Raw genomic sequence first — 56,981 nt, forward strand, 5'->3', positions numbered from 1 at the left:
GCGGTGGCTGCGGGGTCAATATCATAGAGTTTCACGCGGCGAATTCCGCAGAGCTTCTTCATGGCAAGACACTGGAACTCGCTCTGCGCGCCGTTCCCGATAACTGCCATTGTATGGCTTCCCTTTGGCATCAGGTTCTTGGCCACAAGCGCGGAGGTTGCCGCTGTGCGCAAGGCTGTCAGCATCGTCATTTCAGAAAGCAAAACCGGATACCCTGTATCCACCTGCGCCAGAAGGCCAAACGCGGTCACGGTTTGAAGGCCTTCACGGGTGTTTTTCGGGTGACCGTTGACGTATTTGAAGCCGTAAACCTCGCCATTGCTGGTTGGCATAAGCTCAATCACACCTTCGGCAGAGTGGCTTGCCACCCGAGGGGTCTTGTCGAAGGCTTCCCAATTGCGGAAATCCTCTTCGAGATAGGCGGCAATCCCTTCGATAAAGCTTTCGACTCCGATGGATTGGACCAATCGCATCATGTTTTGAACAGACACGAATGGGACGAATGCCAGATCGGATGGCGCCGGTGCGTCTGTTGTCATGATTGATCCTTTACCCATGTTTTCAATTGTTTGCGCTACTTTATTCATCTTCTGTCCTCAAATCCGAACTGTGTCACGGTCGAACACGCGCCGACCAAAGAGCGAGGCCGTAAGGTCCACCATGACTTCTGCAGTGCGGCCACGGTCATCCAGAAACGGGTTCAACTCGACCAAATCGAGTGACGTCATGAGGCCGCTGTCGCAGATCATTTCCATGGCAAGATGCGCTTCGCGGATTGTCGCTCCACCAGGAACAGTTGTGCCAACGGCGGGGGCAATCGAAGGGTCAAGGAAGTCCACATCAAGCGAGACATGTAGAAGCCCGTTCATCGCCGCCACTTTGCGCAGGAAATCCCCGAGCGGCTTTGCGATACCGTGCTCATCAATATAACGCATATCGATGGCTTTCGGGCCATGCTCGGCCACGGCTTTGCGCTCCTCAGGGTCAACCGAGCGCAGGCCGATATAGCAGATATGCGCGCCGGGAACTTTCGGCATAGGCGCAAACCCTTCGAATCCATCCAGCCCCATCGCATAAGCCACAGGTGTTCCGTGGAGGTTCCCAGTTGTGGTGGTGTTGAGCGTGTGAATATCGGTGTGCGCATCGAGCCAGAGTAGAAAGAGCGGGCGGCCAACTTCTTGTGCATAATCCGCTATGCCTGCAACGCTTCCGAGCGAAATGGCGTGATCGCCGCCAAGGAACACTGGGGTACCTTTCTTAACCGCGGCATGCCCAGCCTCGCGGATGGCCGCGCTCCAGCCAATCGTTTCGGTAAGCCCATGCACGGCGGGGTTGCTGCTTAAAACTTCCGGTCCAGTTTGCGGGGTAAGGTTACCCCAATCCTCAACCTCGTGGCCGAGGTCCTTCAGCGCAAGATCAAGCCCAGCCACACGAAACGCGTCTGGCCCCATTACGCAACCACGTCGGGCCTTGCCGCAATCCACAGGCGCACCGATCAGATGGCAAGTTTGCTTTTCCATTGAGTATTCCCAAGACAATTAGTGTTTTGTCGAAAGTACCACCAAAACGAGTCGCGTTTACCATGAGATTCGGATAATTTGAGAGGTAGTTTTGCATTATGGAACCACATTATGGACGAAACGGACAAAAAACTCATTGGCGCACTTCGTCAAAACGCACGACGTGGTCTATCCGATTTGGCGCATGACTTGGGGGTCTCGCGAACCACCGTTCGATCGCGGCTTGAGCGGTTGGTAGAGAGCGGAGAGATCGTCGGTTTCACCGTACGCCTACGTCAGGACGTGGAAACTGATGCCGTGCGTGGCCTAATGATGCTGGCGATTGAGGGGCGGGGAACTGATCGGATTTTGCATCGGTTGCTCGGGCTCACGGCAGTTCGCGAGGTTCACTCCACCAATGGGAAATGGGATTTGATCGTAGAGATCGGCACCGATAGCCTTGCTTCGCTCGATACGATCCTAGCCGATATTCGCCGGATTGATGGCGTTCAGAACAGCGAAACGAACCTGCTGCTTAAATCGCGCCGCACGCGCAGCTTGAAGTAACTATCCGCGCAACCAAGCAGCAAACCAGACACCAGCCAATACCAACGAGGCGATGCCGTTCCAGCTCGCCATTGAAAGGCCAAGGAACTCCCACGCGACCTCGTCACACCGCACCAGAGGGGCGTTCATGATCTGGTCCATGAGTTGTTCAGGCGAGAGCTCTGCTATTGCGCCGGAGGTGCATGTAGACGGGCCTTCCCACCACGCACGCTCAACACCTGTGTGAAATAGCGCAATGCCCGCTGTGGTTAGGGCCGACAGACCACCAAGCAGCGCAAGAATGCGTGGACCACCCGAAAGGGCCAGAACACCAAGCACAATTGCGATTACATGCGGATACCGCTGCCAGAGGCACATGGGGCAGGGCGCAAGCCCGCCGATGTACTGGAAACCGAGCGCCCCAATCATCAGAGCCGCAGAGCCAAGCGTGGCAATCAAAAGCAAGAGGCGTGTCATTTACATAACCTTTACCGCATAGAATCCGCCAAAGAGGAGCACGCAAAAGACGATAAATACAAGCCCCAATCGCCGCTCTATAAAGTCGCGGATTGGCTCGCCGAATGCACGCAAAAGAGCCGCCACAATAAAGAAACGCAGGCCCCGCGCGATAATCGAGGCAACGATAAACACAGGGAATGACAGCCCCGTTGTTCCTGACAATATCGTGATAACCTTGAACGGGAATGGAGTTACCCCGGCGATCAGCACCGCCCATGCGCCATATTCGTTATAGCGCGTGGCGAATTCACCGAAATAGGCGTCTTTGCCATAAAATTCCAAAACAGGCCGTCCGACTGAGTCAAACAATGCCGCGCCGATGTAATACCCAAGCAACGCGCCAAGCACAGAACCGACGAGCGCGACACTGGCAATGATCCACGCCCGCTTTGGCGCGGCGATAATCATCGGGATCATCAAGACGTCTGGCGGGATCGGAAATACAGAGCTTTCAAAAAACGCGACAATACCAAGCGCAAGCAGGGCGTAACGGCTTTGAGCCAGTCCCATTGTCCAGTCGTAAAGGGATCGTAACATGCGCGCCTCTTGGTTTTGTTTTTTGCCTGTTTAGCCGGATGTATCCGATCCAACCCGTTTGTGGAAGCCTGAGAATGCCCAACAAACAGTCGCATTTGAAATACAAGAGTTGCGCGAGTGGGGCATTAACAGGTAAAGCCGCAAAAACTCACGTTGACTGCTCCCAGATTGCGCCATGACTCCAACGCCTGAAGATTGTCCAAAACTGCTGCGCCGTGCTGTAAAAAGCTGGGCTGTTGTTGTGGGCTGTGGCTTGGTATTGGCGGCTCTTATCACGGTTCTTTCTGTTGCAGGACGTGCGCTCGCGCCGCTTGGGCTTCATGCGATTTCCGGTGATTTCGAATTGATTGAGCTTGCAACGGGCATTGCGGTGTTTGGTTTCCTTGGGTTTGCCCATATGGAAGGAAAGCACGTAAGTGTTGGTGTTCTGGTTGACCGATTTCCACCACGAACGCGCGCCTTACTCGGTGGTGTATCCGAAATCCTCATGGCAATTGTTGCGGGCATTTTACTCTGGCGGCTGTACCTTGGTTTCGCCGAAAAGTTCCCCTACGGGCCGGAGGGGCTTCGCTCTGTTCTTGCGATGGGAAGCAAACCGTTTTTCGCCGAAACGACCTATGAACTTCAGATCGAAATCTGGATACCTTACGCGCTTTGTCTGGTCGGTGCGGCGCTGTTTTTCGCTGTAGCGATGGTGCGGGCCATTCAATCCCTAAAAAGAGGTGACGCATGACCGGCGTTGAAATTGCGCTCATCGGCTTTGCGCTCATGCTGATTGCGATTTTTTTGCGGGTGCCGATTGCCGTGGCTATGGGGATCACGGGATTTGTAGGCATCTGGGTCATGCGCGGAAGTGCAGCTGCGCCGCTTAGCCAATTGAAAACACTGGGGTTTGATACATTCTCCAGCTACTCGCTTTCTATCGTTCCCATGTTCCTTTTGATGGGGCAATTCGCAACCAAATCCGGCATGAGCCGCGCCTTGTTTCAGGCCGCAGCGGATTGGCTTGGGCATCGGCGCGGCGGTATTGCTATGGCAACCGTCGGGGCCTGTGCAGGGTTCGGTGCAATATGCGGAAGTTCACTCGCAACCGCCAGTACCATGGGGCAGGTGGCCTTGCCCGAGATGCGGCGCGCCGGATACTCTGATCGCCTTGCAACCGGTGTATTGGCGGCGGGCGGCACACTTGGCATTCTAATCCCGCCCTCGGTGATCCTTGTGATCTATGCGATCCTGGCCGAACAAAACATCGCCAAGATGTTTAGCGCCGCAATCGTTCCCGGTATTCTGGCGGCACTCGGCTATATGATAACGGTGCGCGTCATGGCGGGGTTTGATCCGGCCCATGTTGAATACGAGCGCGCGCCAATATCCGCACGCTTGCGCTCGCTCGTTGGGATTTGGCCTGTCATCGCCATTTTTGCCCTAGTGATGGGCGGCATTGCGGCGGATTGGAACTGGAGCAAGGAGGGGGTGCAGGCACTATTTACGCCAACCGAAGGCGCGGCCGTGGGGATGATCTTGACGGGTCTCTATGGAGCACTTCGCGGCGATCTGACCCGCGCTGGATTTGTCGATAGCTTGCTCGAAGCGGCCTCTGCTACTGCGATGATCTTCCTGATTTTGCTGGGCGCACAACTTTTCAACTCTTTCCTCGCCTTTACCCAAGCGCCACAAATGCTGGCACAATGGATTGCAGCAAACAGCGTCGCGCCTCTTGCGGTTCTTTTGGCGATGTTATTGTTCTACCTCATATTTGGCTGCGTCATGGACTCGCTGTCTATGATCCTGCTGACGATCCCGATATTCTTCCCGATCATCGAAACACTCGATTTCGGCCTCGGCGCAGAGGGAACCGCGATCTGGTTCGGTATCCTTGCGCTTATCACTGTCGAGGTCGGACTAATTACGCCGCCAGTTGGGTTGAACCTGTTTATTATCAACGGACTGTCGAAGGATACTGCCATCGGCGAAACCTACCGCGGCGTGCTTCCCTTTATCGCAACAGATATCCTGCGTGTGGCACTGATCTTGCTCGTTCCCAGCCTTGCACTGTGGTTGGTTTAAGGCCCATCGGGCACCCAAGAAAAGAAAATTCCATCATTTTGCGTTTTTGACCTTTTCCCCGCCAAAATCTCGCGCTACATCCCTTTCCGTGGCCCGAGTGGCGGAATGGTAGACGCAGGGGATTCAAAATCCCCCGCCTTCACGGGCGTGAGAGTTCGAGTCTCTCCTCGGGCACCACAATCAGATATCAAACTTGACGGTTGAGTAGGTTGGGTCGGCTTTACGCCAACCCAGGCAATACCGCTTTCAGGCCGTCCACGATCATCTCCACCGCAATTGCCAAGAGGATCATACCCATAAGCCGTGTCATGATAACACGCATGGTGCTGGTCAGTGCTTTGCCAAAGAACGATGCGAAGTAGAGAACTATAAACAGCATCAAAAGGATAACGCCAACGACTCCGGCCAACGTCAGCAATTCAATGCGGTCTGTGGTGTTGCCGGCATAGATGATCAGCGTCGCAATGGTGCCGGGGCCGACGATGATAGGGAATGTGGTGGGATAGAACGCAAGTCCTGACAAGTCTGTCTGCTGTTGCTTTTCCTCTCCGGTCCCGTGATGAGAGGCAATATTCCCGCCGTTCAGCATCGTCCATGCGATATGAGCAAGGACAGCACCACCAGCAATTCGAAACTGATCTACGTTAATGCCGAAAAATCCGATGATTTGTTGGCCCATAACCAAGATCACACCGCACATAATGGCGGAAAAAAGCGTAATCTTCACCGCCAGTGTACGTTGCTGCGCCACCGAGAGGTCAGACGTAAGCGCCATGAATATTGGCAAGTTCACAAATGGGTTCATGATCGCGAAGAACGCGCCGAAAGCTTTGATGAGTTCGCTATGATCCACATTCGCCCCTTTTCACTGCCAACTATTACTTACTGGTAACGGTAAACCAAAGGATTTCAATAAGAAACGGTTTGTTGGACTCGCTGCTGCTGTAAGCACATGCGGTCTCACAGCTCCGTGCAGAGAATGTCGTTCTATCTGCTAAACGCTTGCATTACGGTTAGGGTCAGGGGCAAAAAGGTACGGTAAAAAATCGCCGCAAACGCAAGGGGTTGGAACGGGTGAGAATTTTGACGCGAGCGATCACCTATTGGGTGCGGCTGTCGGTTTGGGCGGTCGGATTTACGCTTGTTGGCCATGCGGCGATGGCACGCGAAGTCACCTTGGCTGTTGCAAGTAATTTTGTGCCCGCACTCGCTGTTCTCGCGCCCACAATCGAAGCAGAGACGGGGGTTAAACTGCGCGTGGTAAATGGCGCAACGGGGAAGCTCTATGCGCAAATTACTCAGGGCGCACCCTTTGATCTGTTCCTCGCTGCGGATGCGCTGCATGTGGAGAAATACTTAACAAACAAACCCGACACATTGCACGCGACATATGCAATTGGCCAACTTGCACGGCTGTCTCGACCAGATGCTCCCGAATTGGCGCAGGCCCGCATTGCTATCGCAGACCCCGCGGTTGCGCCTTATGGTGTCCTCGCCATGGAAGCACTTTCAGAAGCAGGTGTTGAAGCGGGTGAACTTGATCTTGTCTTTGGGCCGAATGTCTCTGCTGTTGCGGGGTTTCTGGCCACAGGGAATGTGGATATTGCCTTTGTTGCCGCGTCGCAGATCAGCGGAATTCAGGGATTTGACGCCGAAATACTTCCAGAGAAAACAATCGCGCAGGATATGCTTCTGATCAACGACACCCCAGATGCCCGCGCCGTGTTTGACGCACTGCAAAGTGCACGTGTGAGAAATGCATTGCCGCAACTCGGCTATCTCGTGCCTTCTCTTGATAAGGGCGTGGCCGAATGACTGGTGCCAGTGATATCGCACAGATCTCTGCGCTTTGGCCGTCGCTTTGGCCTTCGGTTTGGTTATCTTTGCAATTGGCGGCGATCACCACCGTGATCCTTTTGGCGCTCGGTATACCGCTGGCGTGGTGGCTGACGGTGACGAAGTCACGCCTGCGTCCCGTTGTCGAAACAATAACCGCCTTACCGCTTGTGGTTCCGCCAACCGTTCTTGGGTTTTACTTCCTCATCCTTTTGTCGCCCAATACGGCAATTGGCGGCTTTTTCCTGCGCCTTACTGGCGAGACACTGACCTTTTCATTTACCGGTTTGGTCCTAGCTTCGGTGATATACTCGCTTCCGTTTGCCGTACAACCGCTACACACGGCGTTTCAATCGGTTGGCACTGGATTGGTTGAGGCGGCGCAAACCATGGGCGCTGGTCGCGTCTCTTTGTTCTGGCGGCTCATTCTGCCGCTCTCACGTCGTGGTGTACTGACAGCTGCGGTTCTGACATTCGCGCACACCATCGGCGAGTTCGGTGTTGTCTTAATGGTTGGCGGTAATATTCCAGGCAAAACACGTGTCATCTCGATCGAGATCTTCAATCGTGTGGAGGTCTTGGATTATTCCGCCGCACATGTGCTCGCGGCTGGACTTCTGGTGTTTTCCTTTGCGGCTTTGCTGGCGATTTATGTCCTAAATGGGCGGGCGATGGCGAGGGTGCATGATTGATTTAGACCTCATCCTGCGGCATCCGAACTTTCAACTCTCGGCACAAGTGTCGCTGCCGGACCGTGGCATTACGGGCCTTGTGGGGCCGAGCGGGTCTGGCAAGACGAGCCTGTTGCGCAGTATCGCGGGCTTGAACACACCGGAACAAGGCACGATCAGATTTAACGGACAAACGTGGTTTGACGACACGGGCGTTAACCTTTCGCCACAGAGCCGACCCGTCGCGGTTGTCTTTCAGGATATGCGGTTGTTTCCGCATCTGACGATCGAAGGCAACCTAACGCAAGCCGCAATATGGGGTAAGGCTCCGCCGCTCACAACAGAGATCATTGATGCCTTGGAGCTTGCGCCGCTGTTGCATCGGTATCCGCAAGCGCTGTCCGGCGGTGAGGCGCGCCGCGTTGCCCTTGCTCGTGCATTGGCGCAATCTCCCAAATTATTACTTCTTGATGAACCTCTGGCCGGCCTTGATACAGGGCAAAAGGATCGCATCCTGCCTTATATCGCGCGTGCACTTCATGCGGCCAATCTACCCGCAATTTTCGTGAGCCACGACGCTGAAGAGGTCGCGCGACTTTGTCCAAAAACAGTCACTCTCGCGCCAGAAACGAGTGATACGCGGTCGTTCACGATCAGCCAACCAGCAGCAAGTGGGCTTCAAATACCCGCACGTGTGCAAGACACAGATGCGCATTCGGTGACGCTGGCCGTGGGCGATCAAAGGATTACGTCGACTCCGGTTTTACCCTTTGAGCAGGGCGCAGGCGTTACTATTCAGACGCTGCCGCAAACTCTGATGTTTGGCGGAGAGAGTTTTGCATCGCCTTTGGATTACGCCAGCCTAAAGGTTTCGGTTCGGGAGGCAGGGGTATTTGCCGATGAAACCATGATATTTGAAGCAGGATCGCAAGAGCACGAACAAATCGCTGAATTGGCCAAGCAGGCCGGAGCGAGGGATGGCGTCGGTTGGCTGTATTTTCGCGTGATTGCTGTATTCGCAGATGATTCTGGTTAACGCAGAGCTATTCCCGCGCCTTTTCTGAAACTTTTAGACAAAATTGTGACGTTCATTTCCGAACTAGAAACAGTCGCCACTCAAAACAATGCGTGAGCTTCTTTAAGACCAGATTTTCTCTGGGTCGGTGCGTGTTGCGCAATGTGAAACAATCACCCGCTTAAATAAGCGTAAGTGCCGAAACTTGCGGTCAAACAACCAGTTTCCGAAACAATGACACCGTTTTTTACGTTTCCCGCTATGAATACCGCTTGGTGGAAGCTCAGGTGCTCACGCCAACGTGCATTTGGCGACAAGGCGTTTGCTGCGAAATTGGAAACAGGCTGCTATAACGTCTCAACGGCAAGTCGTCGTTTGTAATACGTAAAATTGTCCAGTGTCGGGCACGATGAGTAACGAGTGTTAGGAGAGAGATGCGACCTGTTGGTTTCCGTCAATCTGAAGGCGTATGCGTTCCGTATCAATCACGGGACACTTCCGATGTTGGAACACAGATCGTGCGGCATCTAACGCTAATTCCGATGTGTTTTACCCCTGGTACCTTGATTGCCACACCGCGCGGCGAAAAGCGGATCGAGACACTGAGCGTTGGCGATAGGATCATCACACGCGACAACGGCCTTCAACAAATTCGTTGGATTGGCACAAACACCATTCCTTGGCAGCGGCTTGAAGCCGAACAACACCTTCGACCCATTCTGATCCGCGCAGGGGCACTTGGCGATGGGCTACCCGAACAGGATATGCTTGTGAGTCCGAACCACCGTGTTTTGGCGTTGGCGGCGCAGGCCGTTATCGAGTTTTCCGAGCCCGAGGTTTTTGTTGCTGCGAAGCATCTTGTGAATCACCGCGGCATCAAGCCTGTCGATACCCTTGGCACCACCTATATCAACATGATGTTTGACCGCCACGAAGCGGTTCTTAGCAACGGCGTGTGGAGCGAAAGTTTCCAGCTTACAGATATGAGTCTGTCAACTGTGGGAAATTCGCAGCGGATTGAACTTGTTGAAATTTTTCCTGAGTTGATACCCTTGGGAAAGGTTGACCCCATGCCAACAGCCCGTAAAACTATCGACAAACGCGCAGCGCGACTGCTCGCGCGCTGAAGCGTGCCCCGGATCTGCCAATCTGGGGCCTTTTAGCTCTCATGAATTGTTGGATGTAACTGCGTGTTGGCGCGGTTTTGCAGATCGCTATGCGTCTGGATTGGCCTTACGCCATGCGGCCCAATTTTCGGGCGTATCCAAGTCACGGATCGCACGCTCATCGCAAAGGGGCAGAAGTGCAACGCGGTTTGCCTGTGCCTTGAGAATAGATTTCGCGCCAGTGTCGCCTTCGAGTTTAGACAATACCTTAAAGCACCAATTCGGGAGCAAAACCGGATGACCGGGCCTGCCGTCTTCTGTTGCGGCGCGCAGGATGGGTTGGTCGGGGAATGCGGTGAAAGCATTCAGCATCAGCGCCATATCTTCGCCGGTGATGTCAGGCATGTCAGGCAAGGCGATGAGCAGAGATTGAATTGACTTTGGCAATTCAGCCTGCGCTACACGAAAGGACGCTGCCATTCCCGTTGCGGCGTCTGGGACGGGCAAGGTGACCACGTCTACCCCCTTGAGTGCAGCCATGCGCGGATGATCAAGTGCGGGGACCGTCACAATCACCAAAGCTCCCGTTGCCTGCGCGCGTTTGACCACGCGGCGCAAGATCGGTTCGCCGAACACAGGCTCGAGGAGCTTGTCGCGATCGCCCATGCGGCGCGAAGCACCGGCGGCGGGAATGAGAATGGCGCAGCTTGTCATGCCGCTAAAGTGGCGGCTAACGATCATCTAATCAACAAAAAAGGCCGGACGCGCGTGGCATCCGGCCTTTAAGTAAGTTTGTAAACTGCGGGTTAGTTCTCTGGAACAAGGCCGCGCGGGCTAAACCTCAGCACCAGCAAAAGCACCAGCCCCATGGTAAAGAGACGCATATGTGCCGCACTTCCGAGCAGGTGGCTCTTGAGCGCGCCATCTTCCATGCCCGACGTGATGAGTTGCATCAACCAATTGCCAAGTGGCTCGACCTGCACCCAGAGGAACCAAATCAGGAAACCGCCAATAACGGCGCCATAGTTGTTACCGGAACCGCCTACAATCACCATCACCCAGATCAGAAAGGTAAAGCGCAGCGGCTGATAGCTTCCTGGCGTAAGCTGGCCATCTAGCGTGGTCATCATCGCGCCTGCAATGCCACAAATCGCAGAGCCAAGAACAAAGATTTGTAGGTGACGTGCGGTGACATTTTTGCCCATTGCTTCGGCAGCAACTTCATTGTCGCGGATCGCGCGCATCATACGACCCCATGGCGATTTCAACGCCAATTGCGCCAGCACCAGAAGGATCACGAGCACAATGGTGAAGAGGAACGCATAGGAGAATTTGACGTAAAGCGTAGAGGCCGTTGTGACGTCGATCCCCAGATTTGCTGCGGTTTCGGCAAAGCCCGGATCGCGTTGCAGATCAACCTCGTAGGCCACAGGGCGCGGGAGGCCGATGACGTTTTTCACGCCACGTGCGAGCCAGTCTTCATTCTTGAGCATCGCGATGATGATCTCAGAAATCCCGAGTGTAGCAATCGCAAGGTAATCAGAGCGCAGCCCAAGAGCCGTTTTCCCAATCACCCACGCCGCAGCGGCGGCGAAGAGGCCGCCAACGGGCCAAGCGAGAATAATCGGTAGGTTAAGCCCGCCGATGTTGCCGAATTGCGCGGGGTTAATTGCTTCGATCTTGCCAACCGCCGGATCAAACAGGGCACGGTACAGAACGAAGCCAACCACAAGGATTGCAACAACCGTGATGTTGCGCGTGCGGGCTTTGGCTATTTTCTGAGCGGCAACGATAGCAACGACGATTGTTGCAACGCCCATCAACAGCCCTGAAATCAACTGAATACCGGCAACTTGCCAAGCCTCTTCAACGGGCGGCATGGAGACGAGCACGGTGGCCAAACCACCAAGAGCAACAAACCCCATGATCCCGACATTAAACAGGCCGGCAAAGCCCCACTGGAGGTTCACGCCAAGCGCCATAATCGCAGAGATGAGGCCCATGTTAACAATCACAAGCGCGAGGTTCCAACTCTGGAACATACCTGTGCCAATGATAAGCAGGGCAACAACAGCGGTTGAAAGCCAAAGGCGCAAAGTGTTTGAACTTGCAGGTGCGTGTGCAGTTGTCTGGCTCATACCGATTTCCCCTTAAACAGGCCCGTTGGTTTCACGAGGAGGACAATAATCAGGATCACAAAGCTCACGGCGAATTTGTAGTCCGTCGAGAGAAGCTGGACGAGGCTGTCCGGCTCAAGGCTTTCAGGCAAGAGATAGCCCAGAACCTTTTTGAACGCATAGGTCACCGAGACTTCGGAAAAGGCAATCACAAATCCGCCCGCAATCGCGCCAAGCGGATTGCCCAGACCGCCGACAATCGCCGAGGCAAAGATCGGAAGCAGCAGTTGGAAATACGTGAAAGGCTTAAAGGTTTTGTCGAGGCCATAGAGAACACCCGCGATTGTCGCGAGGCCCGCCACGATGATCCAAGTCACCATCACAACGCGTTCGGGATTGATACCCGACAAAAGCGCAAGATCTTCGTTGTCACTAAAGGCGCGCATGGATTTCCCCGTCCGCGTACGGTTGAGGAAATAGAACAGTGCGGCAACAACAATGATTGCGGTCACAACGGTAATGCCTTGGGTAAAGCGGATGGCGAGCCCTTCTTGAAGGCCCGTCATGGCTTTGAATTCACGGGTCGAGATAATGAACCGCTCACCATCGGCAAAGCGTTGGTCGCCTGTTCCGATAATGAAACGCACGATACCGTTCATCATGAACATCACACCAAGAGAGACGATCACAAAGATCACAGGTTCGGATTTCTTCTCGCGATAGAACTTATAGACCACACGGTCTGTTCCAAGCAGGAAGAGCGAGGTTATGGCGATCCCGAAGGGCAGGGCGAGCAGGGCGGTCGGCAGAATGCCGAAGTTGATCCCCATGCTCTGGAACCACCATGTAATCAGGATTGTAACCATGGTCCCGAAGGCCATTGTGTCGCCATGGGCGAAGTTGCTGAACCGCAGAATGCCGTAAATCAGCGTCACGCCAAGCGCACCGAGCGCAAGCTGGCTGCCGTAGACGGTTGCGGGGATGATAACGAAGTTTGCCAGAGCAACGATTGCGTTGAGAAAATCCATGCCTCAGCCCCCCAAGAAAGATTTGCGGACTTCAGGATCGGCCAAGAGCGCCTGTCCTGTATCGGTGAAACGGTTGCGGCCTTGCACGAGGACATAGCCTTTGTCGGCGATCTCAAGCGCCTGACGGGCGTTTTGCTCGACCATGAGGATCGAGATGCCGGTGCGGGCCACTTCGATGATGCGATCAAACAACTCGTCCATCACAATTGGCGAAACACCCGCAGTAGGTTCATCAAGCATTAGAAGCTTGGGTTGTGTCATCAAAGCACGCCCCACGGCGACTTGCTGACGCTGACCACCGGAAAGCTCGCCAGCGAACTGGTTTCGCTTCTCGCGCAGGATCGGGAACAACTCATAAACCTGTTCCATGGTTTGGCTGTAATCATCCTCGCGAATGAAGGCACCCATTTCGAGGTTCTCTTCGACGGTCATCGAGGTAAAGATGTTGTTCACCTGTGGCACGAAGCCCATTCCGATGCCTACACGTGCCTGCGGCGAAAGGTTTGTGATATCTTCGCCATCAAGAGTTACCTTGCCGGTGTGGATGTTGAGCATCCCGAACACGGCCTTCATCGCAGTGGATTTGCCAGCACCATTGGGGCCGACGATCACGGCGATTTCGCCCTTGTCCACAGTGAGGGTCAGATCGTGCAGAATATCCGCACCTGTACCATAGCCGCCCGTCAATCCGGCAGCGTTCAGATAGGGGTCGCTCATGCGGATGCTCCTACTGTTTTATTCTTCAAACCCGTGCCGAGATAAGCTTCGATCACGTGTTCATTGGCCTTGATCTCGGCGAGGGTACCTTCGGCAAGCACTTTGCCCTCGGCCATACAAATAACCGGATCACAGAGGCGGTCGATAAAGTCCATGTCGTGCTCGATCACGACGAAAGTATAGCCGCGCTCTTTGTTCAGGCGGATGATCGCGTCACCAATTGTGTTGAGCAATGTGCGGTTCACACCGGCGCCAACTTCGTCAAGGAACACGATCTTCGCGTCCACCATCATCGTGCGGCCAAGCTCAAGCAGCTTTTTCTGTCCGCCAGAGAGGTTGCCTGCTTTCTCGTCTTTGAGATGGTCGATCGTGAGGAACTCAAGCACCTCATCAGCACGTTTTAGAAGCGTGGCTTCTTCTTCGCGGATGCGGGCGCGATGGAACCAAGTGTTCCAGAGCGTTTCGCCCGTTTGACCGCCGGGAACCATCATCAGGTTCTCGCGTACAGTCATTGACGAAAACTCATGCGCAATCTGGAACGTGCGCAGAAGACCTTTATCGAAAAGCTCGTGCGGGGGGAGGCCTGTGATGTCCTCGCCCTTCATAGTCACGCGTCCAGATGTGGGCGGCAAGACACCAGCGATAACATTGAACAGGGTGGTTTTCCCCGCGCCGTTCGGACCAATCAATCCTGTGATTGACCCCTCAGCGATTGAAAGACTCGCTCCATCGACCGCATGAAAGCCACCAAAGTGCTTATGCAGATCTTCGACCACGATCATATGACATTCCCCTCAAGTCTTCGCCGAATGCTCTCCCAACTCCTCCCCCGAGTGTTCATCGGGTATTGGTGACGTCCTGCGGCGATCTTACTCGTTCTTTGATTTCTGCGCCTCTAATCATCGTTTCCCTTATTGGCAAGCTCTGAATGGCTCTTTGTGCGGGTTTCAGCTGAAACCTGACCCAACGGAAAGGAAGCGGACGAAAGATTGTGCCAATCGGCACGCGGCGTCTGTATACAGAAAAGCAGCCCGACGGTGATCGGGCTGCTCTCAGTCACGTTAGGCGGATTAGCGGTATTTCACCGTTTCAAATACGCCACCTTTGATTTCGATTTCGCGGTAGTTACCAGCGCTCTCACCGGGCTCGATGAGCTCAACTGCGGAACCGCCCACATAATCGATCTCGCCACCTTCTGCGAGGATCTCAAGCGCTTTTTCCAGCTCACCCGGGAAGATTTGCTCGCCCGGTGCGTTGGCCACTTTCATCACGTGGTCTTTGTAGACGCTGGAATCTGTGGAGCCAGCCGACTGCATCGCCAGAAGCATCAGAGCCGCAGCATCGTAGCTTTCTGGTGCGTATGGTGCGTCACCCGTGTAACCGGCTGCTGCGCCAAGCTCAGCAAGCATGCCTGTACCTGGGCTGTCTGTGCCTGGAACCTGACCGAACGATCCTTCGATTTCGTCGCCGAATTTGTCAGAGATCGAGTCACCAACCATCGCATCCGGCAGAACGAACAGATCAAACGCACCTGTATCTAGGGCAGCACGGATGATGCCTGGGCCACCTTGGTCAAGGTATCCAACAACAACGAGCGCTTCACCACCAGCAGAGGCCATCGCGCCAACTTCGGCGGAGTAGTCTGCTTTGCCGTCTTCGTGAGCAACCGAAACAGTGACTGTTCCGCCAGCTTCGGTGAAGGCAGATGCAAATGCATCGGCAAGACCTTTACCATAGTCGTTGTTTGTATAGGTCACGGCGACTTCTTTGAGGCCGCGTTCCATGATCACTTCTGTCATGATCTGACCCTGACGGGCGTCAGACGGGGAAGCACGGAAAAACAGGCCGTCGTCTTCCATTGTTGTGAGGCCCGGAGAAGTCGCGGAAGGCGAGATCATCACGATGCCGTTTGGAAGGGCTACACTTTGGAACACAGCGCCAGTTGCACCGGAGCAGAGCGCGCCGATGATGCCAACAACTTTGTCGGATGTAACTTGACGTTCGCCAGCTGCAACAGCAGCGGCAGCGTCAACGCAAGTGGAGTCGCCAACAACGGTGGAAACTGTTGTGCCATCAAGGAATTTACCGCTGTCGCTAACTTCGGACACGGCGAGCTTGATGCCTTCGCTCATGTCAGGTGCAAGCGATTCCGCAGGTCCGGTGAAGCCGAGCAGTACGCCGAGTTTGATTTCCTCCGCAGACGCAGCGCTGGCAAAAAGTGCGGTTGCCGCGGTTGCCATCAGTAATTTTTTCATCTTGTTCTCCCAAGTTGTATCAGAGCTTTTCCCTCTGATTGATGCGGTGAGGTTATTCTTGGATTTTCCGATTGGAAAGGGGGGATTTCCCAATTTTCGACCCAAAACAGAAGATTATTACCCTTGCTTCGTTGATTTCTTGCGGTTAATGCGCCGAAGCCCTCAAGTTACGCAGGGGCAATTAAAGCCATGCTCCATTCCCCTCATAATCTTCTAAATTCATGAATGCTGACTCGGCTCCTTCTCGGCACGCGGCGTGGCCTTGGTTCCGCGTTCGCGATAGGGCGTCGTGTCATATTGCGCTCGGTAGCATTTCGAGAAGTGACTGGGGGAGGTGAACCCGCTCGCAAGAGCAACGTTGATCACGCTCATGTCCGTCTGGATCAGCAAGTTGCGCGCCTTCTGGAGGCGGATCTCCATATAATAGCGTTTCGGCGAACGATTTAGATACCGGCGGAACAAGCGTTCAAGCTGCCGCGTACTCATCCCAACCTGCTCGGCCAGAACAGACGGGCTGATCGGGTCTTCAAGGTTGTTCTCCATAGTCTGGATTACAGTCGCAAGCTTCGGATGACGCACCCCAATGCGCGTCGGCGTTGATAGGCGTTGGCGGTCCTGATCTGTGCGGATCGATGTATAGATCAGTTGGTCCGCAACTGAATTGGCGAGGTCTTCGCCTTGATCTTCGGCAATGAGCTTGAGCATCAGATCAATTGAACTGGTTCCACCCGCTGTTGTTGCGAACTTTCCATCAATCACAAAAACCGACCGCGCCATATGCACGTCGGGGAAATCCTCAAGGAAACCGTCCTGATTTTCCCAATGGATGGTGGCGCGACGCCCGTTAAGCAACCCTGCCTTGGCCAAAACATGCGCCGACGTGCACAGGCCAACAATAGACAGCCCACGACGACTTTCGCGGCGTATCCAAGAGAGCAGTTTCGGCGTGGTGGCCTCGGCGATGTTTAAACCGCCGCACAAAATAACGGTATCGTCCCGCTGCAGTTCGGCCAATGGCCCATCTACATTATACTCGACCCCCGCCGAACACGTCACCGGCGCGCCATCTTCACTCAGCAGTGTCCAGCTATAAATATCGTGTTGGGCGTTTCTGTTGGCGATCCTTAGAGCTTCGACCGCGCTGGCAAAACCGAGCATGGTGAAATTACTCAACAGAACAAAGACAAACCGCTTGCGCACATTGAGGTGGGGAACAGGCGCTTCTTGGGGGCGACTCGGATCCATTTTGTCTCCCAAATTCAGATCATTTGCAACGGAACCAATTTTGGCGGGGCCTTGCAAGACAAATTGATGCGAGAAAAACAGAATTTGGCAGAATCCAGAGGAAAATGCGCATTTCATCTGTTGGCAATTCTGATTCCTGTCGCCATAAATGCACCTCATTCTAATTTTGGAGCAAAGACGATGACGAATTGGCAAAAATCTGGTTGGCGTGCAAAACCGCGGATCCAGATGCCCGAGTATACGGATCAGGCCGCGCTGGAGGCCGTGGAGGCTCAGCTGGCGAAATATCCGCCGCTCGTCTTTGCGGGCGAAGTGCGCAATCTCAAAACCAAGCTCGCAGCAGCGAGCCGTGGCGAGGCGTTTCTTCTTCAAGGTGGGGATTGCGCCGAGAGCTTCGAGCAATTCTCTGCTGACGGTATCCGCGACACATTCAAAGTGATGTTGCAGATGGCAATGGTTCTCACATACGGCGCCAAGGTGCCTGTGGTGAAGGTTGGCCGTATGGCTGGCCAATTCGCCAAACCACGTTCGGCTCCAACCGAGACAGTGGATGGTGTAGAACTGCCAAGCTTCCGCGGTGACATCATCAACGAGCTTGCCTTCACACCCGAAGCGCGTATCCCTGATCCGAAGAAGATGCTTCAGGCATACACGCAGGCCGCCGCGACCCTCAACCTTGTGCGGGCCTTCTCGCAGGGTGGTTATGCGGATGTTCATCAGGTTCACGCTTGGACACTCGGTTTCACAGAGGCCGACAATGCTGCGAAATACCGTGACATGGCCAAGCGCATCACCGATACGCTCGATTTCATGAAGGCCGCAGGCGTCACGCAGGACACTGCGCACACGCTGCAATCGGTAGACTTCTACACCTCGCACGAAGGTCTTCTGCTGGAATACGAAGAGGCACTGTGCCGCATCGATTCCACTTCCGGTCTGCCTGTTGCAGGTTCCGGCCACATGATCTGGATTGGTGACCGTACCCGCCAGCCAGACGGCGCACATGTTGAATTCTGTCGTGGTGTTCAGAACCCAATCGGTCTGAAATGTGGTCCTACAACCACCGCCGAAGACCTTAAGATTCTGATGAACAAGTTGAACCCGGAAAACGAAGAGGGTCGCCTGACTCTGATCGCGCGTTTCGGGGCCGGCTCGGTCGGTGATCACCTGCCGCGTCTCATCAAGACAGTTCAGGAAGAGGGCGCAAACGTTCTTTGGTCCTGTGACCCGATGCATGGCAATACGATCAAATCTTCGACTGGTTACAAAACTCGTCCGTTTGATAGCGTGCTGCGTGAGGTTCACGAGTTCTTTGATATCCACAACGCAGAGGGCACAGTTCCTGGCGGCGTGCATTTCGAGATGACCGGCCAAGACGTAACCGAATGCACCGGTGGTGTGCGTGCCGTGACCGAAGAAGACCTCTCGGATCGCTACCACACAGCCTGCGACCCGCGCCTCAATGCAAGCCAATCGCTTGAGTTGGCGTTCCTCGTGGCCGAAGAGCTTCAAAAGCGCGGCGCCAAAGTTGCCGAAGCCGCCAACGGCTAAGCCCAACGATCTTCACAAATAAATGGCCCCCGTAAAACGATGTTTGCGGGGGTTTTTTCTTGCGCTGTTGAGCGATGCTAATCGTTGAACGTGAGCAGCCGCAAAAATGGTTTGCGCCGACGTTTATTAGACGTGCCGGAGACAGATGATGTGTGGCTGCGCTCAAACGGAACTGACGGTTCGGAAAAGGCAACTGGGCGCTCTGGTTCTGGTTTGGGTTCAAAAACATCTCGCCCCGCACGATAACCCGCATCCGATTGCGCCGTTGATAGAGAGCCATCAATGACATGTGTCTCAACCGCGTCTATTTCAAACCGTCGCGGTGTGCGGCCAATTTTGCCGCGGGTCACCAACACCCCCATCGCGCGGCTCACATCACCAAGATCAGACTTCAACGGCAAGAGAACAATCCGCGCAGTGAGTGGTGGCCGACCAATGCCACGCTCCGCCGAAGCCGTTAGCTCGACGATGCGCGGCCCTTCAAACACATCTTCCAACGCGCAGGCCATTTCGGCGCGGGCAGACGGCGTGAAAAAAGACGTGAAGGGCATGCCACGGACTTCCATGCCCAAAAGATCAGTCAGATGTGAACCCGCAACTCGTATCCGCGCAACTCGCGGCGCGATCCGTTCAAGAATAAATGCGTATTCCAATGCATTCTGAATGCCGCGCGGATCCACATCACTTCGACGCGGAACGGTTTGCCCCTGTCTCAGCCCCTCCCAATAGGCGCGCACTTCGGTGATCACGGGGTCTGTCATGCGCCTGCGCAGATCGGTAAAGCGAACAACATTTTCCGCAGGATTGCGATGATCGCGGCCATCCGAATTTTCATTTGAACCAAAAGACATAAGATCGTCCTTTTACTTAACACTCGTACCAAAACTCCCCAGTATTTGCACCGCGACTGTCCTGACATTCACGACGGAACAGAAATTGGCCTCTGGGGATTGTTGTTCCGCACCATGGGCTCTGTTAACCTTCCGGCAGAACAACAAAACAAACCAAAATACTGGCATGAGTATAGGCCGGTCAGGATCGTTTGGGGGAGATTTCAGGCAATATGGTTAATTCGATGACAGGCTTTGCAACCCTTACGGGTGAGCATGGGCAGCACGAGTGGGTTTGGGACATGCGCGGCGTCAATGCGAGGGGGCTGGATGTGCGCCTCCGTGTGCCGGATTGGATTACTGGGTTAGAGCAAGAAATTAAGACCAAAACCAACAAATCCTTTGCCCGCGGAAGCCTCCAGATCAGCTTGAAAATCGGACGTCGCGAAGAGGAAGGACAACTCGCCCTTGACGGTGCTGCACTTGATGGCGTTCTTGCCGCGTTAAACGAGATAGAGAGCCGCGCGGCAGCACATTCGTTAACCTTAACACCGACATCAGCGGCCGAGATTCTTGGCATCCGAGGTGTTCAGAAAACCTCGCAAGAACCGGATGATATCACGGCCCTTAAAGCCGCTTTGTTAACCAATTTTGACGGTGTCCTAGAGCAGTTTGCACAGATGCGCGCAAAAGAGGGCGCATCACTTGAGGCGGTTCTTTCCGCTCAGATTGACGAGATCGAAACCCTTACGGATGCCGCCGCAAAAGCCGCCGAGGCCCGCAAACCGCATGTCGCCGAGACGCTCAAAACAAATCTAGCGCGCGTGATGGACAATACCGATGGCGCCTCTGCGGATCGCGTGGCGCAGGAACTCGCCTTGCTGGCGGTGAAAGCCGATGTCACCGAAGAGATTGACCGACTGCACGCGCATATTTCAGCCGCCCGCGACCTTCTGGCCCAGTCCAAGCCGATTGGCCGCAAGATGGATTTCCTGACACAGGAATTTAACCGCGAGGCCAATACACTGTGCTCCAAGTCGCAGTTTTCAGAATTGACGCGGATCGGGCTTGACCTGAAGGCTGTGATCGATCAGATGCGCGAGCAAGTGCAAAACGTGGAGTAGTCATGGCCGAACTGTCCAAACAATCCCGCCGTGGGATCCTGATCATCTTGTCCTCACCCTCAGGCGCAGGAAAATCAACCTTGGCAAAGCGGTTGATGGCATGGGACCCAAGCATCCAGTTTTCAGTCTCCGCAACAACCCGCAAACCGCGAGAAGGTGAAGAGCACGGTCGCGAATACTATTTCCATACACGTGAAGAATTTCAGGAAATGGTCGAGAACGACGAGATGCTCGAACACGCCGAAGTTTTTGGGAATTTCTATGGCTCGCCCAAGAAAAAGGTCGTCGAAGCGCTCGATGCTGGCCATGATGTGCTGTTCGATATTGATTGGCAGGGCGGGCAACAAATCCGCAATTCCATGCAAGGTGATGATGTAGTTTCGGTCTTCGTATTGCCACCATCAATTGCAGAGCTGGAGCGCAGGCTTCGTGGCCGCAATCAAGACAGTGACGAAATTATCGAAGGGCGCATGTCTCGGAGCCGTGACGAGATCAGCCATTGGGCCGAATATGATTTTGTGCTCGTAAACGAAGATGTTGATCAGGCCGAGGCAGAGGTAAAAGCCATTGTGATGGCAGAACGCCTTCGCCGTAGCCGCCAAACCGGATTGAACGATTTAGTTCGTGGACTCAACGCAGAATTCGAGGCAATGAAATGACTCTCTATGCTTTAGGAACTCGCCGTCCGGTTGTGTACAAAAATGGATGGGTAGCACCCGATGCCAACGTGATCGGCGACATAGTAATTGCAGAGGATGCCTCCGTCTGGTTCGGTTCAACTCTGCGCGGTGACAACGAGCAAATTGCCATTGGTGCCGGAAGCAACGTTCAGGAAAACTGCGTGCTGCACACAGATATGGGGTTTCCACTTACCGTTGGAGCCGGATGCACCATCGGGCACAAAGTTATGCTGCATGGCTGCGAAATCGGGGAAAACACACTCGTCGGCATGGGCGCAATAGTTTTAAACGGCGCAAAGATCGGCAAAAATTGTCTGATCGGGGCAGGGGCGTTAATCACCGAAGGCAAGGTCATTCCAGACGGATCGCTGGTCATGGGCATGCCAGGGAAAGTGGTTCGTGATCTGGATGAGGCCGCGATAGAGGCCAACCGAAAAAGTGCACTTGGTTATCAAGCCAATATGCGTCGCTTTCGCGAAGGCTTGAATAAGATAGACGAATAAATATTTGAATTATATATATTAATTCATACGCCTATCTGCGCTATCATCAACGATAAACAGATCAAAATCGATCTTAGGACACAAAGATTTAACCTCTTTGAGTATCAATTTCGGGTTCGGAAGGTCTGGGCTTAGCGCACGAAATCTTCCTTTATAGCCGAAGATATCAAGCTGGATTGCAAGGTCCATCGCATCGAAACCTTGGCCGAGGAGCGGTGCCAAAACGATGTCAGGATTAATATCATCTAGAAGATCTTTGCTTAGGTCTTCATAGCTCGTGTAGTGGAGCCCTTTGTCGTCCGGAAGGCTCCGACCCGCTGATAACCATGCTGCGGCATCTCCAACAATCAGAGTTAAAGGTTCGCGGCTCGGGTTCACACCGATTTTTTCTTGTTTACTCACAACCAGAACTGTCCATGGTCTTCGCTTTATTATCCAAAACACGCGCAATTCTAAGCGACTGAAACTGCGGTATTTATCACTTACAATTAAACTATAGGGCGAAGAGCGTCGGTGGTAAATCGCTTTGTAACAACGGCGTGATTTACAATCTGTTTCGAATTCAGCATGTTTCGAGCGATTTTAGGCACAGGATTCTCTACATGACCGACCGCCACTTTGATAATCTTATTTCCGCATTTCCACTCGCATCAATGCTGATCGATCCATCGGAAACCATCATTTCCATGAATGACGCTGCATGCGAAATTTTCGGCAAAGCGGGCGAGGGGCGGCATTATATTACCGTTTTACGTCAACCAGTTCTGCTGGATTCAGTCGCCAAATGCATGACGGACGGAGTCACGCGAAAGCCGGTCTTCGAGAAAATGCGCTCAACTCATACCACCCGCTATGAAGCCACCTGTACACAAGTTGACGTAAGGGAAGGTAAAGGCATTCTGATAAGTTTCCAAGACATCAGTGTGTTTGAGGAAGCAGGGCAGATGCGTCGCGACTTTGTTGCAAATGTGTCGCATGAGTTGCGTACGCCGCTTACTGCAGTACTCGGTTTTATTGAAACACTGCGCGGTCCAGCCAAGGACGATTCGGAAGCGCGGGACCGTTTTCTAAGTATAATGGAGCATGAAGCCACCCGTATGAACCGGTTGGTCGAGGATTTGTTGTCGCTCTCTCGCGTTGAAAGCGAAGAGCGGATGCGCCCGAACGACAAACAAAATATCGTCGGGTTACTCAACACATGCCTGCGGACACTGCGTCCAACAATTGAAACAAGCAAAGTCAGTGTTCATTTCACACCGCCAGTTGACGATCTGCGTGTGCCTGGCGATTGGGATCAATTGCAGCAAGTGTTTTTGAACCTGATCGAAAACGCCATCAAATACGGCAGCAGTGGTGGCGATATCTGGATTGACATGACACAGATCGAGAAAGACATGCCATTGCGTGGCCCTGCGGTCCGCATTGATGTGCGAGACGCGGGCGAGGGGATAGATCCGCTGCATATTCCGCGTCTGACAGAAAGATTTTACAGAATTGACGGTCATCGTTCCCGCGAATTGGGCGGTACTGGACTGGGCCTCGCAATTGTAAAACACATCATAAATCGCCATCGCGGACGCCTAAAAATCACCTCTGAACTGGGTAAAGGCTCTTGTTTCTCGGTTTATTTGCCGGTTTGACGCCTTTTTTCCAACAAAATCCAGCATTGTCATAAACCTGTTACATGACTGTCACAAAAGCATAGCCGACGAAGCCTAGACCTCGCGTCGAGGGTCCGCTCTTGGATCCATTAATGACATTAGGAGTTCATATGTCTTTTGCTAAACTGAGTGTTTCCGCACTTGCCATGACAGTTGCTGCAACTGCTGCTTCTGCCCGCGATCAAGTACAGGTTGCAGGTTCTTCCACCGTTCTTCCGTACGCTGCTATCGTAGCTGAAGCTTTTGGCGAGAACTTTGACTTCCCGACACCGGTTGTTGAATCCGGCGGTTCTTCTGCTGGTCTTAAGAAATTCTGCGAAGGTCTTGGCGAAGGCACAATCGACGTTGCCAACGCATCCCGCAAAATCAAAGACAGCGAAATCAAAGCCTGTGCTGAAAATGGTGTAACAGACATCATCGAAGTTCAGATCGGTTATGACGGCATCGTATTTGCCTCTGACATCAACGGCGAGAGCTTCGAATTCACTCCAGAAGACTGGTTCCTCGCGCTATCGGACAAAGTTGCTGTTGACGGTGCGCTCGTTGACAACCCGAACAAGACTTGGGCCGACGTTAACGCCAACTTCCCAGCACAGCCACTCGCAGCATTCGTTCCTGGCACAAAGCACGGAACCCGTGAAGTATTCGAAGACAAAGTGATCCTCGCTGGTTGTGAAGCCACTGGCGCTTTTGATCTCTTCAAGGCTGCAAATGGCGACGACAAAAAAGCCGCTGAGAAAGCCTGTATCGCACTGCGCACAGACGGCGTTTCGGTAGACATCGATGGCGACTACACAGAGACACTCGCTCGCATCGAAAGCAACAAAGACGGTATCGGCGTGTTTGGTCTGGCGTTCTACGAGAACAACACAGACAAGCTGCAAGTCGCGACAATGTCTGGCGTAACACCATCCACAGAGAGCATTGCCTCCGGCGAATACCCTGTATCGCGCCCATTGTTCTTCTACGTGAAAAAAGCGCACATCGGCGTAATCCCTGGTCTTCAGGAATATGCTGAGTTCTTCGTATCCGAAGAGATCGCTGGCCCTGATGGCCCACTTGCCGAGTACGGCCTTGTGGCTGACCCAGAGCTTGAAGCAACTCAAGAGCTTGTTGCCTCGCAAAACACATTGGGCATGTAATCCCACTTCAAACACTGATGTCGCGCCTCGGATGGGCGCGGCATCATCTCTTTATCTCAAAGGTTCCCAATGTCCGTTCTCTGGATTTTCATCGCGGTTCTCGGCTTGTCACTGGTCGGTTTTTTTGCTGGTCGCACGCGGGCCATCGCTTCAGGAGGCGGAGACATAAGGGTTCTGCATTCCTTGCCGAAACACTATGGCGCGTTTGTTTCAACAGCGGCTTTGCTGCCGGCGGTGATCGTTCTGGCTCTATGGTCTGTTCTAAGCCCCGCGATGATCAATTCCTCGGTTGCGAGCCTCTTGCCGACTTCCGAGACAAGCGCCGACCTCGCGCTCAACGACGTTAAGCGCATCGCCAATGGGCTTGATCAGGCGGTGGCTCAAGGTCGGATATCCAAAGACGCATCCTATAATTTCGAAGGCACCCCAGAGGAAATTGCCAAGCAACTCGGCGCAGTTGGCATCGCGCTCGGCTCCGCACCAGACACCGCCACAATGGACGCTGCCGAGAGCTATCGTGCCAAGGCTGAAAAAAGCCGCTTCTGGCGTGGTGTCGCTGTTCTTGCTGCAAGCGTCTTTGCGTTGCTTCTCGCGCTCCGCGTAACAGACAAGGAATTTCGCGCCCGCAATACGGTTGAACGCGTCGTTAAAGGGCTGCTGATCCTATCGGCTTCGATTGCTGTGTTTACAACGATCGGCATTGTCGCCTCCATGCTTTTCGAAAGCCGCAATTTCTTTGCCCAATACCCAGCACTTCAATTCTTCTTTGGCACCAATTGGGCGCCAAACTTCCGCGGAGGCAGCGACCTTGGCATTCTGCCGCTTCTGTGGGGTACGCTTTACATCAGCTTCATCGCGTTGATTTTCGCTGTGCCGATTGGTCTCTTTGCCGCGATCTATATGTCTGAGTATGCCGGTCCAAAGCTGCGCGCTGTGGCCAAGCCGATGATCGAAGTGCTCGCTGGTATCCCGACCATCGTTTATGGCCTGTTCGCACTGGTAACAGTCGGCCCACTCCTACGTGACTATTTTGCGCAGCCGCTCGGGTTTGGCGAAAGCGCCAGCTCGGTTATGACAGCGGGGATTGTGATGGGCATCATGCTCATTCCTTTCGTAAGTTCGCTCTCGGATGACATTCTCAACGCCGTTCCCCAAACCATGCGCGACGCGTCGCTTGGCCTTGGGGCCACTCAATCCGAAACCATCAAACAGGTTGTTTTGCCTGCTGCTCTGCCTGGTATCGTTGGCGCCGTGCTCCTTGCGGCAAGCCGTGCCATCGGCGAAACCATGATCGTGGTCATGGGGGCAGGGGCCGCCGCCAAACTCTCGCTCAATCCGTTTGAAGCCATGACAACCGTCACCGTGAAAATTGTGAGCCAACTTACCGGCGACACTGATTTCGCCAGCCCCGAAACGCTCGTCGCTTTTGCGCTCGGCCTCACGCTCTTTGCCTTTACCCTATGCCTCAATGTGCTCGCGCTTTACATCGTGCGCAAATACCGGGAGCAATACGAATGACCGCCCCATCGACTGCCGCGTCAACCTCAATCATGGTTGCCGACGCGCGCACACTCAAACGCAACGCCGCAGAGAAACGTTTCCGCGCCTATGGGCTCGCCGCGATTTTTGCGGGGCTTCTGGCTCTGGTCCTGCTGGTTGGCTCGATCTTAAATAACGGTGCCTCTGCTTTCAAACAAACGTTCATCCAGATCGACGTCACGTTGCCCGAAAGCAAGCTAGATAAATCTGGCGTTCGCGATCCGGAGGTCATGAAAAAGGCCACCACAGTAACTTACGCGCCGCTCTTGCGTGACGGGTTGATGGCAAAGCTCGACGAACTCGGTGTGACCGATATCGAGAAAAAGGAGGTCGGCAATATGATCTCCAAAGAAGCCGCCGCACAGTTGCGCAATCATGTTTTGGCCAACCCGAACCTTATCGGCCAGACAATCCCCTTCGAGGTATTGGCGAACGGTCGGATTGACGGCTTCTTCAAAGGCCGCGTAGATTTTGCGAGTGCCGAACTTGATAAAAACGTCTCTCCTGCTCAGCTGAATGCCGCTCTGGCGCTCGAAGACGCTGGCTCGTTGGAAACACGCTTTAACCTCGGATTCCTAACCGCGCCTGACGCCTCCGACCAACGCCCAGAGGCCGCAGGCCTTGGTGTGGCGATCCTCGGAAGCCTTTACATGATGGGTGTTGTTCTTTTGCTGGCACTGCCGATTGGCGTTACAGCGAGTATTTATCTTGAGGAATTCGCACCAACCAACCGCTGGACCGACCTGATCGAGGTTAATATCAGCAACCTTGCCGCGGTACCTTCGATTGTGTTCGGTATTCTTGGTCTTGCGATCTTCATCAATTTCGCGGGCTTACCGCAATCCGCGCCCATCGTTGGGGGGCTTGTGCTGACGCTCATGACTCTGCCGACGATTATCATCGCCACGCGCGCCAGTCTCAAATCCGTACCGCCCAGCATCCGCGATGCGGCCCTCGGCGTTGGCGCAAGCAAAATGCAGGCCGTGTTCCACCATGTCCTGCCACTCGCCGCGCCGGGCATTCTGACCGGAACCATCATTGGCCTTGCTCAAGCCCTTGGCGAAACCGCGCCGCTTTTGCTGATCGGGATGGTTGCATTTGTACGCGAGTATCCTGCTGGGCCGCCCGAGGGGCTGTTTGATCCGGCAACCGCACTTCCTGTTCAGATTTATAACTGGACCCAACGGGCCGATCCGGCCTTCGTCGAACGGGCTTCGGGAGCGATTATCATTCTCCTGCTGTTCCTCATTGTAATGAATGCGATCGCCGTCATGCTGCGTCGCCGCTTTGAACGCCGCTGGTAAGAGGTTAGACATGAAAGATATTCAATTGGAGAACCGCGCCGTGACGGACGAAAAAACCAAAATCGCCGCAAACAATGTCAACGTTTACTACGGAGACACGCGCGCGATCAAAGACGTAAACATAGACATCAAATCGCGCACAGTTACCGCGTTCATCGGCCCATCGGGTTGTGGGAAATCAACATTCCTTCGGTGCCTGAACCGCATGAATGACACGATCGATAGCTGTCGCGTTGAGGGGCGTATCCTGCTTGATAACGAGGATATTTACGACACGAAAGTAGACCCTGTTCAACTTCGGGCCAAGGTCGGGATGGTGTTTCAAAAACCAAACCCGTTCCCGAAATCGATTTATGACAATGTGGCCTATGGCCCGCGCATCCATGGCCTTGCGTCCAAGAAAGCTGATCTTGACGGGATTGTCGAAGACAGCCTTCGCAAAGCCGCACTTTGGGACGAAGTGAAAGACCGTCTACAAGCCCCCGGCACTGGCCTTTCGGGCGGTCAGCAGCAGCGCCTTTGTATTGCCCGCGCAATCGCGACTAGCCCCGAGGTTTTGTTGATGGACGAGCCATGCTCCGCACTTGACCCAATCGCCACCGCGCAAGTCGAGGAGTTGATCGACGGGCTGCGGACCAATTTCTCGGTTGTGATCGTGACGCACTCCATGCAACAGGCCGCGCGCGTCAGCCAGCAAACCGCATTTTTCCACCTCGGTAATCTTGTCGAGCTCGGAGATACAGACCACGTATTCACCAATCCGACCGACCCCCGCACCGAGAGCTATATCACTGGCCGGATCGGCTAGGAGGACCCAATGAACGACCCACATATTCTATCCGCATTCGACCGTGATCTTGAAGGAATTCAAGCACTAATCATGAAGATGGGCGGCCTTGTCGAGGTTGCGATTTCTGATGCAACCAAGGCACTCGAAACCCGCGACGTGGAGCTTGCCGAGCAAGTCCGCAAGAATGACGCCGCAATTGACGCGCTCGAAGAGCAAGTCAATATCGAAGCCGCCCGCGTTATTGCAATCCGCGCGCCCGCAGCGAGCGATTTGCGTACCATCCTGACCGTGATGAAACTCGCCGGAAACCTTGAGCGGGTAGGGGATTATGCCAAGAACCTTGGCAAACGGACCTCGGCACTTGTGCAGATGCCCGTAATCGAAGGCGCCCCAGGCGCATTGCGCAGAATGGGACGGCAAGTCGAAAACATGCTGCACGACGCGCTTGATGCCTTTGTTCAAGGGGACGTGGAACTTGCAATCGATGTCAGAGATCGCGACGAAGAAGTCGACCAGATGTACAATGCGTTGTTCCGCGAATTCCTGACCTTCATGATGGAAGACCCGCGCAACATTTCTGCATGTATGCACCTACACTTCATCGCGAAAAACATCGAACGTATGGGAGACCATGCAACTTCGATTGCAGAGCAGGTGATTTATAATGTCACTGGCGAAATCCCTGACGAAGAGCGCCCGAAGGGTGACAACACCAGCTATACATTTGAAACAATGGAATAAAAACCATGGCAAATCCTAAGCCCACAGTTTTACTTGTAGAAGATGAGCCTGCGCAGCGCGAAGTTCTGGCTTATAACCTCGAAGCCGAAGGGTATCATGTGTTGCGCGCGGCCGACGGCGAAGAAGCGCTTTTGATGGTTCGCGAAGAGCTGCCAGATCTGGTCCTGCTCGACTGGATGCTGCCCAATGTCTCCGGCATCGAGATTTGCCGCCGCTTGAAGTCTCGTGGTGAAACACGTGGGATTCCGGTGATTATGCTTTCTGCACGCAGCGAAGAGGTTGATCGGGTCCGTGGCTTGGAAACTGGCGCAGACGATTATGTGGTGAAACCATATTCCGTTGCGGAATTGATGGCGCGCGTTCGGACACAGCTAAAGCGTTCACGACCGTCCACCGTTGGCCAAACACTGGAGTTTGACGACATCACACTTGATAGCGAAAGCCATAAAGTGTTCCGAGGAGAAGAGCCCGTCAAGCTCGGCCCAACGGAGTTTCGTCTTTTGGCAACATTTATGGAAAAACCCGGTCGTGTGTACAGCCGCGATCAGCTTTTGGATCGGGTGTGGGGGCGTGATATTTACGTCGATACACGAACGGTCGATGTCCATGTTGGCCGCCTGCGAAAAGCTCTTTCAAAATCAGGCGGCGAAGATCTGATCAGAACAGTACGCGGGGCAGGCTACGCCCTCGGTTAAGTTATTGTAATTATATATTTCTTAAGAGTTTAACACATCCTGAATTGCCGCAGGTATTTCCATCAGCGGCAATTCATGCGCCACTCCGCCAAGCTGTTTGGCAACCTTGGGCATGCCATAAACCACACAGCTTTCTTCGCTTTGTCCGTAAGTAACAGCGCCGGTTTGGCGGAGTTCACACAGACCTTGCGCACCGTCATCACCCATACCTGTTAGCAGCACACCACAACTCGAAGCGCCGTACTGTTGTGCGACCGATCGAAACAATACATCTGCAGAAGGTCGATGCCTCGCAACGAGCGGACCATCGAGCAGTTGTAGACGGTTCACATTTTCGGATCGTTTGACTGCAAGATGCTTGCCTCCGGGCGCAATGAACGCGGTTCCGGACGTCAAAGCCATCCCATGCTGTGCCTCGACGACTTCAACCTTACAGTATTTGTTCAGTCGATTGGCAAAGGCACCAGTAAATGCTTCGGGCATATGCTGCACAACGACAATTGGTGGCGTGTTTTCAGGCATGGTCTCAAGGAATTTTCGCAGCGCCTCAGGACCACCAGTTGATGCGCCAATTGCAATGATTTTCGGATGTTTTGCAGTTTGTGAAGAAATTAACGGGCGAGGGGGCAAGACGGCATCAGCCGTTAATTTATTACCAGGACTCGGCGCTGCATACTCAACATCTCTTGGCCTACGGCGGCGTTCCTGACGTTTACCGGCCACTGGAATTCGCGCCATGGCCGCGCCTCTGACCGTATCGCAAATCTGTGTTTGCGCTTCCAAAAAGAACTCTTTGGCGCCCATTTTGGGTTTTTCGATTGCATCCAACGCTCCAGCTTCAAGCGCCTGTATGAGGATGTCGGAACCACGTCCAACAAGAGAGGAACACATGACAACAGGAAGAGGGTGGTGTTTCATCAAAACGCGCAGAAACGATAAACCATCAATCTCTGGCATTTCCACATCAAGTGTTATCACGTCCGGATTAAGCCTGCGGACAAGATCGCGCGCTTCTCGAGCATCTTTGGCGGCGCCAACCACTTCAAGCATCGGATCAGCCGACAGAAGCTTACTCAGCACCATGCGTACAACCACGCTGTCATCAACGATCAACACGCGATAACGGTCACTCTGATAGGGTTTATTCATAAACTGCGTTTTCTGTTTTGTTCAGCCATGAGGAATTAAACGAGTGGTAACAATTGCTCGAAGCTTTACGCAAAACTCTTAACGCTTTGTCTATTTTTTACTGGCGAGGTCGCGATTCAAGTTAATTGCGCAGTTTAAATGGCTACAATTAAAAACAAATCTGTCATGAGTACGTATCTGGAGATACGTTTCAGTTATCGAATAGGCTTCCCAGCATATACACACAATAATCGCATAATCAGTATTATGGTAATAATATGCATGCGAAATCCAAGAATATCTGCGATACCACACTTATTCGCATTTATGCGCAACATATAGAATTCATTCGACAATCACGATCCATACAGTCTAACGTCGGGCAAAAAGTTGGACACCATGCACTCTATTCTCATACTCAACGGCCCGAACCTGAACTTGCTCGGCACACGTCAACCCGAAGTCTACGGCTCCGAAACGCTCGCGGACATCGAAGCGCGTTGCCGTGACAAAGCTGCTGATCTCGGCATTGAACTTGCATTTGCGCAATCCAATCATGAAGGCACTTTGGTTGATCTTATCCATGAATCGCGTGGAACGCATGCTGGTATCATCCTAAACGCTGGCGCCTATACGCATACGTCGGTTGCACTGCGTGACGCGATCTCTTCGGTCGAGCTTCCGGTGATCGAGTTGCATCTCTCAAATATCCACGCGCGAGAAAGTTTCCGTCATGTCTCGCATATTGCGCCAGTTGCGCTTGGCCAGATTTGCGGCTTTGGGTCTGCGGGCTATCTTTTGAGTATGGATGCGATGCTGAGCCATCTTACTCAAAAACCACCAAGCTGAAGCCATGATCAGCCATATCGAAGCCCTCGTTAACACGCATTGCACCGATGACATCTGGAAGCTGCATACGGCTAAGATGGCCGAGTATGGCTTTGATCGGGTGATCTACGGGTTTACACGGTTTTGGACCGAAGAGTTTGTCGGCGCTCCAGAAGACATTATGTTTCTGAGCAACCTTCCCGACTCGTTCACCCTGCCCTTTATGTATGAAGGCTATTACTTACGTGCTCCCATGGCAAAATGGGCAAATTCCAACGTTGGTGCGTGTAGCTGGGGTGCGGTTCGGCACGACCCAGAGAAGCTAACTCCTGAAGAAATCGAAGTCATTGAATTCTGCAACAATGCGGCTGTCACAGCCGGCTATACGATCGCATTTCGATGCCAACTCACCCGTGAGCGCGCGGCGCAATCTCTGATCGCGGTCGAAGGCCTAACACAGGATGAAGTCGACGAGATCTGGGAGCGCCATGGTCGCGAGATCAGCCTGTTTAGCAATATCTTCCATTTCCGCGTCATAAGCATGCCGCACAGCTATGGCCGCGCACGATTAACCAAGCGTCAAAGAGAGGTATTGGAATGGGTTGGCGAAGGTAAAACGGCACAAGACATTGCAACGATCGTCGGCCTCACCCCAGCGACAGTTGAGAAGCATTTGCGCCTTGCCAGACAGGCGTTAGACGTCGAAACGACAACACAAGCCGTTCTGAAAGCATCTCTTCAGAATCAAATATACGTGAACAAGTCCTAATTCGGCCCGTATCTGCAAAAGGTAAGGTTTTCCCTACTTTCGTCTCGATCGAATTCGCGCAATTAATGGGATGTTCCGTGAGTGACGGCTATTACAGCCAGGAGCATTAGGGTCGGCCACCCTGCAATTACAGGGATGGTCGGCTTCTTTAAGCAACCTTACGCCGCTCTACGAGCCCACCTTCCTCGAGGTGGATTTGCTGCATTGGCACATCCCCATCAGCCAACTAAAGCATTGAAACAGCACAGGTTTTTGCCCAAACCTGTGCTGTTTTTCATTTTTAGGGACTTGAGTAGCTGCGATTTCATGCAACACGAGAACGCGTGTCCTGCGCCCTACCCGTTCGCGCAACTTAAGATAGTTTGATGAAATTCACTGCGAAGCTTTTGCCTAAGGCGATTCGGTATCAAAGTACCCCAAAACACATTGGACAAAGAAAAACGCCGCGCCGAATGACCGGCACGACGCTTTTTCTAGAAAATCAGAAAACCTTAGGCTTTAGCGGTTTTCATGACTTCAGCAGCGAAATCTTCTTCGGCTTTTTCGATACCTTCACCAACGGCGAGGCGAACAAAACCAACGATCTCCGCACCCGCGTCTTTAGCCGCTTGGCCAACAGTGACGTCAGGGTTGATGACGAAGTCCTGACCCAGAAGCGTAACTTCTGCGAGGAACTTTTTCATGCGGCCAACGATCATCTTTTCGATAACCTGCTCCGGCTTGCCGGACTCACGGGCGATCTCGATCTGAACGTTACGCTCTTTTTCAACAACAGCTGGGTCCAGCGACTCTTCGGAAAGCGCCTGTGGGTTCGCAGCGGCAACGTGCATTGCGATTTGTTTACCGAGAGCTTCGTCGCCACCTTTCAGCGCAACGAGAACACCGATGTTGCCCATGCCGTCAGCGGCAGCATTGTGAACATAAGACGCAACAACATCGCCTTCGATATCGGCCATGCGGCGTACAGTCATGTTCTCACCGATTGTCGCAACTTTGTCGGTCACGATGTCAGCAACAGACTTGCCATCGATTTCAGCTTTGAGAAGCTCTTCAACAGAGGCAACGTTGTGCGCAGCTTCTGCGATGTTGCCAACCATTGTTTGGAATTCAGCGTTCTTCGCAACGAAGTCTGTTTCGGAGTTAACTTCAACAGCAACACCTTTGCCGTCTTTTACGGAAACAGCAACGAGGCCTTCAGCAGCCGTACGACCGGATTTTTTGGCGGCCTTTGCAAGACCCTTTGTGCGCAGCCAATCAACGGCGGCTTCCATGTCACCGGCGCTCTCTGTCAGCGCTTTTTTTGCATCCATCATGCCTGCGCCTGTTGAATCGCGCAGCTCTTTTACCATTGCAGCAGTGATCGCCATATCGGCTCTCCTCATCAATAATCTTGTAAGTGGTCGGGCGCGCGGAGTTACCCACGCGCCCTGAGATCAGATACCTGTCGATCCGGGCTTAAGCCTCGGCAACAGCTTCCTCAACAGGCGCTTCTTCCATCTCGCCGAGGTCAACACCAGCTGCACCGAGCTGGGCTGTCATACCGTCGAGAGCTGCGCGAGCAACGAGGTCTGTGTAGAGTGCGATCGCGCGGGACGCGTCGTCGTTGCCTGGGATGACATAGTCAACACCGTCAGGCGAGCAGTTTGTATCAACAACCGCAACAACAGGAATGCCAAGCTTGTTAGCTTCAGCGATAGCAAGCTGCTCTTTGTTTACGTCGATGACGAACAGAAGATCAGGAACACCGCCCATTTCGCGGATACCGCCAAGGCTGGCTTGCAGTTTCTCTTGCTGACGCTCCATGCCGAGGCGCTCTTTCTTAGTCAGGCCTTCTGCGCCTGTCTCGAGCTTCTCGTCATAGGACTTCAGGCGGTTGATCGAGTTGGAAACGGTTTTCCAGTTCGTCAGTGTGCCGCCGAGCCAACGGTGGTTCATGTAATATTGCGCGGATTTCTCTGCAGCTTCAGCGATAGGCTTTTGTGCCTGACGCTTTGTGCCAACGAAAAGAACGCGGCCACCTTTAGCAGTTGTATCACGAACAACTTGAAGCGCCTGGTCCAGCATTGGAACAGTTTGCGTCAGGTCGAGAATATGGATGCCGTTACGCGAACCATAGATGTACGGAGCCATCCGTGGGTTCCAGCGGGGAGTTTGGTGACCAAAGTGAACGCCAGCTTCAAGAAGCTGCCGCATGGTAAAATCAGGAAGCGCCATGCTTTATATCCTTTCCGGTTTATCCTGAGCGAAACCATTGAGGGCATATGCCCAACCGGTGGACCTAGCGGGATGTCTCCCCGTTTGGCCCTAGCTTCGCCTGTGAAGTGCCGCGCGTGTACATGAGGTTTTAGGGCTTGGCAAGCACATCCCGCAGGAAAACCGCGCAATCGCGCAAATTCATGCTATCCCAACAGAGTTCGCGCCATTTTGCGCCTTAGTTTGGAGTCGCTATGCTATTTCCCGAGTTTGTTCAAAACTTCCCTGATCTTGATGTGCCGTTTTCCACAGATGTGGTGACCTGCAAGGCAATCCGCTCGGATGCAGGGCTGGTTGTGTTCTTTACCTTTCACGAAGATTTCACACTGCCAATGCACGCGCACAAGGGGCAATGGGGCACCATCATTAAGGGTGAAGCAACCTTAACAATTGGCGAAGACACCAAAACTTACCGCCCGGGTGACACATATAACATTCCAAGCGGTGTATCCCACGGTGGCGAAATCAAGGCCGGCACCGAGGCTATTGATGTATTCGAGGAGCCGGACCGCTATCCCATTCGCGGCTAGTGCTATCGCGGCACATCCGGAGCAGAGCCGTTTTCCGGCCCGTCCAGATCCGCGAGCCACGAGATTAAAGGCATATGCGCCTTGGTCAGCGCCATGAACTGCGCAATCGTCTCGTCGCCATCTTTGATCCATGTGCCATAAGGTACATCATCAAAGGTGCGCGCGACGATTGCCTTATGCTTGAGAAACTCGGCTTCTGGCCCATACGTGGCCAATCCACGAGGTACCCGCGCGAGGCTTGGTGGCTCTAGTTTGCTTCCCGCGTCGGCGGCGGCTGCAAGCGCCGCTTCAAGGTTTTGTCGCGCGTCATCATCACAAACCGCTTTGCGATAACGCGCCAAGACAACGGGCACCATGCCGAAATACCCTGCACCAAACCCGAGCCCATTGCCTTTTAATACGAAATGCATCCCCGCAGAGCGGTTCGGGTGATCTCCGGCCCAAAAGACCAAATGCATGTGCGGGTGATAGGGTGTTTTGTCCTTTGAAAAACGTATATCCCGATTGATCCGCCGCAGTGATCCATTGACCTTGGGAATGGCCTGCAGTGGCGGCTGAAGCGCAGCCATCTTTGGAGAAATAGCTGCGATGAAGTCCTGCGCTGCTTGTTTGAAGTGAAACTCGTAGGTTTTACGGTTGGCGTCGAACCAATCTTTAGAGTTGTTCTGCTCCAGCTCGCGCAAGAACTCAAAAAGCTCCGGAGAAAACCCGCTGAACACAATCCGTTCCTTTCAATTCCCAAAAATCTCAGCCGACTTTACGCCAGCCGCAACGTAAATTGCGACGAAAAACACAGAGAAACAGCACCTCTCCTGACAAACGCATGTAAATTCGCTTGCTCCCTCCGCTTCAAATCGCGACAAAGCCCTATGACACAAGAAACCGCTCCCCTGCCCCAAATCCTCGCCATTGGCAGCGTCCTCTGGGATGTGATCGGCCGCGCGAACCACTCGATGCGTGTTGGCTCTGATGTACCGGGCCGCATCACGCGTTTGCCCGGCGGAGTTGCGATGAACATCGCCATGACGCTAACACGTTTCGGCGAAACGCCAGCCGTGCTTACGGCGGTTGGTCGGGATGCCGAGGGCGAAGAGCTTTTGGCCGCCGCCCGTAGCCTCGGGATCAACACCGATTTCGTCTATCATTCCGCTGACCTGCCAACAGACCGCTATATGGCTGTTGAAGGCGCGAACGGCCTCATCGCCGCGATTGCCGACGCCCATAGTCTTGAAGCTGCTGGAGACAAAATCCTGCGCCCGCTCAGAGATGGCCGCCTCGGCAGTGCTTCGACGCCGTATAACGGCACAATCGCATTGGACGGCAACCTCACGCGAAGCCTGCTTGAGGAAATCTCTGCCGATCCGCTCTTTGCTGCCGCTGATTTACGCGTTGCGCCAGCCAGCCCGGGCAAGGCCGAACGCCTTTTGCCGCTGCTGAACCATGCTCACGCCACGCTTTATGTGAACCTTGAGGAAGCCGGCCTGCTTTGCCATCGCGAGTTTGACAGCGCCGAAACGGCAGCCCGCACGCTTTGCGAACGCGGTGCGGCTCGCGCGCTGGTTACCGATGGAGGCAATCTCGCCGCCGATGCCACAGCAGACACCGTTCATACCGCCACACCACCGCAAGTCCTTGTGACGCGCGTTACCGGTGCGGGCGATACCTTCATGGCGGCCCATATGGTGCAGGAATTGCGCAAGTCACCACGACCAGACGCCCTAACCGCCGCACTAAAAGCCGCTGCACTCTATGTTTCAGGAGAAACCGCCCAATGACCCTCCCCCTCGCCTTCTCTCCCGAAGTCGCCAAAGCCCGCGATGCTGGCACACCAATCGTCGCTCTGGAAAGCACGATCATCACCCACGGCATGCCTTATCCGCAAAATGTCGAAACCGCAGAGATGGTCGAAGCAACCATTCGCGAAAACGGCGCAACACCGGCCACAATCGCCGTAATGAACGGGCGCATCCACATCGGCTTAACAGCGGATGAGCTTCAGGAGTTGGCCCAAGCCAAAGACGTTGCCAAAGTTAGCCGCGCCGATATGGCCGTGGTATTGGCCCGTGGCGGCTATGGTGCAACAACCGTTGCAGCGACGATGATCGCAGCGCATCTTGCGGGCATCACCGTTTTCGCGACAGGCGGCATCGGCGGCGTTCACAAAGGAGCGGAAGAGAGCTTCGACATTTCCGCCGACCTCCGCGAACTCTCCGAAACTGCCGTGACTGTCGTGGCGGCGGGCGCGAAGGCCATCCTTGACCTGCCGAAAACCTTCGAGGTTTTGGAAACACTCGGCGTGCCCGTCATTGCCTATGGCCAAGATACGCTCCCTGCCTTCTGGTCGCGCACATCCGATATGGCCGCGCCTCTGCGTATGGATACAGCCGCAGAAATCGCCCGCGCCCAGATCACCCGCACCGCGATTGGCCTCAAGGGCGGACAACTCGTTGCCAACCCCATTCCGGCAAATGACGAAATCCCCGCGGATGTTTTGGCTCCCGTGATTGCGCAAGCCTTGGAAGAGGCCGACGCGCAAGGCATTGCCGCAAAGGGCGTCACGCCCTTCCTGCTTCAGCGGATTTTCGAACTGACGGAAGGTCGTTCGCTTACGGCAAATATCGCACTAGTGCTTAATAACGCACGTTTGGCGGCTGAAATCGCTTGCGAAATGCGCAAACAGGCAAAATAAACCAAAGGACTGCCACGCCCACATTGTAGCGGCCCACCAAAGCCCCTACTTTGTAACCAACTCGGGAAGACCAATGCACAACCTTCAGGATGATCTTAACCCAAAGCCCAAGCGGCGCGGGTTCTTTGCCGGACTACGGGCAAACTTCCTAACAGGGATTGTTGTGATTGCGCCCATTGCGGTGACGCTCTGGTTGATCTGGACTGTTGTCGGGTGGATCGACGGTTGGGTTCTTCCCTTTGTTCCGATGGAGTACCGCCCGAAGCAATACATCGGGATTGATCTTCGCGGTGTCGGGCTCATCATATTCCTGATTTTCGCGGTTCTGGTTGGCTGGCTGGCCAAGGGGTTGATCGGGCGCACATTCATCCATTGGGCCGAAAATCTGGTCGATCGCACACCTGTTGTGAGATCGATCTATAACGGTCTGAAACAAATCGCGGAGACCGTGTTTGCCCAGACGGATCAAAGCTTTGATCGAGCCTGTCTGATCGAATATCCGCGCAAAGGTATTTGGGCCATCGGCTTTATCTCGACCGACGCCAAGGGCGAAATCAACAGCCGCATTCTGAATGATCAGAAGATCGTCTCGGTGTTCTTGCCCACCACGCCAAACCCAACTTCCGGCTTTTTGCTCTTTGTACCGCAAGTGGACGTGATCGAACTCGAGATGTCGGTCGAGGACGCCGCAAAACTGGTTATTTCGGCGGGGCTTGTCTATCCAAGCAAAAAAGACGCCGAGAAAGCCGTGAAAGAGCATTCTCTCATCGCGCCGACTATTGCCGGAAGCGATGACGATGAGACAACAAAAAAGGACGCCTAAGCGCGCCCTTTTCTTCAAATCTCAAAGTTAATCAGTATAAAGAAGCGCCGCGCGATCAAAGCGCCGTCCATCCACCGTCAACACTTATGGTTGTGCCAGTAATCTGCGCGGCTGCGTCACTACACAGGAATACTGCGGTGCCGCCGAGCTGTTCTACCGTCGCGAATTCACGGCTAGGCTGACGCTCGAGCATCACCTCGCGCACGACGGTATCGCGGTCCATGTTATGCGCTGCCATCTGATCTGGTATCTGTGCTTCAATGAGTGGCGTCAAAACATATCCTGGGCAAATTGCGTTACAGGTAATCGGCTCCTCTGCGGTCTCCAGTGCAGTGGTTTTGGTAAACCCGACCACACCGTGCTTTGCCGCGACATAAGCACCTTTGAAAGGCGAGGCCGTCAATCCATGCGCAGAAGCAATATTCACCACACGCCCCCAGCCCGCTTCACGCATCGTCGGCAAAGCTGCTGCTGTTGTGTGAAATACCGAACTTAGATTAATCGCGATAATCGCGTCCCACTTTTCAATCGGGAATTTGTCAATCGCCTCGACATGCTGAATGCCGGCGTTGTTCACCAGAATATCGCAGCGCCCTGCCTTCTCGATCAACGCGCGGCAATCTGTGGCGCTTGACATATCCGCCGCGATATAGCGTGCGTTCACGCCGTGATCTTCCGCAATCTTAGCCGCGATCGCATGGTCCTCGTCGCGGTCAGTGAAAGAGTTAAGAACAACATCCGCTCCCGACCGCGCCAACTCGATCGCAACACCAAGGCCAATGCCCGAGTTTGATCCGGTGATAACGGCGGTTTTTCCAGCAAGCGACATGGGCGGCTCCTCGGTGTGTGAAATACGATAACGCAGAGGTTTTCTGCATCTGCACAATGCACAGCAACGAAAACTTCGGCAACGGGAAATTTGAAGCGGAGATCAAGGCAGAGCATTTGAGAGGAATTGCTATACTGCCGGACAAAAAAAACGCCAGCACGAAGCTGGCGTTAAGTTATTGAGGCAGGTTTCATACAGGCAAGAAACCTATCGAGCAGTAACCTCTTTATACGCAAATCCTCGCCACCTTCCAAGCTAAAAGTTTGAAAAACCTAGAAAGCATGCGTAGGCTGAGCCTCATATAAAAAAGGGCAGAGAGGGATTGTTGCCATAATGAGACTAGATTTATTCCAAACAGCAGGTCGGTTCATGGGGGCGATTTCGCTGGTTTTTGCCACGGGATTCGCAAATGCAGAGCCAAAGCATGGCATCTCTATGTATGGAGAACCCGCACTACCACATGATTTTGTGTCTCTGCCCTATGTGAACGCTAACGCTCCCAAAGGCGGAAAAATCGTTCTGGGCGAAGGCGGAAGCTTTGACAGCCTCAATCCGCATATCGCGAAATCACGCGTTCCGTGGATGCTTCGGTTTTATGCTTACGAGAGCTTGATGGCGCGCTCTTGGGACGAGCCTTTCACGCTTTATGGCCTCCTCGCCGAATCGGTGGAGACCTCGGAAGAGCGCGATTGGGTTCAATTCACCCTTCGGCCCGAAGCACGATTCGCCGACGGAAGCCCCGTCACGGTCGAGGATGTGATCTGGTCATACGAGACTCTCGGCACGGCTGGTGTTGGCCATCCTCGGTATCTTGGCGCGTGGTCCAAGGTCGAAAAAGCCGAAGCCATAGATGAGCGCACAGTCCGCTTTACCTTCAAGGAACCGGACCGCGAACTTGCCCTGATCATGGGCATGCGTCCAATCCTGAAGAAAGCGCAGTGGGACGGCAAAGAATTCAATCAAGGCGGCTTTGACATCATCCCGATCACAACCGCCCCCTATCAGGTCGGTGACTTTGAACCGGGTAAATATGTCTCGCTGGTACGGAACCCTGATTACTGGGGCAAAGACCTTCCTGTGAATAAGGGCCGCGCCAACCTCGATGAAATCCGAATGGAGTTTTATCTCGACGGGTCAGTGATGTTTGAAGCGTTCAAGGCTGGTATCCTCACCAGCTTCCGCGAAACCAATGCCGCGAAGTGGGAAGAAAACTATGACTTCCCCGCCATCACCTCCGGCAAATTCGTGAAATCCGAAATCGCCCATCAACGCCCAACTGGCATTACCGGCTTTGTGATGAACACGCGCCGCGACCAATTCAAAGACTGGCGCGTTCGCGAGGCACTGATCACGCTGTTCAACTTCGAGGCGATCAACGATACGGTGTCTGGCGGCACCCTTCCCCGCATCACCTCCTATTTTGATAACTCCCCTTTGGGCATGAAAGATGGTCCTGCCGAGGGCAAAGTAGCCGAGTTGCTTGAACCCTACGCTGATGATCTCCTGCCCGGCACGATCGAGGGCTACACCCTGCCCGTTTCGGACGGCAGCCTTGCCAACCGCAAGAACGTTCGAACAGCTCTGGGATTGTTCAAAGAAGCCGGTTGGGAAATCAAAGACGGTAAAATGCAAAATGCCGCCGGAGAACCATTCCAATTCGAGATTGTCATAAACGCTGGCGACAAATCCAATGAGCGGATTGGCAACCTCTATGTCGAGGCCTTACAACCGCTCGGCATTGACGCCACCCTAAGCCGTGTGGATTCCGCCGAGCTCAAGGAGCGCACACAGATCTATGATTTCGACATGGCCTATTACCGCCGCGGTCTGTCGCTCTCGCCGGGCAACGAACAGTATAATTACTGGGGTAGCGAAGGTGTCGAGGCACCAGGATCGCGCAACTGGATGGGCATGGATGTTCCAGCCGCCGAAGCGATGATTGACGCGATGCTCAACGCGCCGAGCCAGGATGATTTTGTCGCAGCCGTTCGCGCGCTTGATCGGATCCTGACATCTGGCCGATATGTCATACCCTTCAGCTATTCCAACATCGCCCGTATTGCTCACGACAGTCGTTTGAAATATCCAGAGCACGTGCCGATTTACGGCGATTGGATCATGTACCAACCAGACGTCTGGTGGATGGAGGAATAAAGATGAAAATTGCTGCTGTTTGCGCCGCGTTGCTGGCACTTTCCGCTTGTGCAACTGTTGATGGGATTGGCCAAGATATCTCGTCAGGCGCGCGTGCGGTTGACGCCGCCCTCTAGGGCCGCAGCCTTATAACAGCACCTCTATAGGTGAAGAAGAAAACAAATGGCGCTCCGGTTTCGGGGCGCCTTTTTTCTGGAAAATACTGTTAAAACCGTGTCAGGTCAGCGATGTCACCCAGAGGATCATCGCGTCCTCCGCCGATGTCGACACAACATTATGCCCCATCGACGCGTCGTAATAGGCACTGTCCCCGCGACGCAACTCTACGGGTTCATAAAACTCTGTATAAAGCTGCACCACGCCGGTCAGCACATAGAGGAATTCTTCGCCGTCATGGCGCACCCAGCCATTGAACTCGCTCACGTCCCGCGCGCGCACGGTGGCGCGATACGGCAGCATCTGTTTCTTGGTCAGCGCACCAGCAAGCAACTCATGTTCATAAGTCGCGGTGGCATGTGCTTCCCCCTCACCAAACTTTGTCACGGCGATACGGCCGTTCACTTGCGCTTTGCTCGGCGCGGTGAACAATTGCGGCACCGAAATCTCCAAACCCTCGGCCAGCTTCTTTAGCGCCTCATAGGTGGGAGACATTTGCCCGTTCTCAATTTTAGACAAAGTCGAGCGCGCAAGCCCCGCCTGTTTCGCGGCCTGTTCCAGAGTCCAGTTTCGTGATTTGCGCAGGTCGCGCACGCGTTCGCCGAGGTTCAGCGGCTCTACATGGGTTTCCGCGCCGCTTTCACGGGCAATGCGGATTATGCTGGTCTGTTTTTCGCTCATGCCGTCCCTCTCTTGCCCTTCCTATAGAGTGGTCACGCCATGCGAGCAAGATACACACGTGCAAACACGCGTAGACACAGACCAGAACACTCAGGCACTCACGGCGAATTTACACGCAATGCACAGCGACTTCGGCCAATCCGCGTTTACTTTAGCGTCAAAGCTCTGTTAGGGGTTGCCCAACCCCGCGCAGACCGACTGCGCAAGAATTCATACCCGAGGAGCCTGTTATGGTCCGTCTTGATATCATCTCCGACCCGATCTGCCCGTGGTGCTATATCGGCAAAGCCAACCTCGACAAAGCACTTGAGGCCAATCCAGACCATCCGTTCACAATAGAGTGGCACCCGTTCCAGCTTAACCCTGACATGCCCGAAGGCGGTATGGATCGTCGCGAATATCTTGAAACGAAATTCGGTGGCAAAGAAGGCGCGCTGACCGCGTATGCACCCGTTGTCGAGGCCGCCGAGGCCGCAGGGCTTGAGATCAACCTCGACCTGATCAAAACCACTCCCAGCACGATCAACGCCCACCGCCTAATCCATTGGGCCGGGCTTGAAGGCAAACAGACACCTGTGGTTTCCGCTCTATTTGGCGCGTATTTCGTCGACGGACGCGATATTAGCGACATAGATGTATTGGCCGATATTGCCGATGGTGTTGGAATGGACGCAGCTGTTGTGCGCCGTTTGCTTGAGGGCGATCAGGATATCGAAGACATCCGCGAACGTGACGCCCACAGCCGCAAGATGGGCGTATCAGGCGTTCCCTGCTTTATCGTTGCCCAGCAACACGCCGTTCCCGGTGCGCAACCCCCTGAAACTTGGGCAAAAGTTATCTCGGAAATCAACGAGCAACTCACTGCCGAAGCCGAAGCCAGCACCAAGAACTAAGCCGCTTTTTGCCAACACGAGAATTTTTTCGTGGGGCTCTGGACAATCAGCGCCAAACCGGCACATTGGGCGGCGGACACTTTCCGTCCGCTATGAAAGCTCCTGACATGCCGACTAAACGTCTCCCGCAATGGGAATTCGTCTGCCTTATTGCTATGCTTTTCGCGATGATCGCCTTCTCGATTGACGCGATGTTGCCTGGTCTGCCCACCATGGGCCAAGACCTGACACCCGAAGCGCCAAACCGTATCATGTTTGTGGTGATTATCTTTGTAATCGGCATGGGAATAGGCACATTCCTGACGGGCGCGTTAAGTGATGCATTCGGGCGGCGGCCAGTGATCCTTGGCGGCATCGGGATATATTTTGCCGGCTCGATCATAGCATATTTTTCCGCGTCTCTCGAAGTGCTGCTTCTGGCGCGCTTGCTTCAGGGCTTCGGCGTTGCGGGGCCGCGCGTCGCGACACTCGCGCTGGTACGTGACCAATTCGAAGGCCCGCAAATGGCAAAAATCATGTCGATTGCCATGACGGTCTTTATGCTGGTCCCTGCTGTTGCGCCGCTTGTCGGCCAGTTCGTGATTGAGGGGCTGGGGTGGCGCTCGCTCTTTGCGGTGTTCGCACTATTTGCGCTTACAGTCGGGACATGGATGGCCCTGCGCCAGCCGGAAACACTCACACCTGAAAACACGCGCAAACTCGGGTTTGGCACATATTTCAGCGCCATCAAAGAGATGATGAGCAACCGGATCGTGGTCATTTCTATGGCTGTGCAAACGCTGGTGATGGGCTTTCTGTTTTCCTGTATCTCTTCGGTGCAACCGATTTTCGAGATGACCTATGACAAAGCCGAAAGCTTCCCGCGCTGGTTCTTCCTGATTGCGCTCATCAGCTCGACCTCAAACGTATTGAACGCAAAATTCGTTGTGCATTTGGGGATGCGCAAAATGATCATGCGCGCCCTTCTCGCGCAATTGGCGTTCACGTCCGTCGTGTTGTTTATCGTGTTTACTGCAACACTGCCTTTCTGGCTCTACTTCCTTTGGACGGCGTCTTGCTTCCTTATCCTCGGCTTCCTGATGGGCAACCTCACAACCCTCGCGCTCGAGCCAATGGGCCACATCGCGGGGATCACCTCGTCGATTGTCGCGGGTGTTTCCACCGTCGCGGCCGGGTTTATTGGTATCCCCGCAACACAGATGTTTGACGGCACGCCGCGCGCGCTTGCGGTCACGGTCTTCTGCTGTGTGATCACCAGCGTGGCGCTGATGATTTATCTCGGGCCCCGCCCCGTGGATGATCCGTTGGGAACACAACTCAAGCCCAGAAAACAGGCCTAAGTTAGGAGACCAAGCGCGCGTTACCCTTTGGCGGCGCGCGCTTTTTTGGTGCGTTTTTCTTCGGCAATCAACTTCTCGGCCAAGTCTTTGGCGAGTTGGAATGCGCCTTTGATCTTGTCTTTTTCGTTGGCCCAATCGCGCTGCACAACGATCTTGTTGTCGCGCACTTTGGCTTTGCCTTTTTGATCCGTGATGAATTCCACCAACCCCTGCGGGGACGCGAATTTATCATTGTGGAACTGGATCGTACCGCCCTTCGGCCCTGCATCGAGCTTGGCAATACCGGCGCGTTTGCACATGGCCTTGATCCGCACAACGAGCATGAGTGAGTTCACTTCGCGCGGCAATTTACCGAAACGGTCAATCAACTCCGCAGCAAAGCCTTCAAGCTCTACCTTGGTGGTGAGGCCCGACAAACGTCGATAGAGGCCGAGGCGCACATCAAGGTCTGGCACATAATCTTCGGGGATAAGCACCGGAACACCGAGGTTGATCTGTGGCGCCCATTGATCGCCGTCATCCGAAAGCCCCTCGCCCTCGCCCGATTTGATCTTGGCAATCGCCTCTTCGAGCATGGATTGATACAACTCATACCCAACCTCGCGAACATGGCCCGATTGCGCCTCGCCCAAAAGGTTGCCTGCTCCGCGAATATCAAGATCTTGGCTCGCCAGCGTGAAACCGGCACCAAGACTATCGAGACTGCCGAGCACCCGAAGCCGTTTCTCCGCAGTTGGTGTAAGCGGCGTACGTGGTTTCGTTGTCATATAGGCATAGGCGCGGGTCTTGCTTCGGCCCACGCGGCCCCGAATCTGGTAAAGCTGCGCCAACCCAAACATATCTGCGCGATGCACGATCATTGTGTTCGCCGCCGGAATATCCAAGCCGCTTTCCACAATGGTTGTCGCAACAAGCACATCATATTTCCCGTCGTAGAAAGCATTCATGCGATCATCAAGCTCGCCCGCTGCCATTTGGCCATGGGCGGTGATAAAGCTCACTTCGGGAACCTGATCGCGCAGGAACTCCTCGACTTCGGGCAAATCCTTGATCCGTGGCACCACATAGAAACTCTGCCCACCACGATAGTGTTCGCGCAGCAACGCCTCGCGCAAGGTAACGCTGTCAAATTCGCTGACATAGGTGTGGATGGCGAGGCGATCGACGGGTGGCGTCCCGATAATCGAAAGATCACGCACTCCAGAAAGGCTCATCTGCAATGTACGTGGAATTGGCGTTGCTGTCAGGGTCAGCACGTGAATATCAGAGCGCATCTCTTTGAGCCGCTCTTTATGGGTAACGCCAAAGCGCTGCTCTTCGTCGATGACCAATAGGCCGAGGTTCTGGAAGCGAATATTCTTGGCCAACAGTGCGTGGGTGCCGACCACAATATCGGCCGTTCCCCGCTTTATGGCCTCGCGGGTGTCATGCGCCTCTTTGCTCCCGACAAATCGGCTTAGTTGCCGAACTTCGATAGGAAATCCGCGGAACCGTTCGGAAAAGCTCTTGTAGTGTTGCCGCGCAAGCAAGGTCGTTGGCGCAATAACCGCGACCTGAACTCCGGACATTGCCGCAACAAAGGCGGCGCGCATAGCAACCTCCGTTTTGCCAAACCCAACATCGCCACAAATAAGCCGATCCATCGGATGGCCGCTTTCCATATCGGCGATTGTGTCATCAATCGCAGCAAGCTGATCTTCGGTTTCGGCGTAAGGGAAGCGCGCGCAAAAGGCTTCCCACATGCCCTCTGGCGGCGCCATGATAGGTGCACGACGCAACGCGCGTTCGGCGGCAATACGGATGAGCTTATCGGCAACGGCGCGGATGCGTTCCTTGAGCTTGGCTTTCTTGGCCTGCCACGCACCGCCACCAAGTTTGTCGAGCATTCCTTCGTCATGGCCAAAGCGGCTTAGAAGCTCGATGTTCTCGACAGGAAGATAAAGCCGATCACCGCCCGCATATTCCAGCAACAAACATTCATGGGGGGCGCCCATGGCGGTTATTGTTTCAAGCCCGACAAACCGCCCTACCCCGTGATCCACATGCACCACAAGATCCCCTGCCGTGAGGCTCTGGGTTTCTGTCAGGAAGTTTTCCGCACGCTTCTTGCGCTTAACGCTACGGATGAGGCGATCGCCAAGAACATCCTGCTCGGCGATGACAGTTAGCCCATCCGCAACGAACCCGTGCTCAAGCGGCCAAACTGCGAGAAATACACCGCCGTGGCCATCAGGAACATCCTGAAAGCTCTTGATCGGGGTTGCGCCCTCAACGCCTTCATCTTCGATCAATCCGGCCAGACGCTCGCGAGCACCTTCGGAATAGCTGGCAATGATGACCTGATCCTGTTTGCGGCGGTCGCGGATATGATTTCCGAGGGCTTCAAACAGGTTCACATTGTCTTGCTGCCGTTCGGGGCTGAAGTTCCGTCCAACGCGTCCGCCAGCATCAAAAACGCCAAGCCCTGTACTCTGGGGCAAGACCGACCAGCTCACCACACGATGCGCAGCAGTCGCAGTGTCCCAAGCAGCGTCGTCAAGATACAGCATTTCAGGAGGACAAGGCTTGTAAACCGTATCCATCCGCAGCTTGTCTTTACCGCCCCGTGCCGACATCGCCAGCCGCCGCGTTTCGTATTGATCGGCAATCCCTTCCCAACGCGCGGTACGAGCGGGCGTAACCTGATCGTCCAGCACCACAGACGCCTTGGGGAGGTAATCAAACAAAGTTTCAAGTTTCGGGTAGAACAGCGGCAACCAATGCTCAACACCCTGATGCTTGCGCCCTGCGCTTACAGCTTCATAGAGCGGGTCATCTGTTCCAGCCGCCCCGAATTCCGCGCGGTAGTTCTGGCGGAACCGTGTAATTGCAGCTTCGTCAAGTATGACTTCAGATACCGGCGCAAGTTCAAGCGAATTGAGTGTGTCTGTCGTGCGCTGGCTCACTGGATCAAAACGGCGTAACCCATCGAGCGTATCACCGAAGAAATCAAGCCGAACGGGGCCGGTATCGCCTGGTGGGAAGATATCTATAATCCCACCGCGTACCGCATAGTCGCCCGGTTCAGTTACGGTCGCGGTCTGGCTAAACCCCATGCGCACAAGGAAGGCCCGCAGTTCGGCTTCGTTTACCCGTTCGCCAACACGCGCCGAGAAAGCAGAGATTTTCAGGACATCCCGCGCCGGAACACGTTGCGTTGCGGCGGCCAGCGTTGTCAGCAATACAAACCGTTTCGGCGCCCCATGCACCAGCCCAGCCAAGACCGCCATCCGCGCCGCTGCTGTGTCGGCATTGGGCGAAACACGATCATAGGGCAGACAATCCCACCCCGGAAACTCAAGCACGGCTGTATCAGGCGCAAAGAACCCAAGAGCGGCCTTCATCGCCGCCATGCGCTTGGCGTCACGCGCGATATGAATAACCGCGCCGCCCTGTTTTTCCATTTCCGCGAGCAATAGCTGCGCGTCATAGCCTTCGGGCGCACCGCTTTGGGTGAGAGTTTGAGCCTGTTGTGACAAGAGCTTCTCCGTCTGGATCAAGTGGCGAGAACGCGCGGGCAAACCGCAGGTGCCCTAGCCGAGGGCGCTGATACTGAGGTTCTGATACATGCCCCAGATCGCGGTGACAAATATAGAAACCATCCCAAGGAACTGCGTATAGAGGCGATGCCGCATGAGTTGCTTACAAAGAACCAACCCCGTCATGCCGTTCTCCTGAATCTTCTTGGCTGTCGAGATCGACATAAGCCCAAGGATAGACATTGGAAATGCCATCAGGAACACCGCTTGCGCAAATTCTACGTGATAGACAAACCCCATGATGACAAGCGTGGTGAGCAAGAAACTCGTGAAGCCGAGCAGCCAGAGGCCAGATACGCCCGAGATATAGAGGATGCGATTGATATTGATCCGCGTCAGGTCTTCGAGGTCGATCATCGCCTGCCCGCCGTTTCGCTTGGCGCGCTGGATCGAATCAAACGGAACCCCCATCACCCGATGCGCCGCCGAAGACCAAAGAACCGCCAAACCGATCCAATACCAGAAGTTAGAGAACGAGCGCATATCGATGAGCTCGAAAATCATGTCGTACCAGTCCAACTGCGTATCCCTAACTCGTAAATCGGCGCTTTTGGCAAATCTATCCTGTGCCTGAGGCAATTCCTACCCTTGAGGCGCGGGAAAATCCATGGCACCCAAGGACATCACTGATCCGAGGTATCAAAATGCGCAAAACTGTTGCTCCTTTCCCCAAGACTCGCCTGCGTCGGCTGCGCAGTACGCCCGCTGTTCGTGGTTTGGTGCGCGAAAACAGTCTTTCCGCTCAGGATATGATTTGGCCCGTGTTCCTCGTGGCGGGCGAAAACATCCGCCAGCCGATCCCCAGCATGCCGGGTGTTGAACGGCTCTCGGTTGATCTTGTTGTCGAGGCTGCGGAAATGGCCGCCGGCCTTGGTATTTCGGCGATTTGTCTCTTTCCCTACACCGCACAGAACTTGAAAACAGAGGATTGTGCGGAGGCATGGAACCCCGACAATCTGACCAACCAAGCGATCCGCGCAATCAAGGCGCGCGTTCCCGATATTGCGGTGATGACCGACATCGCGCTCGACCCTTACAATATCAACGGCCACGACGGTTATGTTGTGGAAGGCAAAATAGTAAACGACGAAACGGTTGCGGCCCTTGTGAAAATGGGGCTCGCACAGGCTGAAGCGGGTGCGGATATCCTCGGCCCGTCCGATATGATGGACGGACGCATTGGTGCAATCCGCGACGCCCTTGAAGGCGCTGGGCACAGGGACGTGGCAATCATGTCTTATTCCGCCAAATATTCCAGTAGCTTCTATGGCCCGTTCCGTGACGCCGTTGGCGCAAGTGGCGGCCTAAAGGGTGACAAGAATACCTATCAAATGGACCCAGCGAATGGCGACGAAGCATTGCGCCTTGTGGAGCGCGACTTGGCAGAGGGTGCGGATATGGTGATGGTCAAGCCGGGGATGCCGTATCTCGATATCTGTCGCCGCGTCAAAGACGCATTCGGCGTGCCGACGTTTGCCTATCAGGTGTCTGGCGAATACGCGATGATCGAAGCGGCCGTTGCAAACGGATGGCTCGACGGCGACAAGGTCATGATGGAAAGCCTCATGGCCTTCAAACGCGCCGGTTGCGACGGCATCCTTACCTATTTCGCGCCGCGGGCAGCAAAACTGTTGAAAGAAAACGGATAAACTGGCGAAAATCCGCCCGTTTGAATCTGCCAGTCAGGCACAACATATAATGACATAGACAAGAGTTTCCCCTATAATTGGGGGCAATAACGGGCAAATCCTGAAGAACGAGGCACGGATCAAAGCATCCGGCACAGGCAAGAGGACAAGACATGAGCACAGATAATTTCAATACTTTTTCCCGACGAGGGTTTCTCGTGAGTGTGGGCGCCGCAGCGGCGCTTGGCACAACAGCATGCAGCAACGGATTGGGCAGCACAGGCGCGCAGGACATTGACGCGCGCGTAGATGCGACACTGAACTTCCTATACAGCACCTACCCCGGCACAACTGACCTGCGTGATAAATCTGCGGGTATGCTTATTATGCCTGTCGTTACCAAAGCGGGCTTCGGCGTGGGCGGCTCTTATGGACGTGGCGCGCTGCGCATCAACAATGTCACGGTTGATTATTATTCCGCAACAGAAGCAACAGTCGGCTTTCAAATCGGCGCACAGCAATATGCACACGTGTTGTTCTTTATGACCGAACAAGCCCTCATGGACTTCCGTCATTCCAGCGGTTGGGCCGCGGGCGCGGACCTCGAATATGCGCTGAACGACAAAGGCGGAAACCTCAACGTTGCAACAACAACAGCGACAGCTCCTGTGATTGCCGCGATCTTTGGGCAGGCTGGCTTCCTCGCGGGCGCATCGCTCGAGGGCACAAAATACTCACGTATTATTCCGTAAAACGCGACACGACTTATCCATGAAAAAACGGGGCGTCTATGCGCCCCGTTTTCGTTTGTAATGACTGGGTATCCCTTAGCCCATATGGCGCAGTCGCTTGATCAAACTTGATGTATCCCAGCGGTTGCCACCGATTTTCTGAACATCTTTATAGAACTGATCAACAAGCGCCGTTACGGGCAGGCTCGCGCCATTCTCATCTGCTGTCTTAAGGCAAATCCCAAGGTCTTTGCGCATCCAATCGACAGCAAAGCCGTGATCGAACTCATCAGCGAGCATGGTTTTGTAGCGATTTTCCATCTGCCAGCTTCCTGCTGCTCCAGCCGAAATCGTTTCGATGACCGCCTCACCGTCAAGGCCGGCTTTCTCTGCGAAATGAAGCCCCTCAGAGAGCCCTTGAACAAGACCTGCAATACAAATCTGGTTCACCATCTTGGTAAGCTGCCCCGCGCCATTCTCGCCCAAGCGGCGGCACACTTTGGCATAGGCTGCGATCATCGGTTCTGCGGCGTCAAAGTCGGCCTGATCGCCGCCACACATTACCGACAAGACACCGTTTTCCGCTCCAGCTTGCCCACCCGATACAGGCGCATCAACAAACCCAAGTCCTGCGTCCTTCGCAACTGCATAAAGCTCGCGCGTCACAGCTGCCGAAACGGTCGTGTGATCCACGAAAATCGCACCCTTTTTCATGGTTGAGAACGCTCCGTTCTCACCCGTGCAAACCGAACGCAAATCATCGTCGTTTCCAACACAAGACATAACGAAATCAGCGCCTTCGCTGGCTTCCGCAGGTGTTTTGGCACAGGTGCCACCATGTTCGCTGACCCACTTTTCAGCTTTGGCGAATGTACGGTTATAGACTGTTACCTCATGGCCCTTCGCCGCAAGGTGCCCTGCCATCGGATACCCCATAACTCCGAGGCCCAAAAATGTTATTTTCGCCATGTCTTTTCTCCCTTCGCATTATCGCGTAAGTGTCGGTTCACCCTCACGGGCCAATTCGCCTCGCACAGTAGTGTATACATTATCGCCGTCAAGCAGGAGCCTCGATGTCAACCCTATTCAAATGGCTGTTCCGCGTATTTGTTTCTATTCTTGGCCTCGGCATTTTGGCGATTATCGGCGTCTATTATCTGGCGAGCCGGTCGCTTCCGGAGTATTCGGCAGAATTTGATATCGCTGGCCTGACAGGTGATGTGGAAATCGTGCGTGATAACGCGAATGTCCCGCATATTTTCGGCCCAACCGACGAAGACGTGTATTTCGGCCTCGGATTCGCCCATGCACAAGATCGTCTCTGGCAGATGGTCATTATGCGCCGCACCGCTGAGGGGCGTTTGTCTGAAGTATTTGGCGAGCGGGCGCTGCCGCTTGATGACATCATGCGCCGCCTTGACCTTTATGATCTGGCGAAACGCTCTGTGCGGCATCAAGATGCCAAAACCATCGAAATTCTCGAGGCCTATGCCGCCGGTGTGAACGCATGGCTGGAAGAGGTCAACACGGGCGCACGCGGTCGTGGCGCACCAGAACTGTTCCTCTTCCCCAATACACTCGCGCCTTGGACACCGGCGGATTCTCTGGCCATCGGCAAGCTGATGGCGATGCAACTGTCGGCACATATGGAAAACGAGGTCCTCCGCGCCAGAGCAACGCTTGCCCTTCCTCCCGAACGGCTGGCCGACATTATGCCGGATAACGAAGAAGCGCCGATCACCGAGCTGGCAGATTATGCAGCGCTCTTCCCGAAATCCGTATTTCCGCGCTACGCTGAATATGGTGACATCCCCGCGGATATGGCCCGCCTCTCGCCTTTTAAGGCGCGCGGAATGGCCGGCGCATCCAACGCTTGGGCCGCTGCTCCCGCGCGATCTGCGAATGGCGGCACACTCCTTGCCAATGACCCGCATCTTGAATTTGCAGCGCCGTCGATCTGGTATCTTGCGCGGATTGAACTTGAACACGGCGGCATCATCGGCGGCACCATCCCCGGAACGCCCGTCGTTCTTAGCGGACGGAGCGATCACCTTGGCTGGGCGATGACATCATCCTATGCCGACGATCAGGATGTGTTCATCGAAAAGCTCAACCCTGACGACCCCGAAGAATACCTGACTCCAGACGGCTACAAACGCTTTGAAATTCGCCAAACAATCGTGAAGGTCAAAGACAGTGAGCCGCGCACGCTCACCATGCGTTGGACAGAGAATGGCCCTGTACTTCCCGCGCGTCACTACGACGTTGGCAAAATCACACCCGCAGGGCATGTGGCCTCGATGAGTTGGACGGCACTATCCCCGCGTGACACGTCGGTTGCGGCCCTACTCGCACTTAACCGCGCCACCACAATCGACGAGGCGATAGCGGCGGGTGAAAATTACATCTCAAGCTCCGTCAATATTACGATGGTGACCGCAGATGAAATCGCGCTCAAAACATTCGGCGTCCTGCCCAAACGCAGCTACCGTCATCAAACAAAGGGCCGTATTCCTTCGCCTGGTTGGATAGAGCACAACCGCTGGAACGGACGCCTGTCCTATGGGCTTAACCCTGAGTACCGCGCTCCGGCCTCGGGTCTGCTGGCCAATACCAACGACAAAGTTATCGATCGGCGCTTCCCCAACCACATGAGCTTCCTATGGGGCGACACAGAGCGCGTGAAACGGCTTGAGCGCCTGCTGCAAAGCCGCGATGTGCACACGCGCGAAAGCTTCATGGAAGCCCAGCTTGATACAGTAAGCCCAACCGCCCGTCGTCTCTTGCCGCTCATCGCCAAAGACCTTTGGTTTAAGGGCGCAACCGCTCCAGAAGGCACGCCAGAGCGCCAGCGCCAAATCGCGTTGGATTTGTTGGCTGACTGGAATGGCGAGATGAACGAACACCTGCCCGAACCGTTGATCTATGCGGCGTGGATGCGGTCGCTGCAAACGCGTCTGATCCGCGATGAGCTCGGTCCACTCGAAGAGTCGTTTACTCATATCAACCCCGTATTCCTCGCCCGCGTTTTCCTTGATGTGGATGGTGCAAGCGCATGGTGCGACGTGGTGCAATCAACCCAGACCGAAGACTGCACAGAAATCGCTCGCATCGCGCTTGACGAGGCGTTGGTTATGCTGCGGGAACGGTACAACAAAGACCTTGCATCTCTGCGGTGGGGCGACGCGCATATCGCAACCCATAATCACGCGGTGCTTGGCACCATTCCGGTGCTGAACTGGTTTGTAAACATCCACCAAAGCACCTCGGGCGGCGACAATACCCTCATGCGCGGCACGACACTCGGAACCGGTCCTGACCCTTTCCAAAACGTGCATGGTGCGGGCTATCGCGGGGTCTATGATTTTGCGGATCCGGATTCTTCGGTGTTCATCATGTCGACAGGGCAATCAGGCCACCCGCTGTCGCGGTTCTATGATGATCTGGGAGAGTTGTGGCGGCGCGGCGAGTATATTCCGATGAGCCTCGATCCCGAGCTCGCACGTGCGGGTAGCGTGGGCATCACGGTATTGCGAGCACAGGCTGCAGAGTAATCGAAGCAGAAAACCCAAACAGATGCCAAAGCCGCAATCCGCGGCCTTGGCTTAGAGTTCGCGGAAGTTTTTTTCCTGTCTGGCAGTCCAATAGACAGAGAGTACAAAGCCATCCTCGGTCTGAACTTCGTTCTCGACCAGCCCTTCCTGAAACAACCACGCGCGCTTTCGTCCATCAGAAAACGGCAAGGTGATCTCGCGGCGGGTTTTCGGATCTGTGAGCTTGTCTGACACTTCCTCAAGAAGCGCATCCAGCCCCTCACCCGTCACGGCAGAGGTTGCAAAAACGTTCTCTTCCCGCTCCGCCTTAGAGGTAAAGCCCTCTTTCGCGTTATCATCAAGCTGGTCGATCTTGTTCCAAACTTCAATGAGCGGCGCGTCTTCGGGAACACCAAGATCTTTCATGATCTGGCGCACGTCATCGGCCTGCTCTTCGGTCAGCGGCGACGAAATATCCCGTACATGAAGGATTAGATCGGCGTCCAACACCTCTTCGAGTGTGGCACGGAACGCGGCAACAAGCTGTGTCGGAAGCTCGGAGATAAATCCAACCGTATCAGAGAGAATAACCTGTTTTCCCGAAGGCAATTCAACCGAACGCATGGTCGGATCGAGCGTGGCAAACAGCATATCCTTAGCAAAGACTTCTGCGCCCGTTAAACGATTGAAAAGCGTGGATTTCCCCGCGTTGGTATAGCCGACCAGAGCCACAACGGGGAACGGCACTTTCGCGCGGCTTTTGCGATGCAACGCGCGTGTTTTGACAACCTTATCAAGCTGACGGCGCAGGCGCACCATCTGCTCGTCGATTGCGCGGCGGTCTGCCTCGATCTGGGTCTCACCGGGACCACCGACAAACCCAAGCCCGCCACGTTGGCGCTCAAGGTGGGTCCATGCCCGCACCAGACGCGTTCGTTGGTACGCAAGGGCGGCCATCTCGACCTGAAGCACACCCTCACGAGTTCGCGCGCGGTCCGAGAAAATTTCAAGGATTAGCCCTGTTCGGTCCAGAACCTTTACGCCCCACTCTTTCTCAAGATTGCGCTGCTGAACCGGTGTCACGGGGCCGTCGATCAACACAAGGTCAACCTTCACCGTTTTGAATAGCTGCTTTAACTCTTCGGTCTTGCCCTTACCAAAGAGCCAGCCAGCGCGGGTCTTGGGCACAGGAACAACATCAGAGCCGACAACATCGACACCGGGCATGGCCAAAGCCAAAGACACAGCTTCTTCGAGCGCAAAATCCGGGTCGCGGCGATTGCGGTCGTTGCGGAAATCAGGGTGTAATACCCAGACCGGCGTTACCGCCTGGTCAAGCGTTTCTTCTCCCATTAGGGCCTATTCTTCACCTTCATAGAGGCTGATCGGCTGGGATGGCATAATCGTCGAAATCGCGTGTTTATACACCAATTGCGATTGTCCATCGCGGCGCAGCAATACACAGAAATTATCAAACCAAGTGATAACACCCTGTAGTTTTACGCCGTTAATCAGGAAAATTGTTACCGGAACTTTGCTCTTGCGGACATTGTTCAGGAAGGCATCTTGCAGGTTTTGCTTATCGGCAGCCATTGTTCGTTACCTTTTTCTTGTCTTTACGCCAGCGCGGCGGGCTGTTCTCGTTTCTTAAGTCTGAGTATGGGGATACCGCGACCGAGTTTCCAGTGAAAAAGCAAAAGAATTTTTAAGTCCAATAACATCGGCGTGTAGTGACGCCCACGTCAGGCATCAATTCCGCCAGCTTTCCGGATTGAACAAGGCCACAAACGCAAGGGTTTCAAGCCGCCCCAGCACCATCGCGGCGGCCAGTACACCTTTGGCAAGCGGCGAGAGCGTTGCATAGGAAATCGGTGTTTCGGTCGCTGTTGCGGCCAGCGGCCCCGTTGTTGAAAGTGCGGCAACGGTCAGGACCATCGCCTCTTCAAAGCTGTGTCCAAGGAGGGACAGCAGCGCAGCGACAACCGCAATCGAAATGGCAAACAGCATAAAGAAGATCCACGCCACATAAGCACCGCGCCTGCGAAGATGCCTTGCCATGCCGCCCGCCCCAGCAACGCTTGAGGGGTGTACGAGCTTCTCGAGTTCACGCTGACCGTTCTTGTAAAGCGCATAGACCCGCAAGAGCTTTACGCCCCCCGCGGTGGTCGCCACGCCGCCGCCGACAATGGCCAGCCCCATAAGAATCATTCCCGGTGTGTTGAGCCCAGACCAATCGCGCGCCTCATCCCAAGATGATCCTTCAAAACCGGTCGTGGTCAGAAATGAAATCGTCGCAAAAACGCCGCCCCAGAGGGCCTTGAGAGATGTTTCAAAATCATCAACCGAGTCCACCTCAAGCGCGCCGTACCAATGCCGTACAAACAGCAGTGACGGCACACAGACCATCAAGAACACAGCAATGCGGATTTCGGGATTTTTGGCGAGCGCTTTGGGTGTTCGATCACGCCATTCGCCGGAGAATACCAATCGCGACAACCCAAAGAGCAATACGAGAAAGACCAACATCTCTCCAACCATACCGGATTCGGATGTTTTGAGCCCGCCGGTTGCCGAGATGCCACTCGTGGACATCGCGGACATTGCATGGATCAACGCGACAAACGCCCTGTCGCCCGCAAGGGTCAATCCAACCCAAAGAAGCCCCGTCACAACCACGTAAATTGGAACCAGTTTACGAGACCAACGCATCAACCGTGTAC

General features: G+C 54.4%; 57 protein-coding genes and 1 tRNA gene (2 of these 58 running past the window's edge). 32 read left to right on the plus strand and 26 right to left on the minus strand.

Annotation, left to right across the window (positions count from 1 at the left end; translation table 11 throughout):
* Positions 1–539, minus strand: the 5' portion of a protein-coding gene (locus N9C89_RS07165; protein WP_263953301.1) for an ornithine cyclodeaminase. 523 nt of this gene lie to the left of the window's left edge; only the first 539 of its 1,062 coding nucleotides appear in the window; its start codon is at positions 537–539; the stop codon falls past the left edge of the window.
* 57 nt (positions 540–596) lie between these two features.
* Complete coding sequence (gene rocF / locus N9C89_RS07170) at positions 597–1,520, minus strand: arginase (protein ID WP_263953146.1); 924 nt, start codon at positions 1,518–1,520, stop codon at positions 597–599.
* Between the two features lie 111 nt (positions 1,521–1,631).
* Between rocF and N9C89_RS07175 the strand changes: the two genes are divergently transcribed.
* Positions 1,632–2,066: an Lrp/AsnC family transcriptional regulator gene (locus N9C89_RS07175; RefSeq protein WP_263953147.1), complete on the plus strand. Its 435-nt coding sequence runs from the start codon at positions 1,632–1,634 to the stop codon at positions 2,064–2,066.
* Here the strand turns inward: N9C89_RS07175 and N9C89_RS07180 are convergent, their stop codons facing one another.
* Positions 2,067–2,522, minus strand: a complete 456-nt coding sequence (locus tag N9C89_RS07180) for a disulfide bond formation protein B (RefSeq protein ID WP_263953148.1) — start codon at positions 2,520–2,522, stop codon at positions 2,067–2,069.
* On the minus strand, positions 2,523–3,101 hold the full coding sequence (locus tag N9C89_RS07185; protein ID WP_263953149.1) for a YqaA family protein: 579 nt from the start codon (positions 3,099–3,101) through the stop codon (positions 2,523–2,525).
* A 175-nt stretch (positions 3,102–3,276) separates the two neighbouring features.
* Between N9C89_RS07185 and N9C89_RS07190 the strand changes: the two genes are divergently transcribed.
* The 3 genes from N9C89_RS07190 (at position 3,277) to N9C89_RS07200 (ending at position 5,345) form a co-directional block, all read left to right on the plus strand.
* Positions 3,277–3,834 (plus strand): TRAP transporter small permease, encoded by a 558-nt coding sequence (locus N9C89_RS07190; protein WP_263953150.1) that lies wholly within the window; start codon positions 3,277–3,279, stop codon positions 3,832–3,834.
* Positions 3,831–5,168, plus strand: coding sequence for a TRAP transporter large permease (locus N9C89_RS07195; RefSeq protein ID WP_263953151.1), 1,338 nt, complete (start codon positions 3,831–3,833; stop codon positions 5,166–5,168). Before N9C89_RS07190 ends, N9C89_RS07195 begins: the two co-directional genes overlap by 4 nt.
* Before the next feature lie 91 nt (positions 5,169–5,259).
* A tRNA-Leu gene (locus tag N9C89_RS07200) sits at positions 5,260–5,345 on the plus strand.
* A 43-nt stretch (positions 5,346–5,388) separates the two neighbouring features.
* Here N9C89_RS07200 and N9C89_RS07205 read toward each other — a convergent pair.
* Positions 5,389–6,021: a MarC family protein gene (locus tag N9C89_RS07205; protein ID WP_263953152.1), complete on the minus strand. Its 633-nt coding sequence runs from the start codon at positions 6,019–6,021 to the stop codon at positions 5,389–5,391.
* Between the two features lie 221 nt (positions 6,022–6,242).
* Here N9C89_RS07205 and modA point away from each other — a divergent pair, with 221 nt between their 5' ends.
* The 4 genes from modA to N9C89_RS07225 all read left to right on the plus strand — a co-directional run bounded on the left by modA (position 6,243) and on the right by N9C89_RS07225 (position 9,817).
* The gene (gene modA, locus N9C89_RS07210; RefSeq protein ID WP_263953153.1) at positions 6,243–6,983 is read left to right on the plus strand and encodes a molybdate ABC transporter substrate-binding protein; all 741 of its coding nucleotides are present in this window, start codon (positions 6,243–6,245) and stop codon (positions 6,981–6,983) included.
* Complete coding sequence (gene modB, locus N9C89_RS07215; protein ID WP_263953154.1) at positions 6,980–7,696, plus strand: molybdate ABC transporter permease subunit; 717 nt, start codon at positions 6,980–6,982, stop codon at positions 7,694–7,696. The genes modA and modB overlap by 4 nt, the downstream gene beginning before the upstream one ends.
* Positions 7,689–8,711, plus strand: coding sequence for an ATP-binding cassette domain-containing protein (locus tag N9C89_RS07220; RefSeq protein WP_263953155.1), 1,023 nt, complete (start codon positions 7,689–7,691; stop codon positions 8,709–8,711). The genes modB and N9C89_RS07220 overlap by 8 nt, the downstream gene beginning before the upstream one ends.
* 413 nt (positions 8,712–9,124) lie before the next feature.
* On the plus strand, positions 9,125–9,817 hold the full coding sequence (locus N9C89_RS07225; RefSeq protein ID WP_263953156.1) for a Hint domain-containing protein: 693 nt from the start codon (positions 9,125–9,127) through the stop codon (positions 9,815–9,817).
* A gap of 87 nt (positions 9,818–9,904) precedes the next feature.
* Here N9C89_RS07225 and N9C89_RS07230 read toward each other — a convergent pair whose 3' ends face one another.
* From N9C89_RS07230 to N9C89_RS07260, 7 genes are all read right to left on the minus strand, one after another.
* A complete protein-coding gene (locus N9C89_RS07230; protein WP_263953157.1) occupies positions 9,905–10,537 on the minus strand; it encodes an NTP transferase domain-containing protein in 633 nt (210 codons plus the stop codon).
* A gap of 65 nt (positions 10,538–10,602) precedes the next feature.
* Entirely contained in the window at positions 10,603–11,934 is a 1,332-nt protein-coding gene (locus N9C89_RS07235; protein WP_394358475.1) for a branched-chain amino acid ABC transporter permease, read from the minus strand.
* On the minus strand, positions 11,931–12,941 hold the full coding sequence (locus N9C89_RS07240; protein WP_263953158.1) for a branched-chain amino acid ABC transporter permease: 1,011 nt from the start codon (positions 12,939–12,941) through the stop codon (positions 11,931–11,933). Before N9C89_RS07240 ends, N9C89_RS07235 begins: the two co-directional genes overlap by 4 nt.
* Positions 12,942–12,944: 3 nt before the next feature.
* Positions 12,945–13,658, minus strand: a complete 714-nt coding sequence (locus N9C89_RS07245) for an ABC transporter ATP-binding protein (protein ID WP_263953159.1) — start codon at positions 13,656–13,658, stop codon at positions 12,945–12,947.
* Positions 13,655–14,440, minus strand: a complete 786-nt coding sequence (locus N9C89_RS07250; RefSeq protein WP_263953160.1) for an ABC transporter ATP-binding protein — start codon at positions 14,438–14,440, stop codon at positions 13,655–13,657. Before N9C89_RS07250 ends, N9C89_RS07245 begins: the two co-directional genes overlap by 4 nt.
* A gap of 288 nt (positions 14,441–14,728) precedes the next feature.
* On the minus strand, positions 14,729–15,913 hold the full coding sequence (locus tag N9C89_RS07255) for an ABC transporter substrate-binding protein (protein ID WP_263953161.1): 1,185 nt from the start codon (positions 15,911–15,913) through the stop codon (positions 14,729–14,731).
* Positions 15,914–16,132: 219 nt separating this feature from the next.
* A complete protein-coding gene (locus N9C89_RS07260) occupies positions 16,133–17,158 on the minus strand; it encodes a GlxA family transcriptional regulator (protein WP_263953162.1) in 1,026 nt (341 codons plus the stop codon).
* Positions 17,159–17,338: 180 nt separating this feature from the next.
* Between N9C89_RS07260 and N9C89_RS07265 the strand changes: the two genes are divergently transcribed.
* Positions 17,339–18,709, plus strand: coding sequence for a class II 3-deoxy-7-phosphoheptulonate synthase (locus N9C89_RS07265; protein WP_263953163.1), 1,371 nt, complete (start codon positions 17,339–17,341; stop codon positions 18,707–18,709).
* 77 nt (positions 18,710–18,786) lie between these two features.
* Here the strand turns inward: N9C89_RS07265 and N9C89_RS07270 are convergent, their stop codons facing one another.
* Complete coding sequence (locus N9C89_RS07270) at positions 18,787–19,560, minus strand: PAS domain-containing protein (RefSeq protein ID WP_263953164.1); 774 nt, start codon at positions 19,558–19,560, stop codon at positions 18,787–18,789.
* 212 nt (positions 19,561–19,772) lie between these two features.
* Here N9C89_RS07270 and N9C89_RS07275 point away from each other — a divergent pair, with 212 nt between their 5' ends.
* From N9C89_RS07275 to N9C89_RS07285, 3 genes are read left to right on the plus strand one after another with little or no spacing between them, the layout of a single operon-like run.
* The gene (locus tag N9C89_RS07275; protein WP_263953165.1) at positions 19,773–20,663 is read left to right on the plus strand and encodes a YicC/YloC family endoribonuclease; all 891 of its coding nucleotides are present in this window, start codon (positions 19,773–19,775) and stop codon (positions 20,661–20,663) included.
* 2 nt (positions 20,664–20,665) lie between these two features.
* Positions 20,666–21,322 carry a guanylate kinase gene (gene gmk / locus N9C89_RS07280; RefSeq protein WP_263953166.1) on the plus strand — a complete coding sequence of 219 codons (657 nt, stop codon included), beginning with the start codon at positions 20,666–20,668 and terminating at the stop codon, positions 21,320–21,322.
* Complete coding sequence (locus N9C89_RS07285; RefSeq protein WP_263953167.1) at positions 21,319–21,846, plus strand: gamma carbonic anhydrase family protein; 528 nt, start codon at positions 21,319–21,321, stop codon at positions 21,844–21,846. Before gmk ends, N9C89_RS07285 begins: the two co-directional genes overlap by 4 nt.
* Positions 21,847–21,864: 18 nt before the next feature.
* Here N9C89_RS07285 and N9C89_RS07290 read toward each other — a convergent pair whose 3' ends face one another.
* Positions 21,865–22,248 carry a hypothetical protein gene (locus N9C89_RS07290; protein WP_263953168.1) on the minus strand — a complete coding sequence of 128 codons (384 nt, stop codon included), beginning with the start codon at positions 22,246–22,248 and terminating at the stop codon, positions 21,865–21,867.
* A 200-nt stretch (positions 22,249–22,448) separates the two neighbouring features.
* On the opposite strand from N9C89_RS07290, the gene N9C89_RS07295 reads away from it, so the two are divergent.
* The 7 genes from N9C89_RS07295 (at position 22,449) to phoB (ending at position 29,718) form a co-directional block, all read left to right on the plus strand.
* Positions 22,449–23,486, plus strand: coding sequence for an ATP-binding protein (locus N9C89_RS07295; protein WP_263953169.1), 1,038 nt, complete (start codon positions 22,449–22,451; stop codon positions 23,484–23,486).
* A gap of 131 nt (positions 23,487–23,617) precedes the next feature.
* Entirely contained in the window at positions 23,618–24,649 is a 1,032-nt protein-coding gene (locus N9C89_RS07300; protein WP_263953170.1) for a substrate-binding domain-containing protein, read from the plus strand.
* Between the two features lie 69 nt (positions 24,650–24,718).
* A complete protein-coding gene (gene pstC, locus N9C89_RS07305) occupies positions 24,719–26,167 on the plus strand; it encodes a phosphate ABC transporter permease subunit PstC (RefSeq protein WP_263953171.1) in 1,449 nt (482 codons plus the stop codon).
* Positions 26,164–27,492: a phosphate ABC transporter permease PstA gene (gene pstA / locus N9C89_RS07310; RefSeq protein WP_263953172.1), complete on the plus strand. Its 1,329-nt coding sequence runs from the start codon at positions 26,164–26,166 to the stop codon at positions 27,490–27,492. Before pstC ends, pstA begins: the two co-directional genes overlap by 4 nt.
* A gap of 10 nt (positions 27,493–27,502) precedes the next feature.
* Positions 27,503–28,300, plus strand: a complete 798-nt coding sequence (pstB, locus tag N9C89_RS07315; protein ID WP_263953173.1) for a phosphate ABC transporter ATP-binding protein PstB — start codon at positions 27,503–27,505, stop codon at positions 28,298–28,300.
* A gap of 9 nt (positions 28,301–28,309) precedes the next feature.
* Positions 28,310–29,023, plus strand: coding sequence for a phosphate signaling complex protein PhoU (phoU, locus tag N9C89_RS07320; RefSeq protein WP_263953174.1), 714 nt, complete (start codon positions 28,310–28,312; stop codon positions 29,021–29,023).
* Between the two features lie 5 nt (positions 29,024–29,028).
* A complete protein-coding gene (gene phoB, locus N9C89_RS07325) occupies positions 29,029–29,718 on the plus strand; it encodes a phosphate regulon transcriptional regulator PhoB (RefSeq protein ID WP_263953175.1) in 690 nt (229 codons plus the stop codon).
* Between the two features lie 21 nt (positions 29,719–29,739).
* Here phoB and N9C89_RS07330 read toward each other — a convergent pair whose 3' ends face one another.
* Entirely contained in the window at positions 29,740–30,867 is a 1,128-nt protein-coding gene (locus N9C89_RS07330) for a protein-glutamate methylesterase/protein-glutamine glutaminase (protein WP_263953176.1), read from the minus strand.
* Positions 30,868–31,245: 378 nt separating this feature from the next.
* Here N9C89_RS07330 and aroQ point away from each other — a divergent pair, with 378 nt between their 5' ends.
* Together aroQ and N9C89_RS07340 are read left to right on the plus strand one after the other, a co-directional pair.
* Positions 31,246–31,695, plus strand: a complete 450-nt coding sequence (aroQ, locus tag N9C89_RS07335; protein ID WP_263953177.1) for a type II 3-dehydroquinate dehydratase — start codon at positions 31,246–31,248, stop codon at positions 31,693–31,695.
* Between the two features lie 4 nt (positions 31,696–31,699).
* Entirely contained in the window at positions 31,700–32,443 is a 744-nt protein-coding gene (locus tag N9C89_RS07340) for a helix-turn-helix transcriptional regulator (protein WP_263953178.1), read from the plus strand.
* Positions 32,444–32,934: 491 nt separating this feature from the next.
* On the opposite strand, the gene tsf is transcribed toward N9C89_RS07340, so the two are convergent.
* Together tsf and rpsB are read right to left on the minus strand one after the other, a co-directional pair.
* Positions 32,935–33,810 carry a translation elongation factor Ts gene (gene tsf / locus N9C89_RS07345; RefSeq protein WP_263953179.1) on the minus strand — a complete coding sequence of 292 codons (876 nt, stop codon included), beginning with the start codon at positions 33,808–33,810 and terminating at the stop codon, positions 32,935–32,937.
* Positions 33,811–33,898: 88 nt separating this feature from the next.
* Entirely contained in the window at positions 33,899–34,657 is a 759-nt protein-coding gene (gene rpsB / locus N9C89_RS07350; protein ID WP_263953180.1) for a 30S ribosomal protein S2, read from the minus strand.
* Between the two features lie 233 nt (positions 34,658–34,890).
* Between rpsB and N9C89_RS07355 the strand changes: the two genes are divergently transcribed.
* The gene (locus N9C89_RS07355; protein ID WP_263953181.1) at positions 34,891–35,226 is read left to right on the plus strand and encodes a cupin domain-containing protein; all 336 of its coding nucleotides are present in this window, start codon (positions 34,891–34,893) and stop codon (positions 35,224–35,226) included.
* Positions 35,227–35,228: 2 nt separating this feature from the next.
* Here N9C89_RS07355 and N9C89_RS07360 read toward each other — a convergent pair whose 3' ends face one another.
* Positions 35,229–35,945: a DUF2461 domain-containing protein gene (locus N9C89_RS07360; protein WP_263953182.1), complete on the minus strand. Its 717-nt coding sequence runs from the start codon at positions 35,943–35,945 to the stop codon at positions 35,229–35,231.
* A gap of 150 nt (positions 35,946–36,095) precedes the next feature.
* On the opposite strand from N9C89_RS07360, the gene N9C89_RS07365 reads away from it, so the two are divergent.
* The 3 genes from N9C89_RS07365 to N9C89_RS07375 all read left to right on the plus strand — a co-directional run bounded on the left by N9C89_RS07365 (position 36,096) and on the right by N9C89_RS07375 (position 38,738).
* Positions 36,096–37,001, plus strand: a complete 906-nt coding sequence (locus tag N9C89_RS07365; protein ID WP_263953183.1) for a PfkB family carbohydrate kinase — start codon at positions 36,096–36,098, stop codon at positions 36,999–37,001.
* A complete protein-coding gene (locus N9C89_RS07370; protein ID WP_263953184.1) occupies positions 36,998–37,915 on the plus strand; it encodes a pseudouridine-5'-phosphate glycosidase in 918 nt (305 codons plus the stop codon). The genes N9C89_RS07365 and N9C89_RS07370 overlap by 4 nt, the downstream gene beginning before the upstream one ends.
* Before the next feature lie 73 nt (positions 37,916–37,988).
* Complete coding sequence (locus tag N9C89_RS07375) at positions 37,989–38,738, plus strand: DUF502 domain-containing protein (protein ID WP_263953185.1); 750 nt, start codon at positions 37,989–37,991, stop codon at positions 38,736–38,738.
* Positions 38,739–38,793: 55 nt separating this feature from the next.
* Here N9C89_RS07375 and N9C89_RS07380 read toward each other — a convergent pair whose 3' ends face one another.
* Positions 38,794–39,567, minus strand: a complete 774-nt coding sequence (locus N9C89_RS07380; RefSeq protein ID WP_263953186.1) for a 3-hydroxybutyrate dehydrogenase — start codon at positions 39,565–39,567, stop codon at positions 38,794–38,796.
* Between the two features lie 333 nt (positions 39,568–39,900).
* Between N9C89_RS07380 and N9C89_RS07385 the strand changes: the two genes are divergently transcribed.
* Both N9C89_RS07385 and N9C89_RS07390 read left to right on the plus strand, forming a co-directional pair.
* Positions 39,901–41,721, plus strand: a complete 1,821-nt coding sequence (locus N9C89_RS07385) for an extracellular solute-binding protein (protein ID WP_263953187.1) — start codon at positions 39,901–39,903, stop codon at positions 41,719–41,721.
* Between the two features lie 2 nt (positions 41,722–41,723).
* The gene (locus N9C89_RS07390) at positions 41,724–41,837 is read left to right on the plus strand and encodes an entericidin EcnA/B family protein (protein ID WP_263953188.1); all 114 of its coding nucleotides are present in this window, start codon (positions 41,724–41,726) and stop codon (positions 41,835–41,837) included.
* 100 nt (positions 41,838–41,937) lie between these two features.
* On the opposite strand, the gene N9C89_RS07395 is transcribed toward N9C89_RS07390, so the two are convergent.
* On the minus strand, positions 41,938–42,558 hold the full coding sequence (locus tag N9C89_RS07395) for a helix-turn-helix domain-containing protein (RefSeq protein ID WP_263953189.1): 621 nt from the start codon (positions 42,556–42,558) through the stop codon (positions 41,938–41,940).
* Between the two features lie 230 nt (positions 42,559–42,788).
* Between N9C89_RS07395 and N9C89_RS07400 the strand changes: the two genes are divergently transcribed.
* Entirely contained in the window at positions 42,789–43,451 is a 663-nt protein-coding gene (locus N9C89_RS07400; RefSeq protein ID WP_263953190.1) for a DsbA family oxidoreductase, read from the plus strand.
* 107 nt (positions 43,452–43,558) lie between these two features.
* Positions 43,559–44,791 (plus strand): multidrug effflux MFS transporter, encoded by a 1,233-nt coding sequence (locus N9C89_RS07405; RefSeq protein WP_263953191.1) that lies wholly within the window; start codon positions 43,559–43,561, stop codon positions 44,789–44,791.
* A 20-nt stretch (positions 44,792–44,811) separates the two neighbouring features.
* Here the strand turns inward: N9C89_RS07405 and mfd are convergent, their stop codons facing one another.
* Entirely contained in the window at positions 44,812–48,309 is a 3,498-nt protein-coding gene (gene mfd / locus N9C89_RS07410; protein WP_263953192.1) for a transcription-repair coupling factor, read from the minus strand.
* A 54-nt stretch (positions 48,310–48,363) separates the two neighbouring features.
* The gene (locus N9C89_RS07415; protein ID WP_263953193.1) at positions 48,364–48,888 is read right to left on the minus strand and encodes a component of SufBCD complex; all 525 of its coding nucleotides are present in this window, start codon (positions 48,886–48,888) and stop codon (positions 48,364–48,366) included.
* Positions 48,889–49,013: 125 nt separating this feature from the next.
* Between N9C89_RS07415 and hemB the strand changes: the two genes are divergently transcribed.
* Positions 49,014–50,018: a porphobilinogen synthase gene (gene hemB / locus N9C89_RS07420; RefSeq protein ID WP_263953194.1), complete on the plus strand. Its 1,005-nt coding sequence runs from the start codon at positions 49,014–49,016 to the stop codon at positions 50,016–50,018.
* A 152-nt stretch (positions 50,019–50,170) separates the two neighbouring features.
* On the plus strand, positions 50,171–50,749 hold the full coding sequence (locus tag N9C89_RS07425; protein WP_263953195.1) for a YSC84-related protein: 579 nt from the start codon (positions 50,171–50,173) through the stop codon (positions 50,747–50,749).
* A gap of 75 nt (positions 50,750–50,824) precedes the next feature.
* On the opposite strand, the gene N9C89_RS07430 is transcribed toward N9C89_RS07425, so the two are convergent.
* The gene (locus N9C89_RS07430) at positions 50,825–51,697 is read right to left on the minus strand and encodes an NAD(P)-dependent oxidoreductase (RefSeq protein WP_263953196.1); all 873 of its coding nucleotides are present in this window, start codon (positions 51,695–51,697) and stop codon (positions 50,825–50,827) included.
* Positions 51,698–51,801: 104 nt separating this feature from the next.
* On the opposite strand from N9C89_RS07430, the gene N9C89_RS07435 reads away from it, so the two are divergent.
* Positions 51,802–54,282: a penicillin acylase family protein gene (locus N9C89_RS07435; protein ID WP_263953197.1), complete on the plus strand. Its 2,481-nt coding sequence runs from the start codon at positions 51,802–51,804 to the stop codon at positions 54,280–54,282.
* A gap of 51 nt (positions 54,283–54,333) precedes the next feature.
* On the opposite strand, the gene hflX is transcribed toward N9C89_RS07435, so the two are convergent.
* The 3 genes from hflX to N9C89_RS07450 all read right to left on the minus strand — a co-directional run.
* The gene (hflX, locus tag N9C89_RS07440) at positions 54,334–55,614 is read right to left on the minus strand and encodes a GTPase HflX (RefSeq protein ID WP_263953198.1); all 1,281 of its coding nucleotides are present in this window, start codon (positions 55,612–55,614) and stop codon (positions 54,334–54,336) included.
* Positions 55,615–55,620: 6 nt separating this feature from the next.
* Complete coding sequence (hfq, locus tag N9C89_RS07445; protein ID WP_263953199.1) at positions 55,621–55,854, minus strand: RNA chaperone Hfq; 234 nt, start codon at positions 55,852–55,854, stop codon at positions 55,621–55,623.
* Between the two features lie 156 nt (positions 55,855–56,010).
* A protein-coding gene (locus tag N9C89_RS07450; protein WP_263953200.1) for a TrkH family potassium uptake protein crosses the window boundary here: on the minus strand, positions 56,011–56,981 show its 3' portion. 544 nt of this gene lie beyond the right edge of the window; the window shows 971 of its 1,515 coding nt (coding positions 545–1,515); its start codon lies off the right edge, out of view; the stop codon is at positions 56,011–56,013.

Source organism: Halocynthiibacter sp. SDUM655004, assembly GCF_026015885.1.
GTDB classification, from domain to species: Bacteria; Pseudomonadota; Alphaproteobacteria; order Rhodobacterales; family Rhodobacteraceae; genus Falsihalocynthiibacter; species Falsihalocynthiibacter halioticoli.

Coding starts and splice junctions, on each gene's coding strand:
- N9C89_RS07180 (WP_263953148.1), bottom strand. CDS start 2,522: ATGACACGCCTCTTGCTTTTGATTGCCACGCTTGGCTCTGCGGCTCTG.
- N9C89_RS07405 (WP_263953191.1), top strand. CDS start 43,559: ATGCCGACTAAACGTCTCCCGCAATGGGAATTCGTCTGCCTTATTGCT.
- N9C89_RS07300 (WP_263953170.1), top strand. CDS start 23,618: ATGTCTTTTGCTAAACTGAGTGTTTCCGCACTTGCCATGACAGTTGCT.
- N9C89_RS07375 (WP_263953185.1), top strand. CDS start 37,989: ATGCACAACCTTCAGGATGATCTTAACCCAAAGCCCAAGCGGCGCGGG.
- hfq (WP_263953199.1), bottom strand. CDS start 55,854: ATGGCTGCCGATAAGCAAAACCTGCAAGATGCCTTCCTGAACAATGTC.
- N9C89_RS07365 (WP_263953183.1), top strand. CDS start 36,096: ATGACACAAGAAACCGCTCCCCTGCCCCAAATCCTCGCCATTGGCAGC.
- phoU (WP_263953174.1), top strand. CDS start 28,310: ATGAACGACCCACATATTCTATCCGCATTCGACCGTGATCTTGAAGGA.
- N9C89_RS07395 (WP_263953189.1), bottom strand. CDS start 42,558: ATGAGCGAAAAACAGACCAGCATAATCCGCATTGCCCGTGAAAGCGGC.
- N9C89_RS07430 (WP_263953196.1), bottom strand. CDS start 51,697: ATGGCGAAAATAACATTTTTGGGCCTCGGAGTTATGGGGTATCCGATG.
- N9C89_RS07270 (WP_263953164.1), bottom strand. CDS start 19,560: ATGTCTTTTGGTTCAAATGAAAATTCGGATGGCCGCGATCATCGCAAT.
- N9C89_RS07380 (WP_263953186.1), bottom strand. CDS start 39,567: ATGTCGCTTGCTGGAAAAACCGCCGTTATCACCGGATCAAACTCGGGC.
- N9C89_RS07400 (WP_263953190.1), top strand. CDS start 42,789: ATGGTCCGTCTTGATATCATCTCCGACCCGATCTGCCCGTGGTGCTAT.
- hemB (WP_263953194.1), top strand. CDS start 49,014: ATGCGCAAAACTGTTGCTCCTTTCCCCAAGACTCGCCTGCGTCGGCTG.
- hflX (WP_263953198.1), bottom strand. CDS start 55,614: ATGGGAGAAGAAACGCTTGACCAGGCGGTAACGCCGGTCTGGGTATTA.
- N9C89_RS07340 (WP_263953178.1), top strand. CDS start 31,700: ATGATCAGCCATATCGAAGCCCTCGTTAACACGCATTGCACCGATGAC.
- N9C89_RS07230 (WP_263953157.1), bottom strand. CDS start 10,537: ATGATCGTTAGCCGCCACTTTAGCGGCATGACAAGCTGCGCCATTCTC.
- tsf (WP_263953179.1), bottom strand. CDS start 33,810: ATGGCGATCACTGCTGCAATGGTAAAAGAGCTGCGCGATTCAACAGGC.
- gmk (WP_263953166.1), top strand. CDS start 20,666: ATGGCCGAACTGTCCAAACAATCCCGCCGTGGGATCCTGATCATCTTG.
- N9C89_RS07255 (WP_263953161.1), bottom strand. CDS start 15,913: ATGAAAAAATTACTGATGGCAACCGCGGCAACCGCACTTTTTGCCAGC.
- modB (WP_263953154.1), top strand. CDS start 6,980: ATGACTGGTGCCAGTGATATCGCACAGATCTCTGCGCTTTGGCCGTCG.
- N9C89_RS07390 (WP_263953188.1), top strand. CDS start 41,724: ATGAAAATTGCTGCTGTTTGCGCCGCGTTGCTGGCACTTTCCGCTTGT.
- N9C89_RS07195 (WP_263953151.1), top strand. CDS start 3,831: ATGACCGGCGTTGAAATTGCGCTCATCGGCTTTGCGCTCATGCTGATT.
- N9C89_RS07250 (WP_263953160.1), bottom strand. CDS start 14,440: ATGATCGTGGTCGAAGATCTGCATAAGCACTTTGGTGGCTTTCATGCG.
- N9C89_RS07185 (WP_263953149.1), bottom strand. CDS start 3,101: ATGTTACGATCCCTTTACGACTGGACAATGGGACTGGCTCAAAGCCGT.
- N9C89_RS07265 (WP_263953163.1), top strand. CDS start 17,339: ATGACGAATTGGCAAAAATCTGGTTGGCGTGCAAAACCGCGGATCCAG.
- N9C89_RS07275 (WP_263953165.1), top strand. CDS start 19,773: ATGGTTAATTCGATGACAGGCTTTGCAACCCTTACGGGTGAGCATGGG.
- N9C89_RS07175 (WP_263953147.1), top strand. CDS start 1,632: ATGGACGAAACGGACAAAAAACTCATTGGCGCACTTCGTCAAAACGCA.
- N9C89_RS07245 (WP_263953159.1), bottom strand. CDS start 13,658: ATGAGCGACCCCTATCTGAACGCTGCCGGATTGACGGGCGGCTATGGT.
- aroQ (WP_263953177.1), top strand. CDS start 31,246: ATGCACTCTATTCTCATACTCAACGGCCCGAACCTGAACTTGCTCGGC.
- N9C89_RS07190 (WP_263953150.1), top strand. CDS start 3,277: ATGACTCCAACGCCTGAAGATTGTCCAAAACTGCTGCGCCGTGCTGTA.
- pstA (WP_263953172.1), top strand. CDS start 26,164: ATGACCGCCCCATCGACTGCCGCGTCAACCTCAATCATGGTTGCCGAC.
- N9C89_RS07225 (WP_263953156.1), top strand. CDS start 9,125: ATGCGACCTGTTGGTTTCCGTCAATCTGAAGGCGTATGCGTTCCGTAT.
- rocF (WP_263953146.1), bottom strand. CDS start 1,520: ATGGAAAAGCAAACTTGCCATCTGATCGGTGCGCCTGTGGATTGCGGC.
- N9C89_RS07370 (WP_263953184.1), top strand. CDS start 36,998: ATGACCCTCCCCCTCGCCTTCTCTCCCGAAGTCGCCAAAGCCCGCGAT.
- rpsB (WP_263953180.1), bottom strand. CDS start 34,657: ATGGCGCTTCCTGATTTTACCATGCGGCAGCTTCTTGAAGCTGGCGTT.
- N9C89_RS07355 (WP_263953181.1), top strand. CDS start 34,891: ATGCTATTTCCCGAGTTTGTTCAAAACTTCCCTGATCTTGATGTGCCG.
- N9C89_RS07435 (WP_263953197.1), top strand. CDS start 51,802: ATGTCAACCCTATTCAAATGGCTGTTCCGCGTATTTGTTTCTATTCTT.
- N9C89_RS07295 (WP_263953169.1), top strand. CDS start 22,449: ATGACCGACCGCCACTTTGATAATCTTATTTCCGCATTTCCACTCGCA.
- pstB (WP_263953173.1), top strand. CDS start 27,503: ATGAAAGATATTCAATTGGAGAACCGCGCCGTGACGGACGAAAAAACC.
- N9C89_RS07235 (WP_394358475.1), bottom strand. CDS start 11,934: ATGAGCCAGACAACTGCACACGCACCTGCAAGTTCAAACACTTTGCGC.
- N9C89_RS07385 (WP_263953187.1), top strand. CDS start 39,901: ATGAGACTAGATTTATTCCAAACAGCAGGTCGGTTCATGGGGGCGATT.
- phoB (WP_263953175.1), top strand. CDS start 29,029: ATGGCAAATCCTAAGCCCACAGTTTTACTTGTAGAAGATGAGCCTGCG.
- pstC (WP_263953171.1), top strand. CDS start 24,719: ATGTCCGTTCTCTGGATTTTCATCGCGGTTCTCGGCTTGTCACTGGTC.
- N9C89_RS07285 (WP_263953167.1), top strand. CDS start 21,319: ATGACTCTCTATGCTTTAGGAACTCGCCGTCCGGTTGTGTACAAAAAT.
- N9C89_RS07220 (WP_263953155.1), top strand. CDS start 7,689: ATGATTGATTTAGACCTCATCCTGCGGCATCCGAACTTTCAACTCTCG.
- N9C89_RS07240 (WP_263953158.1), bottom strand. CDS start 12,941: ATGGATTTTCTCAACGCAATCGTTGCTCTGGCAAACTTCGTTATCATC.
- N9C89_RS07330 (WP_263953176.1), bottom strand. CDS start 30,867: ATGAATAAACCCTATCAGAGTGACCGTTATCGCGTGTTGATCGTTGAT.
- N9C89_RS07425 (WP_263953195.1), top strand. CDS start 50,171: ATGAGCACAGATAATTTCAATACTTTTTCCCGACGAGGGTTTCTCGTG.
- N9C89_RS07260 (WP_263953162.1), bottom strand. CDS start 17,158: ATGGATCCGAGTCGCCCCCAAGAAGCGCCTGTTCCCCACCTCAATGTG.